The 53289-nt window shown below is 34.1% G+C and carries 40 protein-coding genes and 1 pseudogene; 2 read left to right on the top strand and 39 right to left on the bottom strand.

Annotation, left to right across the window (positions count from 1 at the left end; translation table 11 throughout):
- The 24 genes from HMPREF0381_RS15495 to HMPREF0381_RS12575 all read right to left on the bottom strand — a co-directional run.
- On the bottom strand, nucleotides 1-777 hold a 777-nt coding region (locus HMPREF0381_RS15495; protein WP_008752360.1), incomplete at its 3' end, for an RHS repeat domain-containing protein.
- Between the two features lie 102 nt (nucleotides 778-879).
- Nucleotides 880-4368, bottom strand: a complete 3489-nt coding sequence (locus tag HMPREF0381_RS12470) for a DUF6531 domain-containing protein (protein WP_242824436.1) — start codon at nucleotides 4366-4368, stop codon at nucleotides 880-882.
- 29 nt (nucleotides 4369-4397) lie between these two features.
- A complete protein-coding gene (locus HMPREF0381_RS12475) occupies nucleotides 4398-4943 on the bottom strand; it encodes a hypothetical protein (RefSeq protein WP_008752362.1) in 546 nt (181 codons plus the stop codon).
- A 4-nt stretch (nucleotides 4944-4947) separates the two neighbouring features.
- On the bottom strand, nucleotides 4948-5526 hold the full coding sequence (locus HMPREF0381_RS12480; RefSeq protein ID WP_008752363.1) for a hypothetical protein: 579 nt from the start codon (nucleotides 5524-5526) through the stop codon (nucleotides 4948-4950).
- On the bottom strand, nucleotides 5527-7632 hold the full coding sequence (locus HMPREF0381_RS12485; RefSeq protein ID WP_008752364.1) for a leucine-rich repeat domain-containing protein: 2106 nt from the start codon (nucleotides 7630-7632) through the stop codon (nucleotides 5527-5529).
- A 31-nt stretch (nucleotides 7633-7663) separates the two neighbouring features.
- Nucleotides 7664-8122: a hypothetical protein gene (locus HMPREF0381_RS15500; RefSeq protein WP_008752365.1), complete on the bottom strand. Its 459-nt coding sequence runs from the start codon at nucleotides 8120-8122 to the stop codon at nucleotides 7664-7666.
- A gap of 68 nt (nucleotides 8123-8190) precedes the next feature.
- Nucleotides 8191-9126 (bottom strand): DUF4280 domain-containing protein, encoded by a 936-nt coding sequence (locus tag HMPREF0381_RS15505; protein WP_008752366.1) that lies wholly within the window; start codon nucleotides 9124-9126, stop codon nucleotides 8191-8193.
- 47 nt (nucleotides 9127-9173) lie between these two features.
- Nucleotides 9174-10415 carry a hypothetical protein gene (locus tag HMPREF0381_RS12495; protein ID WP_040461889.1) on the bottom strand — a complete coding sequence of 414 codons (1242 nt, stop codon included), beginning with the start codon at nucleotides 10413-10415 and terminating at the stop codon, nucleotides 9174-9176.
- Nucleotides 10416-10452: 37 nt separating this feature from the next.
- Complete coding sequence (locus HMPREF0381_RS12500) at nucleotides 10453-11805, bottom strand: phage baseplate assembly protein V (RefSeq protein ID WP_008752368.1); 1353 nt, start codon at nucleotides 11803-11805, stop codon at nucleotides 10453-10455.
- A complete protein-coding gene (locus HMPREF0381_RS12505; RefSeq protein WP_008752369.1) occupies nucleotides 11802-12278 on the bottom strand; it encodes a hypothetical protein in 477 nt (158 codons plus the stop codon). The genes HMPREF0381_RS12500 and HMPREF0381_RS12505 overlap by 4 nt, the downstream gene beginning before the upstream one ends.
- Nucleotides 12279-12323: 45 nt before the next feature.
- Nucleotides 12324-13289, bottom strand: a complete 966-nt coding sequence (locus tag HMPREF0381_RS12510) for an FHA domain-containing protein (protein WP_008752370.1) — start codon at nucleotides 13287-13289, stop codon at nucleotides 12324-12326.
- A gap of 45 nt (nucleotides 13290-13334) precedes the next feature.
- Nucleotides 13335-14111 carry a hypothetical protein gene (locus HMPREF0381_RS12515; protein WP_008752371.1) on the bottom strand — a complete coding sequence of 259 codons (777 nt, stop codon included), beginning with the start codon at nucleotides 14109-14111 and terminating at the stop codon, nucleotides 13335-13337.
- Between the two features lie 12 nt (nucleotides 14112-14123).
- A complete protein-coding gene (locus tag HMPREF0381_RS12520; protein ID WP_008752372.1) occupies nucleotides 14124-16718 on the bottom strand; it encodes an acetate and sugar kinases/Hsc70/actin family protein in 2595 nt (864 codons plus the stop codon).
- A 27-nt stretch (nucleotides 16719-16745) separates the two neighbouring features.
- On the bottom strand, nucleotides 16746-17438 hold the full coding sequence (locus HMPREF0381_RS12525) for a hypothetical protein (RefSeq protein ID WP_008752373.1): 693 nt from the start codon (nucleotides 17436-17438) through the stop codon (nucleotides 16746-16748).
- A gap of 52 nt (nucleotides 17439-17490) precedes the next feature.
- The gene (locus HMPREF0381_RS12530; protein WP_008752374.1) at nucleotides 17491-18966 is read right to left on the bottom strand and encodes a leucine-rich repeat domain-containing protein; all 1476 of its coding nucleotides are present in this window, start codon (nucleotides 18964-18966) and stop codon (nucleotides 17491-17493) included.
- Nucleotides 18967-19079: 113 nt separating this feature from the next.
- A complete protein-coding gene (locus tag HMPREF0381_RS14350) occupies nucleotides 19080-20588 on the bottom strand; it encodes a PAAR-like protein (RefSeq protein ID WP_169311802.1) in 1509 nt (502 codons plus the stop codon).
- A 27-nt stretch (nucleotides 20589-20615) separates the two neighbouring features.
- A complete protein-coding gene (locus tag HMPREF0381_RS12540) occupies nucleotides 20616-21905 on the bottom strand; it encodes a hypothetical protein (protein ID WP_008752376.1) in 1290 nt (429 codons plus the stop codon).
- Nucleotides 21906-21971: 66 nt separating this feature from the next.
- Nucleotides 21972-23822, bottom strand: a complete 1851-nt coding sequence (locus HMPREF0381_RS12545) for a PP2C family protein-serine/threonine phosphatase (protein WP_008752377.1) — start codon at nucleotides 23820-23822, stop codon at nucleotides 21972-21974.
- 14 nt (nucleotides 23823-23836) lie between these two features.
- Nucleotides 23837-24661, bottom strand: a complete 825-nt coding sequence (locus HMPREF0381_RS12550) for a PP2C family protein-serine/threonine phosphatase (protein ID WP_008752378.1) — start codon at nucleotides 24659-24661, stop codon at nucleotides 23837-23839.
- 61 nt (nucleotides 24662-24722) lie between these two features.
- Nucleotides 24723-25214, bottom strand: a complete 492-nt coding sequence (locus HMPREF0381_RS12555; protein WP_008752379.1) for an FHA domain-containing protein — start codon at nucleotides 25212-25214, stop codon at nucleotides 24723-24725.
- Nucleotides 25215-25219: 5 nt separating this feature from the next.
- A complete protein-coding gene (locus HMPREF0381_RS12560; protein WP_008752380.1) occupies nucleotides 25220-25747 on the bottom strand; it encodes an FHA domain-containing protein in 528 nt (175 codons plus the stop codon).
- 118 nt (nucleotides 25748-25865) lie between these two features.
- Nucleotides 25866-26294 (bottom strand): hypothetical protein, encoded by a 429-nt coding sequence (locus tag HMPREF0381_RS12565; RefSeq protein ID WP_008752381.1) that lies wholly within the window; start codon nucleotides 26292-26294, stop codon nucleotides 25866-25868.
- A 19-nt stretch (nucleotides 26295-26313) separates the two neighbouring features.
- Complete coding sequence (locus HMPREF0381_RS12570) at nucleotides 26314-26739, bottom strand: hypothetical protein (protein ID WP_008752382.1); 426 nt, start codon at nucleotides 26737-26739, stop codon at nucleotides 26314-26316.
- A gap of 123 nt (nucleotides 26740-26862) precedes the next feature.
- Nucleotides 26863-29037 carry a hypothetical protein gene (locus HMPREF0381_RS12575; protein ID WP_008752383.1) on the bottom strand — a complete coding sequence of 725 codons (2175 nt, stop codon included), beginning with the start codon at nucleotides 29035-29037 and terminating at the stop codon, nucleotides 26863-26865.
- Between the two features lie 839 nt (nucleotides 29038-29876).
- Here HMPREF0381_RS12575 and HMPREF0381_RS12580 point away from each other — a divergent pair.
- On the top strand, nucleotides 29877-30245 hold the full coding sequence (locus HMPREF0381_RS12580) for a plasmid mobilization protein (RefSeq protein ID WP_008752384.1): 369 nt from the start codon (nucleotides 29877-29879) through the stop codon (nucleotides 30243-30245).
- The gene (locus HMPREF0381_RS12585) at nucleotides 30245-31615 is read left to right on the top strand and encodes a relaxase/mobilization nuclease domain-containing protein (protein WP_008752385.1); all 1371 of its coding nucleotides are present in this window, start codon (nucleotides 30245-30247) and stop codon (nucleotides 31613-31615) included. The genes HMPREF0381_RS12580 and HMPREF0381_RS12585 overlap by 1 nt, the downstream gene beginning before the upstream one ends.
- Nucleotides 31616-31751: 136 nt before the next feature.
- On the opposite strand, the gene HMPREF0381_RS12590 is transcribed toward HMPREF0381_RS12585, so the two are convergent.
- From HMPREF0381_RS12590 to HMPREF0381_RS12655, 15 genes and pseudogenes are all read right to left on the bottom strand, one after another.
- Nucleotides 31752-32225 carry a hypothetical protein gene (locus tag HMPREF0381_RS12590; RefSeq protein ID WP_008752386.1) on the bottom strand — a complete coding sequence of 158 codons (474 nt, stop codon included), beginning with the start codon at nucleotides 32223-32225 and terminating at the stop codon, nucleotides 31752-31754.
- Nucleotides 32226-32372: 147 nt separating this feature from the next.
- Nucleotides 32373-33344, bottom strand: coding sequence for a single-stranded DNA-binding protein (locus HMPREF0381_RS12595; protein WP_040461456.1), 972 nt, complete (start codon nucleotides 33342-33344; stop codon nucleotides 32373-32375).
- Nucleotides 33345-33457: 113 nt separating this feature from the next.
- Nucleotides 33458-35908: a helicase-related protein gene (locus HMPREF0381_RS12600; protein WP_242824452.1), complete on the bottom strand. Its 2451-nt coding sequence runs from the start codon at nucleotides 35906-35908 to the stop codon at nucleotides 33458-33460.
- Nucleotides 35909-36136: 228 nt separating this feature from the next.
- On the bottom strand, nucleotides 36137-38014 hold the full coding sequence (locus HMPREF0381_RS12605; protein ID WP_008752389.1) for a reverse transcriptase domain-containing protein: 1878 nt from the start codon (nucleotides 38012-38014) through the stop codon (nucleotides 36137-36139).
- 706 nt (nucleotides 38015-38720) lie between these two features.
- Entirely contained in the window at nucleotides 38721-43598 is a 4878-nt protein-coding gene (locus tag HMPREF0381_RS16005) for a DEAD/DEAH box helicase family protein (RefSeq protein WP_408610955.1), read from the bottom strand.
- A 338-nt stretch (nucleotides 43599-43936) separates the two neighbouring features.
- Nucleotides 43937-44395 carry a TnpV protein gene (locus tag HMPREF0381_RS16010; RefSeq protein ID WP_408610956.1) on the bottom strand — a complete coding sequence of 153 codons (459 nt, stop codon included), beginning with the start codon at nucleotides 44393-44395 and terminating at the stop codon, nucleotides 43937-43939.
- A 949-nt stretch (nucleotides 44396-45344) separates the two neighbouring features.
- A pseudogene (locus HMPREF0381_RS16015) lies at nucleotides 45345-46250 on the bottom strand (hypothetical protein); the annotation flags it as partial.
- Nucleotides 46250-47053: a hypothetical protein gene (locus tag HMPREF0381_RS12620; RefSeq protein WP_008752392.1), complete on the bottom strand. Its 804-nt coding sequence runs from the start codon at nucleotides 47051-47053 to the stop codon at nucleotides 46250-46252. The pseudogene HMPREF0381_RS16015 and the gene HMPREF0381_RS12620, both read right to left, overlap by 1 nt.
- Nucleotides 47054-47099: 46 nt before the next feature.
- Nucleotides 47100-47651: a hypothetical protein gene (locus tag HMPREF0381_RS12625; protein WP_008752393.1), complete on the bottom strand. Its 552-nt coding sequence runs from the start codon at nucleotides 47649-47651 to the stop codon at nucleotides 47100-47102.
- Nucleotides 47652-47654: 3 nt separating this feature from the next.
- Nucleotides 47655-49376 (bottom strand): DNA topoisomerase 3, encoded by a 1722-nt coding sequence (locus tag HMPREF0381_RS12630; protein ID WP_008752394.1) that lies wholly within the window; start codon nucleotides 49374-49376, stop codon nucleotides 47655-47657.
- A gap of 127 nt (nucleotides 49377-49503) precedes the next feature.
- Nucleotides 49504-50994, bottom strand: a complete 1491-nt coding sequence (locus HMPREF0381_RS12635; RefSeq protein ID WP_008752395.1) for an ATP-dependent nuclease — start codon at nucleotides 50992-50994, stop codon at nucleotides 49504-49506.
- Nucleotides 50995-51139: 145 nt separating this feature from the next.
- Nucleotides 51140-52003: a VirB6/TrbL-like conjugal transfer protein, CD1112 family gene (locus HMPREF0381_RS12640; RefSeq protein ID WP_008752396.1), complete on the bottom strand. Its 864-nt coding sequence runs from the start codon at nucleotides 52001-52003 to the stop codon at nucleotides 51140-51142.
- 1 nt (nucleotide 52004) lies between these two features.
- Complete coding sequence (locus HMPREF0381_RS12645; protein WP_005541812.1) at nucleotides 52005-52220, bottom strand: Maff2 family mobile element protein; 216 nt, start codon at nucleotides 52218-52220, stop codon at nucleotides 52005-52007.
- A complete protein-coding gene (locus HMPREF0381_RS12650; protein ID WP_008752397.1) occupies nucleotides 52220-52552 on the bottom strand; it encodes a single-stranded DNA-binding protein in 333 nt (110 codons plus the stop codon). The genes HMPREF0381_RS12645 and HMPREF0381_RS12650 overlap by 1 nt, the downstream gene beginning before the upstream one ends.
- 355 nt (nucleotides 52553-52907) lie before the next feature.
- A partial coding sequence (locus HMPREF0381_RS12655; protein ID WP_154647131.1) for a TraM recognition domain-containing protein occupies nucleotides 52908-53289 on the bottom strand: 382 nt, incomplete at its 5' end.

Genomic DNA, 53289 nt, shown 5'->3' on the forward strand with positions numbered 1-53289 from the left:
GGTATTAGCTACATTATCATATCTATAGCCTGTATATCCGAACGGCTGCACCTGTTCCTGTGTACCGTAAGTATCATTTCCAAACTCATCATAACCGTATACCGTTTGGTTTTCGCTCTCCTGCTCAAAAAGACGAATAGGACTTCCAAGTTCATCACTTAGATATGTATAGACTTTTTCCTCTTCCTCCATGAATACAGTATTAAAGTCCCATGCATAGCTTTGTACATGCTCCTTGTCTTTTCCTCTTTCTATCATATTTCTTTGCAGCATGTTGTTATAAGGTTTTGTCCTGTCAAGTACATACCTTTCCTCGTATACCGGCTTACTTTCCGCTAGCTTAAGTTCAACGATACTTTTAAGTCCGGTTTCTCCAAAACCTTTACACTCACTACCGTATTCTCTAAAGCCTACTCTGTTTCCCATTCCGTCATAATCGTAGCTTCTTGCATTTCCTAAATTAGAGTAACTTAAACTAAGCCTACCTGATGCACCGTACTCATAGGCTTTTATTCTCTTTCCTCTGCTCATTACCCCTATAAGGTTTCCTCTTTTATCATACTCATAGGTTTTATTTTCATATAATCCGCTTGTCTTTACCAGTCTGTCCAGGGCATCATAAGTATAGGCTACCTCCATGCCGTCTTTTTTCATCTTGCTTCTGTTTCCGAAAGCATCATAAGCATACCTGCAAACTTCCTTTTCTCCTCTTTTTACGGCTATGAGGCGGTTTAGGCTGTCATACTCATAGTTAAAGACTGATGAATCTTCCCACAACTTATGTATGATTTTTTCTTTGTTCTTATCTTCCTTTATTCCCTTAGAGTTTACATCCCTTTTTCTTACTGTCTTTGTTTTATTTCCGAGTAAATCATATCCTTAAAGGTATTCTTCAAGTTTTTTGCTTCCTTTCATATGACAAAGCCTGCTTAAAAGCCCTCTTTCATCATACTCATAAAGACTGCCTATCTCATCAGGCATATCCTTTCTTATAAGTCTTCCTTCTTTGTCGTATGAATACCTTATCTCTTTATCTCCTGATATAAGACTTACAAGTCTTAGGTTTTCATCATAACCGTAATCAACACTTTTTCCGTCGGGATATACGGTTCTTAACCTTTCTCCTTCCTTTCCATACTCATATCTTACTTCTTTACCGTCATAATCAATTACCTTTGTTGTCCTTCCAAGCTTGTCATTTTCTATCCTTATAACTCCAAGTGCATCCTTCACATAACTTAATTTTCCTAAGCTGTCATACTCATACTCCGCTTTATATCCGTCTCCGTAAAGAATGCTTTTTATATCTCCCGCCTTGGTGTATGAATACCTTGTTTCATATCCGTCCCTGTCTTTTTTAAGTATTACTCTTCCTAAAAGATCGTATGAAAAGTACTCCTCTTCTCCAAAGGCATTTATAATACATTCAACATCTCCCATCAGGTTTCTTTTATATCTTGTTATCCTTGATACATTGGTGTCTTTAAGGCTTGCGGATATTTCCTTACCGTATATTTCTTTTATTTTTGTTCCTTCTTTTAATGAATGTTTTCTTTCTTCATCTTCAATACATGAAAGTAATTCCCTGCTTTCTTCATGCCTGTATACCGTAGAAAGCCTCCCTGCCTTATCATATCCGTACTCGGTTCTGTTTCCCATGGAATCCAAGACGGAGATTAGTTTCCCTCCCTGAGAGTATACATAACTTGTGCTGTTTCCTAATGCATCGGTTTCCTTTATTATGTTTCCCATGGCATCGTATTCAAAGCTTTGTTCCTGTAAAAAGCTGTTTTTTACTTTGGTAATACGGTTTAGTCTGTCATAGCTAAAAAGGATGTAATCGCCCTTTTCATTTTCTCTTTTTATAAGGTTGCCGACTTTATCATAGCTAAATACCTCATATCTTTTATCCGGGTATATTTTTTTATGTAAAAGTCCGCCTTTTTGGTATATGTAAACGGTTTCTTTTTCTCCGGTCTTTATCTTTGACACTTTTCCAAGTTCATTATATTCATACTTTCTCGTATTCCTTAGCATATCGGTTTCAAGCACTACTCTTCCTAGAATATCATAATCATAAGTATATGTACCGATATCATTGCTTATTTTTAAGCTTCTTTTACCGTACTCATACTCCGTTGCCGCTCCCGACTTATCCTTGTAAGACAACAGTCTGTTTCTTTCATCATAGGAATACTCTTCGCTATCCCCTAAAGGATCGATAACCGATATAAGATTTCCGTTTGCATCATAACGGTATTCATACTCTCCCTTGTTTTGTAAAATCTTTTTCTCTACCAGATTTGCGGCATTATAAACATACCTTACCTCTCCCCCGTCCGGTCGGATTTCTTTTGTAAGGTTTTGGCAAAGGTCATACTCCAGTATGAAGTTTTCACCGTCAGGCAGGGTAAAGTCTTTTATTTTATTCATTTCGTTATAGTTAAGTTTTGTAATGCTTCCTCTAAAGTCCTCAAAAAGAGATAACTTGCCGTTTTCAGTATACTCATACCTGCAAGTGTTACCCATGGCATCCTTTACTCCTGTAAGCAGGTCCTTGTCATTATATGAAAACTCCGTTCTGTTTTTATTTCCGTCAATGCTTGCCCTTACCCTGTTTAAGGCATCATACTCGTATGTTAAAACATTTCCGTTTTCTTCTATTTTGGATATGTTTCCTCTTTCATCATAAGAAACCTTGCTTTTTGAACCGTCCGGAAGGGTTACTATAACGCTTTCTTTATTTTCCTTATCTTCTTCATATTCACCTTCCTTATACTCTATGCTTGTAATCTCTTCTAAAGCGTTCTTTCTTTCAACAAGTCTTCCCTTATCGTCATAAGAGTATCTTTCAATCTCTTCTTTATTTTTATAATAAATGCTTAGATTTCCGTTTTCATCATACTCAAAGCCTTCTACCTCTCCGCCAGGGTATATGCAGCTTTTTAAGTTTCCTTTTTTATCATACTCATATACCGTGGTGTTTCCCCTTTTATCCGTATATGATGTTAAAAGGTTTCTTTCGTCATAGGTAAAGCTTTCGCTCTCTCCCGCATACTCGCTTTCAATGTTTCTGAAGTTTTCGTCATGTATGTGTACCTCTACATTTTCATTCTGGTTTGTTACAAAGGTTTTACTTTCTTCGCTGTCATACTCATATCTTATTATTCCTCCGTCGGCAAATCTTTGTATTCTCACCCTGTCAGCTCCATCATACATGTTTTCAAGTACATACACTCCCCTAGGATTTTTTATTTTTACCAAAAGTTCTTTGTCATAAAAATAATCATACATTCTTTGTCCGTTGGAATATACTCTTGTAAGCTGAGTGCTTTCATATCTGTACTCAATCTTTCTTCCGCTATGGTCTTTTACTTCTCTTAGTTTACCCTGTTCATCATATGAAAAGGTAAGGCTGTTTCCTGCTTTATCGGACACGCTTAAAAGTCTTCCCTCGGTATCATAGGAAAGTAATACTTTAACCCCGTCTTTTCTTTCCATAGAGAGAAGTCTTCCTTCTTTATTAAAAGTGTATAAAAGTCCTGTTTCGCTTTTATACTTAAACCCGTCCTTTGTTTTTTTAAGGCGGTTAAAATCATCAAAAACGGAAACTATGTTTTCTTCATCATCTAAAAGGTAGGCTTCATCCTGCCCGTCTGCAAGGTGTAGTATATATCCGTTTTTTTCCCTTTCTACGGATATTTCATAGCTGTGTCTCCAACCTTTTCCAAACACTCCTACTTTTTCTTCTTTACTGTTATAAAACCTTGTAAAGCTTAAAGGTATCTTTGAGAGTATCTTAAGATCTTCTTTTGAATAGATAAAGTTTCCGGTATTTGCATTTACCGGATCTCCCGTCATGGCACATAATGCACCCCTTGCACCCTTTAAAAAATCTTCCATACTGTTGTTTTTCATAAGATCTTTTAAAAGTTCATTCCATGAGGCAAAGGCCGGACCGTTTTTTTCAAGCATCTTTGAAATGATTTTATAGATTTCTTCCTTTAGCTGTACATCACTAAGTTCTAAAGCTGCCGGCACTGCATTATTTCTTACACGATTTAACGCACCTGTATAAACCGCACTGTAACTTCCATCCTGATTTTTGATTATCTTTACTCCTGCACAGGCTGCCAAACTTCCCATAAGTTTTAACATAAGCTTGTCTTTCTCACTTGGCACTCCTGCCATGACAGGCATTGCACCAAGCATCATTGGAAGCAGTCTTTCAAAGTCCTTTGACATATCCTTATAAGGCTCTTTTAATTCTTCATATGTCCTTGATTTTTTCCCCTTAAGCAATACTTTATCGGCTGATATATTTACATCACTTTTTAACTTTATGGAACTTCCCTTTACTCTCTTCATTAGACACTCCTTCCTTTTTAATGTCTTATTCACTTTGTGTTTAAATTTACCTGTTTTAATTCTCCCATATACTCGCCAATAAGAATTATTGACTCTTTAGGTATATCTTCAAAAACATCAATATCAAACGCCCTTTCCAAGGCTTTTTTCCAAAGAATTGAAATGATATCTTCATATCCCTTTAAAACAAACCTTATCCCTTCTTCTATCTCCGGCTCACTTAATATAAGTCTTCCGATACCCTCCATCATTTCTTCACGAATTTTACAGGAATCTTTTTTCATAAAATCCGGAATCCAATACCTGATACCTAAAGGTTTATCTATATACAAGCCCTCATCTGAGGCATATAACATACATTTATAGCTTTTTGTATAAAGACTCGTATTAAGAAAAAATAATATAAGATACTTAAGCTTATATATCCGCTTTTCCTCTATCACATTTGACAGTATGTTTTTTATTTCTTCATATAAATCCTGTATATTATAATCTTTATACTCCCGAATTTTTTCGCCGATCCATCTGTATCTGAAACTTTTAAAATATTCCTTTTTTTGCTTTTCCCTATTCATTTGTCTACTTTCTTACCGGTATTATATTTTGAAGTATGTCATTCACAGCTTTTTTCCATGTCCATGATAATGGCTCCCTACAATTAAACATAACCTGTACTGTTTCTCTACCTATCTTACCCAGACCCGTTTTATGATATATTCTCTCATCTATTCCGGGTATAATAAAATCAAAGCAATACATTTTTACACAGCCTTCTTTCTCCAATTCATCATATGTTAAAAACTTTATCCCATTATGTGCTTTTGAAAGAAGACTTTTAAAATCAGTTACCAAAGTTTTTACTTCCGTATCTTCACTGACTTTAAGAAGGCTAATGCTTAGATTTACATCTCCGGCAAGATTTGTTTTTATTACCTCGGGTCTAAAATTAGTAGGATATTTTATTTCACTTATCTCCTTTGGCAAATCTATAAAAGATTCCGGAATATATATACTTAACAACTTATCAAAGTACTGTTTTTTGCTAAAAGTTTCAAATCTGCCTTCTATATAGTATCCCGTATCCAAAGACATAGCTTCAGCTTCAGAGTTCCTTACTTTTAGAGGGATGATTTGCTTATCATAATAATTTTCTGCCATTTAATCTATATATCTCACTTTCTCATTGCTGATATACCAAAATTTATCTGCAACTTCCTTCGTCATAACAACTTCCTTTAATCTGTCACAGCCTACAAAGGACATTTCTCCTATTTCCTTTACGCTTTCAGGGATATAAATGTATTCTAATTTGTCGCAAAATTGAAATTCATAATCTCCTACAGATATCAAATTTTGAGGTAATTCAACCCTTCTTAAATTCTTACAAAACGCAAAAGCGAAATCTCCAATGTATTTTAACTCTTTAGGAAAAATCACTTTTTCAAAAGCAACCTCGGAAAAAACAGAATCAGCTATACTAACAGTACCTTCCTTTATAATAATCTCTTTTTTTCCTTTATCCACAAAACCTACAATATGATTTTGTACATATTTACAGCCATATTGATCTTCTTCAATCTCTTTATAATATTTTGTGCCATAAAACGAACTCCCTATATACTCAGGATTATCTTCAAATTTTACAGCTTCTAAGTTTGTGCAATGCCCGAAAGCCCCCGATTCTATTCGTTTAACATACTTGGGAATTATTATTTTTTTTAGAGAACTGCAGCCTCCAAATGTGTTTTCTCCAATGTATTCCAACTCCTTTGGCAACTCTATTTCAGATAAATTTTCACAGTCCTCAAATGTACTCTCATATATTTCTCTGACCGAATCCGGAATTAAAATTCCCTTCAAGCTTTTGCACTTATAAAATGCCGATTTCCCTATCCAATTCACATTTACAGGTATGTCTATATTTTCAAGATTAGTGCAATTATAAAAAGTATAACCTTCTATACGCTTTATAGTATTTGGTAAAATAATATTTTTTAATTTTTCAGAATCCCTAAATGCACTTCCGACTATAAAGTGTATATCTGAGCTAATGACAATAGTTTCCTTTATATCTGTTGACTTTAATAAAATATCTCTATAAATTTTTAAACCATCTTCATTTGCAGGTATATTTTCAAGCCATTTGGTTCCTGTAAAACAATTGGAACCGAACTTTTCTACACTATTCGGTACGATTATATTTTCCAAATTTACACAATCATAAAAAGCAAGAGTCCCTATCTCTTTAATTCCTTCCGGTATCTCTATTTCTTTTAATGAGGAACAATTATATAAGATTTCTTCTTCTATAGTTTTAAGGCTATCAGGTAGCTTTATTTCTCCCAACTCTACGCACTCTCTAAAGGCAGCAGTTCTGATTTCTATCACCGAATCGGGTATAATTATATTCTTTAGTTTTGTATTTGAAAAACTAAAGACACCTATACTTTTAAGTAAATCAGGAAATACTATACCTTCTAAACTTTTACAATTATAAAATGCATAATCTCCCACCTGCTCCAATAAATCCGGCAACTTTACAAACTTTAATTTATCACAATTTGAAAAGGTTTTATTTTCTATTATCTTCATTTCTGACGGCAAGTTGATACTCTCTAAACTTGTGCACTCGTAAAATGCACTTTCTTTTATCATTTCTACAGATGAAGGTATATTTACTTCTTTTAATTTAGTATTTGAAAAGCTAAACTTTCCTATCCTTTTAAGTGAAGGCGAAAATTTTATATTTTCTAAACTTGTGCATTCATAAAATGCTTTATCTCCTATTTGTTCCAATGTATCAGGTAACTCTACAATCTGTAATCTATCACACCCCGAAAATGTTTCATTTTCTATTGATTTTATTGATGAGGATAAGTTGATATTCTCTAAGTTTGTACACTTATAAAATGTACCTTCTTTCACATATTCTACCGAACGTGGAATATTAATTTCTTTTAAGTTACTACAATTCATAAATGAAAACTTGCCGATTTCTTCCACTCCATATGGTATCACTATTGTATTAATAATTTTATTATTTGCAAAAGCATAGTCACCAATAGCTGTTACGCCTTCAGGTATTGTTATGTCAATCTCCCCTTTTATTCTGTCCATAATCCCAACTCTATAATTAACTACAACACCTTCTTTTATTACAAAGTATCCTTTTAAATCTACTACTATAGACAGTATAATAGAGAATATTATAAATATTATAAATATTATAAAAGCACTTTTATCCTTTAGATTTTTTGTCAACATTAAATCCCCCACAAAATCATTTTTTAGATTATTAATTTGTTTTCTCTATAATTTTATTCTTTATAAATTCTTCAGTTAGCTCTAATTCGACTTTATTACTATCACCCTGATCATAGTATATACCTATAAACTTCCCCCAATGATATTTCTCGCCTTCTACTCTATCAATCATATTATATTCAGAAACTTCAGTGCTAACTTCTGCATCCATATCGTATTCCTTAACCAGTCCTTCCTTATTTCCGTACATTACAATTTTTACCATATTCACGTCTTTTTTATCATCAGTATCACTATCAGTCTTAAAATAAGGTCTAAGTTGAGCAGCTAATTCTTCTATCTCTGATATACCTACCAACCCAACTAATGTATCAACTGCAGTAGCAAAAACACCGGTAGCTGTATCCACTATTCCTATTATTACCTCAACAACAGTCTTTCCTGTTGATGTAGCTGTGTCTCTACCTTTATTTTTTGTTGCATGATCCAAATAAACCCCTGCAAGATAATCAAAAAAAAGCTTTATATATGGTTTGTGTAAGTAAACAATAGACTCTTTTAGTGTAACTCCTCCAATATTTTTTTATACCAATCAGTACATGTGTCGCTTTCCTTCCATACAACCATCATTATATCTTTGTCAGTAACAATCTCCTGATTCCCAATTAACTTACATGCAAATCCATCCCTTCCGGGGCAATCCACTTCAAAATAATAATCTTTACCTCCATAAAGAATTATATCTATCCAATAGAACCAATAATGTAAACCGGATACATATCCATAACTATTTTCATTGATTTTAAGTACATCATCAGGAAATTTCATTTCTTTATTTCCTGCATGACTTTTTATCTCATATGCACCTATATACTTGGTCTTTCCCCAACTTTTTTCATAAACAAATATACTTCCGGGGCTATTACCACTCTTAATATCATAAAATTCTATACCGAAGTTATATAAACCTGAATTCTTAACCTTTACATGACCTATAAAGTCTTTTCTGTCACTTTTGCGACTCCAATTTTTCTTTTCATCTTCAACTATTTCTACAGCATCTTTTATTTTTACATTATCGTAGCTTGGTGAAGTTTGCCCTGATGTCTTAAATGAAACTATACCACCCTTGTTACATGCAGCTATAGAGTCCTCCGTAACCGCATCACTTTTATCATTAATTGCAGTATCAAATATTTTCATGTTTGAATTGTCAGTAACCCACCACTTTCCAAGTTTAGGGTCACATTTACAAGGTTTACTCCTGTTTTTATTGCACATTCCAAAGCCTTTTATATTATCAGTAGTACTGTCATTTTCTGTAATTAAAGGCCTTCCATCTGAAGTGTGCACTCCATGATCATCTTTCAAGTTTAATACACATGTTTTGCTTCCATAGCTACAGGAAACCTCTGCGCCTACTACCACATATTCATATCCTCCATATCCCTTCATTTCCTGATGCTCATACATTTTCTGTATACCGTCCGCCACTTTGCACCTCTTTCTTCGGATTTGTACTCCATTACTGCTACAAAATTTTACTCGCTTATATACACTATCTCTTCTTTACTGCTTAGTCTTATATTTCTTGCCTTTATAGTAAATTTATCAGCTGCACTTATGCTCAAATCTCCACTGCCTGTAAGCTTGAATCTTCTATCATTTAATGTCAGTATATCATCTGCAATGAAGCTTATTCCCTCCTTTGAGAAATTAAGACTTTTCTTTCCCACTTCCAATTGCTTTTTATTTTCATCGCTACCCTTACTGCCGAAGGTTCGTACTACATACATATCTCCTGTATCCATACCTGATATATAAAGTTGTGCTTTTTCTCCTACATCAGGTACCGCATATAATACATTTCCGGTCTCAGGATACCAATCAAATCCATAATCCGGCTCTTTTTTGTCTATATCAAGTCTTAAGTATACTTTTCCATCCTTATATTTCTTAATTTCCCCCATAAGGCTCAAACCTATTATATTTTCATTTTCAAGCGGATATATCATATCTTCTATATATGATCTTTCAACTCCTTGAAAATTAAATATCAGCTCACCCTTTGTAAACTCCACCTCTTTTTTATATAAAGTTAAAATCTTATTATCTAACGCTATGTTATCACCTATATCGTAAGAGTTATATGTCCTTAGCCTATACTCTATCCGACTTTTATTCTCATTTTTCTTGATCAGATCTCTGCTCTCACTTATAATACCTCCGGGCTCAACCATATTCCCTGTATGTATGCCCATATGAATATATGGCCTATCATATTCCATACCCGGATACAGAAATGTTTTTATGCAGGATGCCATCCTAACTGCAAAAGCCCAGGCACTCTCCTTATAGCAAAGCACAGGTCCTTTAATTTCTTTATCATTTATATTGTAGTTGCTGATATCCCCTGAGTATTTTCTAACTACTTCACAGGCAATGTCACTATAAGTTTTTTCTATATTTTGAAATAATTCTGTATGCTCTTTATCGTCTAATTTTTTACTGTATGAATATGCTTTAAGTTCAAAATAATGTACATCGGCGGATGAATGAATGCTTATCTCTTCCACAAATCCTCTAAATACAGTGTTTCCTTTGTATTTTATATGTATATCCATATCCTTTTTGTCTGTAAGAATTGTTTCTCCTGGCTTTTTCTCCAACACCCCTTTAATATTACAGACGGTATGCATGTTTGGAACAGTATTTATAACAAAATTTTCAACCAAATAAATAGGTAATGCTATTTCTATTTCTAAATTTTCTATAATCAGCATAAAAAATCCCTTTCCGCTCACACCAAAAACACATTTTTCAACTTATATGAATACCTTCACCACTCACAGTTATTCCGTCTTTTAATATTATTTGTGTATCATCTTGTAAAAGCATAATCCTTTTACCTGCCACCATGGATATATTTGAATCCTCACTGCTTATCTCAACAGTGTCCTTTGCTTTTATCAAAATACTTCCTGTACTTACTATCTTGACTCCTGTACTGTCATTTAGTTCAATATAATCTCCCGTATCGCTTTTTATGGTTATACCTTCCGGTGTCAGTCTTATTTCTTTTCCGTATTTATTTCTCCAAATTTTATTTTCAGGATCGGTTCTTATTCCATCTCCCTCATTTTCATGTACTGCACTGCAAACATAGGCATTTTCTTCATTTTCTGTAGGAAAATACAGTCTTACGCTGTCTCCTACTTCCGGCATACAATACCACCCTGCTCCGTCACTTGAAGAATATACAGTGGAAAAATCAAACCATCTTTCTATTTCTTCATCCTTATTTTCTATATCCTCTATTGCTATCTTAACCTTTTCTTTTTCTACATTTGTAACTTTAGCGTAAAGTGATGCTCCTATTACTTTCAAATCATACTTGCTTTCTTTTTTTACTATATAATCTATATCCTGTGTTAAATAATATGTATGGTAAAGTTCACTTCCCTCTGTTTTAGATACAATTTTTATTATACGGTAGTCTCTTCTGTTAAAGCTTACTCTGTCTCCTAAACTATGGATTTCCCTTGATTTGACTTCATAAACTGTATACTCTTTATTTACAACAATACGCACATCCTGTGAAGTTAAAACTCCGGTATCTCTTTTTGGCATACCGAAAAAATACTTCACCCCTTCACTCTGATAATCCGGCATTACCACTGTCTGCTTTAAAGCTGCAATCCTTTTTATAAAGTTCCAGTCATTTTCTTCATACTGTACCAAAAATCCGGGCAATACCCCCTTTCCGTCTTCTCCTGTTATATAGTATGACTCTTCATATCCTTCTTTTAATGCATTAAGTATATCAGCATATTCTCCGGCACATTTAGAAAATCCTCTTGTATGTACTTTTTCTTCCATTAAAGAACTTCCTGTGATTAATTCCAATTCAACAAGGAAACTTCCGCTTTCCTTAAAGAAACATATTCTTTCTAATAATCCATAAAATATCGTACTCTCTTTATCTGTTTCATCAAGGGCATTAACCCTTACCCATCTTGTATTTTGGGCAGTATTAATATACTCTTCTTCTCTTTTTTCTTCTATTATGGCTCTTATTATTGCCCTACCATGCTTGCCCACCTCATGTTTTGCTTCATAACTTGTTACCGCAAGTACATCAAAAATATCAAGTTTTATAAGGTTTTCTCTCATACGCTCTCCTCCACTTCCACAAACTCTATTCCCTTAACATCTCTTCTTATTAAACTTTCTGCAAAATCAAGATTTACAATAAAACTTATCTTTTCATTCTCTTCCCTGACTGCTTTAAAGAAATTATTGAAATCAGTGTTTAGCAAATTTTTTGTATAAAGCAAATAATAGCTTTGCATCTCTCTACTCTCTTTATCTATCAGCACAACTCTTTTTACAAAGATTTCTATATCAAAAAGAAGCAATACCTCTCTAAATCTTTCTGAAATAAGAGGATATACATTCATCATCAAATCAGGAAATATAAACTCCTTTGTTTTTTCTATTTCAAGAACAAACTCTCTTGGCATTTCATAAAATCTTTCATTAAGAGTATCTATATTCCTTGGAATATTCTCTAAAGTATATATTCGTATCCCCCTTGTATTTTCAAAATTTTCTTTTATATAAAAATATGGCAAGTTTCCTTTCATAGTTTCTCCATAATTATTCTCTTTATATTTATTGTTTCATGTTTTCTACCACTGATGGTATTCTTTTGCAAAGTCAAAGTAGAAAAACTTACTCTTGCCAACCTCCAAGATGTCTCCTTCTTTTAAATCTTTCGATGTATATGTTGCCGATTCATTTAGCCTTACAAATCCCATTGACTCTTCTCCAAGGAGTGTTCCTTGTAAATTTCTTGTATCATAGGCTATAACAGCATGATTCTTATCTCTTATATCTTCATCTCCTATAATCTGTATGCTCATAATATCATGACTTCCTATATAGTTTTTTCCTTCCGTTACATTGTAAGACTTTCCTTGACGCTTTCCTTCTATACATACAAGCCATGCATAAATCGGCTTTTCTTCTTCAAAAGAAAGATTTTTACCTACCCTTTTATCTCTATATTTTTCTTCCTCCGTTGGTTTTTCTCTTTTAAGCTTCCTATACTTTCTCTCTTTTTTTATCAGTTTTTCTTTATCCTCATTATCTATCTCTTCATATTCAAATCCCGGAAAATATTTGATGATTGCGGATAAAAGCTCCACATACATGAACTTACTCTCACCTATTTCCAAGATATCTTTATTTTTAAGAACATACTTGTTATAAACAGGTTTATTATCCATATATACAATACCGTCCGCTCTTGCAGGAATCAGATTAGCTTCCTTGGTTTCTTTGTCAAAAAATATTAAGGTAAACTTACCAAGCATCTTCTCATCCCCTAAAACCTGTATCTCATTATCCCTGTCAGTACCTATAAAGTTTTCTCCGAAGCTTATCACATAACTTTTCCCCTTTCTTGCTCCCTCTATACATACAAGCCATGCACATACAGGTCTTTCTTCTCTTAAAGAAAGTCCACATTCTTTCCTTAAATTTACATATACCTTTTCCGGGGTATCCAGATCAAAGCCGCAGTGTGGGCATATTGTTCCATACCTCGTTTTTGAAAACCTGTGTCCGTAAGGGCAGTCCATTATGTTTGACATCTTCTTCTCCTTGTTACTTGCAACTTTACCTTATCCTGATTATCACTAATCTACCAAAATCTTCTTTGGGCTAAACCCTGTAGTCCTAGACCAATCCGTATTCTTTGCAACTGCCAATATATCAAAAAGCCCTGTATAAATTTCTTTATTGCTTAGGTGACTTACCTTTAGCTTTCCTTCTTTAAATGCTATATAGTTTTCTATAATACTTCTATCTATTCCCTCAATACTGTTTATAACCATATAGCAAAAGATTCTGTCAGTTTCTTCACATTTTTTTGTACTCAGATATTCTTTGGCATATGCTTTTAATACTTCTATATTAAATGACTTCTCACCATATCCTGCATAATCTGTATTTATCAGATGTATGGTATCATACTCAGACCTCATATCGGCAAAGTTAAGGTAGGTATCTCTTAATACAAATCCTGATTTTAATAAAAAGTCGCAAAGCAGGATTTCTCCGTCTTTATTTTCTTTCTCATCGGAAAGGAAAGCTTCTATTTCATTTACTGTGAAGTCTTTATCTTTCTTTTCATTACACTTTAATCTAAGATATCTCCTTTGTTCTGTATGGGTGTATACCACTTTTATCTCTTTATTTACCTGATATACCTCTCCTTTCAGTTTTATTAGTCCCTTTCCTATGATGAGATTTCTGTTTTCATGGTCTGAACTTAATCTTAATCCTCTTATGACTCCGTCTGTATATCCCTCATAAAGGATATCAAGCAAATCTCTGGGATAGTCTCTTATTACTTCAAGTGCTTCTTTTTTTAAGATTCTTCCTGTCTCAAACAAAGGGTATCTGTTTTCCATAAACTTCTCCTTCTAGTGTTCTCCATCAAAGAAATCACAAATCCATTCATCGGTTTCAAACTTATACTCTTTTCCTTCTCCCGCATATAAGGTATCCTTAAGTCTGTATACAGGTACGATCTGAAATCCCCATTTTTTATAGTCTACAAAGGCAAATATCTTCAGTTCTCCGTTTTGTATATCATCAGTATCTTCCTGCTTTATATATCCGCTATATCTTCCTGCAAGTTCCATTCTGTCCGTTTCTCTTGCCTCATCTTTTTTAAAGTGAAACAGATATTCAAATCGTACACTTTCCGAAGCGTCATACAGATACATTCTAAGTAAGATATCTTCAAGACTTCTAAGCAGGCTTCCTGTCATCTTGTTGCTTTCAAATCCGTCTATAAGTACCTCTTGTCTTCCTGAGTATGACAGGGCTTTTATTTTATAAGGAATAAGGGCCTCTTCTTCTCTTATATCAAATCCTGCATATCCGGTTCTTTTATCATATAGATACCTCATCAGTCCGTCCACACAGGCAAGTTTTAACTCTTCCTTTTTAACACTTCCTCCGCTTTGCATCATGTTTCCGGGTACAAATTCTTTTAAGGCATCTCTAAATAACCCTATCTTACAGGATTGCCCTGTAAGCCTTATCATGTCAAAGTTATAAAGTTCTCCGTTTTTATAAAGTCTTTCCATAAAAACTTTCATAACCGCATAGATTTCTCCTGCAATCAGCTTTTCAACTTCATAACGGTTAAAGCTTATCTTAGGCATCCCCTCTAAAACTTCAAGTTTTTCTCCCTTAAAGACTGAGAGTTTATATCTGTCCGCCTCAAGTCTTAAAAGCCCCGATTCTCCCTTTTTTTCTTCAGGTACTTCTATAACGATATCATTTCCTGAAAAAAGTTCCTGTTTAATCTCATCCGCCAATGTGAATAAAAAAAAGTAATTATTCCTTACTCTGTAATACCCTTCTTTTCCATAAGTTTCAAATCGCTTAAAAGCTGTGGGTAAAATATTTTCAGCCTTTTCATAAGCTTCCTGTAATCCCTTATAAAAACTTTCAACACCTTCTTCATCTATATACCTATACGGGTCTGTAGGCAACCCATCAATTATTTCGTTTCCAAGATCCCTGTCTAAGCCTGACAACCTGGATATAAGTTTAAGCTTTAAAAGTTGCATGATTCTGTAGGTAATATTGTTTCCTCCAAAGTCCGTATTTCCGTTTTTATAGCTGTTTTCCATCGTATAGGTCTGTATATCACCCTTTGCATGTACCTTAAACTTACATGCACTTAGATCCGTCGTTCCTCCTCCACAGTCCATTATCAGTGCCTTATAGCTTTCTCCGTCTTTCAAGCGATTTTTCTCTCTCATTTTACTGATAAAGCTGTAAAGTACTGCCGTACTTTCATCCAAGGTAACCTTCAGACTTATAGAAAGCATTTTTGACAAAAGCCCCAACATCTGCTCATATACATGCTTTTGCTTAACCGGTACTGTGATATATACTTCCTTTATCCGACATTTAAAGTTATCTCTTGTGATATCAAGTACATACTTTAGATACTTGGCTATAATCTCTATCCTTTGTACATATCTGTATCTTCCCTTGGCATCCGTAAGTTCTTCTTTTCTTTCAAAATCTCCCGCCCATCTTTTAATATCATAAAATACGGAAAACCCTTTATCCGTATAGCTTAGGTTTGCAAACCACAAAGCCCTTCTTCCAAAAACATAATCTATACTGTCTTCATTTACATCAGTTACCGCTACAACTGTAGGTATCATCTTTTCAATAAAGTTTTCTCCTCCCACCGACTCCAAAAACAGTGTATGACAAATGGTATTTTCCTTAATTCCTCTTTGCTTTGCATGTATCTTTCTGTAATAGCTGCTGTCCGCATACATAGCTACTGTGGTGTTGGTGGAGCCAAGATCAAGTGCTATCGGCATATGAAGTTCAATCAGGGGAAGAATCTCAAAATCCATAATAGGAATCTTATAAACCCTGTACTTTGTAAGGTCTTTTCTCTCTTCTCCCATATATATACGGTATATAAACTTTGATGATTCTCTTTCCATAAGATAAAGGCTGTAATCTTTTATATCTGTAACGATACCTGAAAGAGATGCATCTTTTACAAGGTATAAAGAGTCTTTTTTATCTCCCATTGCAACTACATTGAATATGGCACATACCTTTTTATCACCACTTACAATCAAAGCATTGGTGTTTAAAAACTTTTCTTTATATTCTATTTTATAATCGTCAAGGAAGTTAAGTGCCGCTCCTTCATAAATACTGATTTTGCCTGATATCCTAAGTTCATCATTCTCAGGCTCTTTTATACTTAGTTTATCAAAGCACTCTTCAACCCTCTCTCTCCCGCCTTCCTTTTCTTCTTTGATAAGTTCATCTTCAAATGTTTGACAGTAGGAAAGTATAGCCTCTATAAGCTCTTTACTTGTCATATCCTTATCAAATCCCTTTACGATATGTTCTCTCAGGCAAATCTCTCTAAGTCGATATTCACTCATCAGCTCAAGTTCTTTTCTTGTATATGCCGCAGCCTGCTCTTCTTTAGTTATGTTCCTGTTAAGCTTATAGCTCATCTTATTTTCCTTCCAATCCGGTTCTTTTTAGTATATTGCCGTTTTTCCGATTTTCATACTTTCATCAACTCCCATAATACCGAAGTGGTATTTCCAAAAAACATCCGTTTCATAAGATATCGGCAAAAAGAGTTTCTCAAGCATTTCCATTCTCTCCACTTCTTCTTTTGTCTTATCCACCCCTGTAAATATGGTAAATTTCCTTAAATTCTCAGAGTGGATGTAAAGGTTTGCCTTCGGATAAAGCTCTCTAAGTGCCTTTCTAAAAACTGTTATATAATCTTTACATTTACATAAATCAAGCAGGCAAAAAATAATTCTTTTAGATTTTTCAAAGTCAAGGGAAAGCAAGGTTTTTCTTATACTTTTTAGAAACCTCCCCTCTTCTATCTCTTTTAAGATATACATTGCCCTTAACTCTTTTTTATCTCCCCCGCTTCTAAGATCCCATACCGCTATGTAATGAAATATTATATCTAAAAATATTTTTCTTACACTCTCAAAACCCTCTACATCCGGCAGAAAAATCTCCCCCAGTTCATTTGCAAAACGATACAAAGGGTTTACTTCAATTTCATTTTCCTCAATGGTATCTGAATTCAGAAAATCAAATGAGCTTTCAGTATAAGGACTTGGACTCTCACTGTTTCTAAATCTAAGATCTTCTAAGTTATATCCGCTTTTTTGTGCTTTTAATGCTATCTCCCATATGCAGTTCATACTTTGCTCCTTTTCATGATTGTAGTTTAGGCAATAGCTTGTACATAGTTTTCTAGTAAAATACCAATTTAGGTGTCTTGATTCCATCGGTCTCAATCCAGTGATATTCTCCCCTCAATCTCTCAGGTAATTCAATCTCCTTTAATGAATAGCATTCTCTGATAGCGTATGAATCCAGATATTCTACATTTCTTGGTATTTTTATTTTAGTGAAAGAACAATCTCCAAACGAGTATGCATATATTGCTTTTAAACTGTCAGGTAAATCAATATTTTCTATCTTTGAACACCCGACAAATGTAAAATAGTTAATTTCCTTTAATTTAATACCATCTTCGAAATCCACTTTTCTTAATTTTGAACATTGAAAAAATGCCTTGAAGTCGATCATTTCTACACTTTTAGGAATATAGATCTCTTCAATATCTTTTCTATTTTCAAATGCCTGTGCGGCAATTAATCTGGTTCCTGCTTTAATATGGATTATTGAACTTCCATTATTTTCAGAAGCTAAAAGTATATTATCTACATACTTACATCCATATTCATCCGGTTTTATATTATTTAAATACTTCGTATTTTCAAAACTATACCCGGCAATGCTTTCTATACCTGTGGGCAAATTAATACCTGATAAGTCCTCACAATTATTAAATGCTCCATATCCAATTTCAGTTATACTTTCAGGCAATTTAACTTCTGCTATACCTGATTGAGAAAAGGCATTTGCTCCTATTTTTTTCAGTCCTTCTTTAATATCTATCTTTTTTAATGCCTTACAATTCTCAAAGCAACTGTCTCCAATTTCAACTATTCCTTCAGGCAGTTCAATCTCTCTTAGCCCGGAATTATTTATAAATACAGCATTTGCAATTACCTTTGTAGAATCTTTAACTCTGACAGTATCATTTAAGCCTTTGTTATATAAAAGTACTTTCCCAAAATATATAGAGCCATATTCGTCAGCTATACTGTTTTTAAAGGCTTTTGTACCTCCAAATACATTTTCTCCTACACTTTCAATTCCTTCTGACATTCTCACTGTAGATAAACTGCTGCAATTATAAAAAGCGGAACTTCCAATTGCCTTTATACTGTCCGGCAAATATACACTTTTAAGACTTATGCAATTATTAAATGCTATCTCTTCTATTTCAGTTGTATTATTTGATAATTGTAAGTTCTTTAAAGAAGTACATTCTGCAAATGTACCTTTCTCTATTATTTTGACTCCACTTGGAAGTTTTACATCAGTTAATGCTTTGCAATTTAAAAATGCATCATTTCTTATTATTTCCAACTTTTCAGGTAATTTAATATCTTTTAAATTTTGGCAATCATAAAAAGCTCCCATTTCAATTTCTTTAATGTCATCGGATAATGTAACTCTCTCTAAACTCACACAGTCTGCAAAAGCAAAAACTCCAATTTCATTTACACCATCCGGTACTTCCACCACTTTCAAATCTTCTTTTTTTTCTATAATCCCACTTTTTATACCTATAAAAACATTGTTTTTAATTATCACCCTACATTTCAAATTAATTAATATAATATATGTAATACCAAATATTAAAAAAATAATAATATGACTAATATATCTTTTTAATTTTCTTCATTTCGCACAGCTCCTACAATACATTACTCTAAAGTATTATCTATGTTATTAAAAATTTCTTCTATACTATTGTGAATAGCCTTAATTTTTTCGATATCCATCTTTTGAGTTGGAAGCATATGAAAGTTTCCTGCTAAATATTTTTCGCCAAATACATTCATATTTACATTACTACGATAGCTTTGCCATACTTCAACTTTAAAATCCTTTATATTGTATCCCCTTGATTCTATATCATCTTTGTTTCGAACATCATATAGTGTGATTATCAAGCTTTCTTCAGAATTTTTATACATCTCATCTCTAATTTTTTCCAATATTGATTTTGGCAAAAGGGCAATTATTAAAGCAACTGAAGAAAGGGCTAAACTTGCATTTCCCAAAAATTCACTTACATTGCTTGGTAATGCCTTAATGTATGTTCCTCCTGTAAAGGCTAATGACACCATGCTAAGAAAATTAGACATGTCACCTTTTATATCTTTTCGTTTTGCAATTCTAACTCCAATAAAATCTCTAATTAACATGTTGTATACTGGTGATAAATACATAATAGTAATAATATTTCCCTTATGATTTTTTAAATAATTTGACATTTTAATAGATTCATATTCATATGGATGCATCTTTTTAAGTTCATCATTTAAAACCCAAACTCCAGAAACATTAATACTATCTATCTTTCCTTGATCTTGATTCCCAATCATCTTATATTCTATTGTATTTACAACAGGACAATCCATCTCTAAATAATATTCTTGATCATTTAAAAGTACTATATCCGCCCAAAATTTCCAGTAACGTGTATTCCATTTGTTTTTCCCTCCGGTATCATTGATTATAATTTCATCTTCTCTGAACTTATTTTGCTCAATTCCTATATGATTTTTTATATTATATGTACCTACAAGCTTAAGTTTTCCCCAATTCTTTTCATAAACATATATTCTTCCTGACCCGTTATTTGAACCATTATCATAAAAACTGACTCCAAAATTATATACCCCACAATTTTTTACCTTCACATACCCTAAAAAATCATCCTTATCCTCGGATCTTGTCCAACTGCCTTGTACATTTTCAACTATCTTCACAGCATCTTTTACCTTTGCATTGTCATAGCTTGGTGTGGCTTGCCCTGACGTTTTGAATGAAACTATTCCGCCTTTTTCACATACTGTTATGGAATCCACTGTAATTGCTCTACTACCTTTAGCCGTGTTTGGATCTATTATGCATAAATTACTCTTCTCATCAACAGACCATTCATTTAATTTCGGCTCACATTTGCAAGGCTTATTTCTATTTTTATTACATACACCAAATCCACTTATATTTTTAGATGTACAATCACTTTTTATTATTAACGGTCTCCCATCTAAGGTATCAGCTCCATGACTTCTTGTTAAATTTAATACACAGGTCTTACTTCCATATTTACATGATACTTCAGCTCCCCCCACCACATATTCACTGCTAATACAACCGTCCATCTCTTGACGTTTATGCATTTTTTTCATATTGTCTGACATAGGCATTACCCCTCTTATCTGTCACCATTATAGACTATAACTGTTTTCCAAAACTCCTATACAGATATATTCATCAAAGCTTATCTGTAACTGTGATATGGCATATCTTACCATTGCTTCACAAAGGTTGCTGTCACTGTTTCTTAAAAACCTTAAAATAAGTTTAGGGCTTTCATCTGTTAGTTGGAAATTCTCATTTGTAAAGTTATTCATATCCGGCAGGATTTTCATTTCTTCTAAAAATGCTTTGTTTGTTGCCAATCTTTCACAGGATTTAAGCGATACATACTCTCCAATATCAAGCTCTTCAATAATCCTTTCTATTTCCGCTTCGGTATGGATTTTTTCTTTGGCTTTATTTAGAAGGCGACCAATCATTCCTTCTTTTCTTTTATTGCTTATTAAGCCGATTGGCAATTCTTCTTTTGTATATCTTATATCAAAGATATTATACCCTTCCAAATCGGAATAACTTTCTTCATATGACTTTACTATAATCTTTTCTTCTTCCTGTCTTATTCCTACCATACCTCCAGTTTTTTGTATCAGTCGTAAGATAATCTCCTTATCTTTTTGCCTAATCATTTCACGTTCATAGTATAATCCGTCTTTACTTGGACTTAAAAATGTACTGCTCTTAAATACATTTTTTTCTATGTTCCATACAGGATAAAGTTCTTCTTCTATCATATCGGCATATTTTCCATAGTCCACTTCAACATCTCTTGCATTTTGGGGAAGTCCTGACAGGTCTATATCAAAAAAGCGGTCAAGGTATGCGGTATTTACCGTATTCCATCTAAGCCCGTTATAAGAAAAGGTTTCATAAAGTTTCCCCACTTCTTTCCTGTATCGAAGAGCCTTTTTAGGTTGTACCAAAAGTGTGTGTTTTTCTTTGTTATTTGTAAAACTTACTCTTATATTTTCTTGTAAAAAAGCCTTGCATGCACTGTCGGCTGCATTAAGATAAACGGTTTTTATAGAATTTTTGCCTTCCATGCAACCTTCTTTAATATCGGCTTCCTTATCCTCTATTACATCCAAATCTGATATCGGAAAAAACATCCTTAAAAATGTATTCTCATTTTTTGGAAGTAAAAGTATCGCAATCTCATAGCTCTCCTCTTTGCTCTCAAGCTCATCATATACCTTTTTATACAGTGATTTATATCTTTCTTCAAAAACCTCACTCATCCTGTAAAGACCGTCATATAAAACACTTTTTGCAAGGACATACTCATCTTCTTCTTTTATTTCTGAAAGTCTGTCCTTTACATATTTCTTTATGTCAAACTCATCCAAGCATACCTTATCCATCTGAAAGCACCTCTTTTAATAGAAAAATACTAATTAACAATACATAAGCTTTAAATAAATACCGAATTACTCAGCACTTAAACTTGAAGAGGATTCCGTTTCACTTGTTTTTGGCTGTGTGGTTTGTGCTTCTGATTGTGCCGCCTTTGATTCTTCTTTTTCTTTTTCATCAATTCTTTTTTGCACATCACTAAGCTTTTTGTCCATTTCTATGGTATTTATCTCATCCTTTAATTTTACATATAATCTTCTGGCATACTCATAATTCTCTCTTGCACTTTCAAAGTCTCCTCTTAAGAATGCCTCATCTGCTGTAACTGCATATCCTCCGGCTTTATTTTTCTCTTCATCTCCTTCGCTTATTTTCTTGTCCGCTGTGGATATCTTTTGCTCAAGTTCCGACAGTCCTGCACTCTCACCCGATTTTTCCAAAATATCCTTTGCAGTATTATAATTAGCCCTTGCTGACAAAAAATCTCCTTTACTTAAAGCCTCATCTCCTGCACTTAACATATCATTTGCAGATTTTAGATTTTGTGACTGTTTGTCAGCTTCCGCCTGCTTTCCTTCATCTTTCTTCGCAATGGCTTGATCCACTGCTAAAAGTTTTGCTTCAGCCTTTAACTTGCCTTCTTCATATCCTATATCTCTTGCTTCAGTCTTTGCATCCACATACCTTTCTCTTGCTTTATCATATATTTCTGAATCAAAAAGTATATCTCCGTTATCAAGACTTAAATTTACACTTTCATATCCTGAAATAAAGTCAAGTCTCTTTCTTACATATGAAAGTCCGGCATTGTCAGCGTATGGAATTTCACTAAGTATAAGCTCATACAACGGTTTAGCTTCTTTATAGCTTTTGGCATCATACTTTTCGTCCGCTTCAATTATACCCTCTATAACCTGCTCATAATGATATAAAAGATCTTTCATTTCCTTGTTTCTAAGACTTTCAGCCTTTTTTATGGACTCTTCACACTCGGTATCCGCCTTTGTATAGTTTTCCATTTCTATAAATTTAAGCATCTTTTCATAGTGTGTATTCATGTCTTCTTTAAGTTCTTTTGTGTATTTTTTATAAAAGTAAAGAGCAATAATCGCTCCAAGTATTACAACTACAGATGCAATCGATACTATCAAAATAAGTTTCCTTCTCTTTTTCTTTTTTGTATCCGATTCAATAAATACCTTGTCAATATAAATACCTGCAATCGTATAGTTATCAATATATCCTAAATTTTTATCAAGAAGTACGGCTTCAACCTTTAAAAGAGCATCTTTCGGATCCTTTCCGCTTTCAGCAAAGATGTTGTCAATCTCTCCTTCTGATACGTTTTCCCAAACCCCTTTGGTATAAAGAATTAAAATATCTGTATCAACAAGTTTTATCTTTCCTGATATCACCGGTGAAAATCCTTTTTGCCCTAAAAAGGTATATAGATTGCTTCTTTGCTCATGTCTTGACAAGGCATCTTCACTAATCATCTCCTTTGATACCATTTCACTACTTAGTGACGTATCTATAGTCTTATAAAACATCTTATTGTTTCTATAAAGCTTTGCTCTTACATTCCCGGCATAACCAAATCGTACATTCTCATAGTCAGTTACTGCAACCACAATTGATGCTTTAAGCTTCATATATTTTTCAGCTTTTAAAAGAACTTCATTGGCATGTTTTAAATATCCATGTATCTTCCCCTTAGATATAGATGGCTTCTCCTGAAATTTTGCAATGATACTTTCCACTGCTTCCTTTGCAGACTCACTATCCGCCACATCTTCAATACCGTCTGCAAGCACATAGCATGCAAAATTGTCAAGTTCAGCATAAGCAAAAAAATCACTGTTTTTTAATGAACTGCCTTCTTCTGAAATAAAGTTTGTGTTAAATTTGCTGTTTTGCTTACGCATTTTCTCCTAGCCTCCTAAATCCTTATAAGTATCAGTCCAAGATTGTCCAAATCTTTTGTATCTTTCTTTTTTATGGTTTCAATAATCTCTTTTGCCGTTTTCTTACACCCATGTTTCTTTGAAAGGATAATTTCAAGTTCTCTAATGGAAATATTTTTCTCTACCCCGGCATTTATTATAACAACCATATCTTTTCTTTTCAGTTTTATTTCTTCCCTGCTTATAAGAGGCTTCATATAGTCATCTCTTCCTATATAGTTATATGCCTTATTTTTATCAGAAATTCTAATGGCTGCCTCCTTACTTAAAAGTCCCTTATTTACCTTTTCTTTTATAAGTTCTTCCATTATCTGTCCTCTACTAAGAAGTATAAGCTCTTTTTTACGAAAAATATAAATATTTATATGTCCCATAATGGCATAACTTAAAAGATTTCCTCTAAGCATTAGACATACTGCATATGCCCTTCCGTTTTCCCCTCTAAGTGCATTTAATACATTCATATTAGCGGTCTCATATGCTCTTTCAAAGAAATACCTGCTACTTTGGTTATTATCATAGCGATTATAAAGTTTTGTAAAGGTTCTTACTGTAGTCAGTGCTGCAACTTTTCCTGCATACTCTTTTCCCTCCCCCGCACTAAGTATCGCCATAAGTCTGTCTTTTTCCGGTTTAAATCCGTATGCATTTGCTTGAACCTGTTTTTTCCCGATATCAAGCAAAGCCCCTATGTCATATATCCTGATTTTTTCTTCTTTAATCCATATAAAAAATCTACATATCAAAATGCCAAAAGCGATTAAAATAAAGACTAAAGCTATCCAAAAAGCAGTTCCCATATCTGTTTTCCCCTTAATATTTTTATAGGAATTACTGACTTAATCAGTACTTTATTAATTTTTACCATGAAAACTGCTTTCCACATAAAGCAATATATAAAAACTCACTCTCACCCATGGTAATTACATCATAGGTTTCAAGTATCTGCGGAGTATAAACGGCTTTGCCATTTAAGTAAGTAATGCCTCCACCTTCTGTACAGATAAGTGTCGCTTCAAGATCTTTTTCATCAAAAGATAAAATAGCATGATTTTCCTGCTTTATGGCATTATCTCCAATAATTTGGATATCCATGGCATCCGTTCTCCCGATATAGTTTTTTCCAAATACTATACGATAGTCTTTTCCGTATCTTGGTCCCTTAATACAAACAAGCCATGCACATACCGGTTTAGTTTTTATCCTTATTAAGCTTTCTTCAAGCTCATTATCATCAAACGATTCTTCAAGTTCTTTTCTTTCAGTCATGTCCATATTGCAGTACGGACAAATATTTCCGTATCTTCTTTTTGAAAACATATGTCCGTTTTTACATCGTATTAAATTCCCCATTTTTCTTACCTTATCTGTAGTTTATTAAGTCCTATAAAAATATAGTCTTTTTTTGTCAGTTTACTCTGTCCGTCTTTAATATTATAAAGCTTATTCTCTAAACAACCCTTAATCTGTGTTCCGTTCTTACTTTGCATATCTTCTATATACCAAAATCCGTCCACATAGTTAAGTATCGCATGAATATCACTTACGGTTCCTGAAAAATAAGTATCTGATAAATCTATATCTATATCCTCTTCTTTATTCTTCTTTCCTATTACCAAAGAGTTCTTTCCCAAAATATTCCATGTTTTTACAACAGTATCCTCTTCGCTTAAAAGAACAAGCTCCGACAAAAATTTATCTTGTATCTTTTCTTTTCTAAAAGAAAAATCCTTTAAAGAAAAACAGATTAAAGAACCTGAAATTAAAAAAGAAAACATATAAAATATATATTCGCCCTTTGATCCTCTTCCAAAAAATATAGTGATTATAACACACAAAACCGCTGCAAATATTCCTGAAATATCAAGAAAAAATCTTTTATTCATATATTCCCGTTCCTGCTACTTTTAATCAATTTTAGATGGTCTTATCCTCTATACGATAAAAATGGGCTGCATGACAATAAATGTCTTGCAGCCCAAACTTTTAACGACTGATTCTTTGTTATTCGGCTGCGTACCCACCTTCAACTATCAGACCTGCCATCTTATCTTTTTTCTGTTTTATTACAAGAGTAAAGTTTCCTACTCCCTCTTCATCTCCATGCCTTTCTTTATAATTTACTACAAAAGCATTCGGAAATACATATTTTCTTTTTGTAATACCTGCTACAATCTGTTCTACCGTAACCTTTCTATAGCAGTCTTTATTCTGTGCCGGAACCATAGACCAAAGTGCCATATTTCTTGTAGAATCAAAAGGATCACCGTCTACTGCCGTTAAAATCTTGCCGGTAATTTCCATTGTCGCACCGGCATCATTGGTACGTGCATTTGAATCAATAGGAATGTCTGTAGATAAAAATACGCTGTTTACACATTCTTTTGCAAGTTCAAAACTTTCATTACCTTCTATTTTCACTTTGTATGCCATGTTCAATCCCTCCTACTCATTATTCTCCGGCGTATCCGCCTTCTACTGCTACCTTTGCATTATTATCCTTCTTTTGACGTATATGGATATAAAACTCTCCGGTACCGGTCACATCATCCGCCTTTTCAGAATACTCAACCACGAATGCATTTGGAATTACATACTTTCTTACAACAGATCCGGCAGATACTACTGTTACCTCCGCAACTCTGTAACAATCTGCATTCTCAGACGGAATCTGAGACCACTTCGCAAGTTTTAATACATCATCACTGTCCGCTCCGACATTGTATAAAACTCTACCCCACACTTTTACGCCCAACCCGAAGTCTGTTGCTTTAGCGTTGGAATCCTTTGGAGACTCGGACAAAAACTCTGCATTTACTATACTTCTTTCATCAAAGTCCGCCACTTCTGAACCTGTTACCCTGAATCTAATTCCCATCTTGCTACCTCCTATGAAAATATATTTATTTTTATAAAACTACTCCAAATATTTAAAATATTTTTGTACTTACATAAAACAAAGTTTTCATTTTATATCAACACTTTTTATAAATATACACCCTTATTCTCCTGCAACACGATTTAGAGGCACTTCTATTCTCTTTATAGCATTTCCGAAACTTATCTCTATAGCACATACGCCTGCTGTATCATCAACTTCATAAGTAATATCGTCATTGCTTCCAAGTATACCGTTAATATTTGTTTTTTTGGAAAGCCATATACTTTTCTGACTTGACGGATTATTTGAGAAGAACTTAGCTATATTCTCCGCCTTAAAATCTCCTGTAGCATGCCTTAAAATTCTTTCAATATAGTTTGCTGTCTGAGTTTTATAAATAGGCTCATAACTTCCACCTGAAAGTTTTAAGTTTCTTGCTTTGTACACCATTATATGACTGATATTTTCTCCGTCTAAAACCGCATTTTCCGAAGAAAATACAAATCCAAACCCTCTTTTATTGATATCGTCTTTTACACTGTTCGTAAACCCGGTAATCTCTTTTGACATAGTGGTATGTATTTTAAGAGAATTATTCTTTGCCTCAATATCAAATCTTACACCCGGTAAATCAGTATCAACATCCTTCTTAAAATACTCTTTAAGATACTCCGGAGACTGGTAACTTGCCACAAATCCGGCTGCCACATATGCCGCACCTATATAAACTCCGTCTATCCAAAGCTTCATAATATCTTCTTTTGCCTTAGAAAGTTCGGCAGCTTCATTTTCATTAACAATCATCCTGCTTTCAAGCTTTACTCCTGACTTATCTTTCGGAATAATTGTAAAATTAGGTACACAAGAAATCAGATATTCTGAATAAGGCTTACCGCTAAGACTTGCACATCTGTCATCAAAAAATCCTACTCCGGTCATTGCCATGCTGTTGAAAGTTGTCTTATCTCCCGTCTCATAGGAATAAAAGCACTGTACACCATAATCCTTCATGGCATCTGCAACTCTTGCCAAAGATTCTACGCTTACATTTTCAGTCTTTACACTGTCTTTGTTTCCCTTGAATCTTTCCCTTGTAACATTCATCTTTGATTTTTCATCCAAAGACACTCCTGCAACAATTGCATACCAAACAGTATTACCATAGTCATTTTTTTCATTTACAGTATTCAGATATGCACAAAGCTTAGGCACATTCAAACTGTTTGCCATAACTTCATTCTTCACATTGGCTATAAGAAGGCTTGGTCTCATACCTTTTACCTGTTTTGGATACTGTTCAAAAAAGGCCCATACACCTAATATTTTTTCAACCAAAGGTTTTACAACTTTTATAAAATCATCCTTTGCGTTTTTGTAAAATTCAAGATATGTATTGTAATTGTCCACTTCCTTTTTTACATCAATCTGACTTTGCATTGATGAATTTAGCGGACAAAAAGTTCTTACCACCAACTGTTTTACATAACTGTTTCCTTCAGAATTCAGAGCATCATAATCGTCTTCAAGAGCTTCAATAAGTCCTGCATTTGAATTGTCATCTGTAAGCACTAAAGTGCTTTCTTCCACCTTCGGAGCCTCTATTACTGTAAGTTCTCCCTCAGAAGACATGGTTAGAAGTCCCAGAGTCAGAGCATCATTGCTTTCAGACTCTTTTGATTCTCCAAGTAAAAGTCTTGTCTTTATATCTGAGATTGCAAGCGGAATCATCGCCATAAGATTTTGATAATTGGAACTGGCTTCTTCAAACATGGAATTAAGCTTATCACCAAGATCAAGCTTATGAGGATCTCCGTCTTCAAGTTTTGCGTACTCTGCATAAGTATACTGAAGTTCCTTCCTTACCTGCTTAATGTCATCCATAACCTTTGAAGGAGAAATCATTTCTGTAAGTTTTTCAAATTTAAAATCTGCATTGATAATTCCCTGACTTCTTTTTGTTTCAACCAAGGTCATAAGCATTTTCAAAAAATCATTATGTGCATTAAGATGAACTATACTTAACATATTTTCAGGAACACCTGCCGGTTTTTCCTTAGAATACACAATCTTTCCTGTTGTAGCATTAAAAAAAGAATATACTGTCGGATCAAATTTTTCTAAAAACTCTTCAAAGTTTCTAACAAGGAGTGCTTCATTGATTTCCTTTACCTTATCATCACTTAAGCTGTCAAGTCCTCTTACATCACCAACTAAGGTAAGTAAGTTAAGCTTCTCCGGATTAATCTCCTCAATCAACAAAGTACGGTTTGTTTGCTTTATAATACTTTCTGCCATCCTGCATCTCCTTAAATCTATATTTTTCTCAAATAAAATACAAACTCTAAGACTTTATTACGTAACATGTCGGGTAAAAGGAATATAAACAGTAGTAAATCCCACAGGATACAATAATTAATTTTATTGTTAGCACAGGAGATAGACTAATATAGAAAAATAACAACGGATAAATATGTTGTTTATCTCTATCGGAGCTAATTCAACTACAGACAGTATCTATATTTACTAAGAAACACCCCTTAGTCATGATAAAACAACAAATATACTTATCTTATTTACAAATTTTTATATCCCTTATCTGACTATGATAGTACCACATATACAGAATATTTTCAAGTTTTTTTAATATAATTTACATCTATATTACAATACATAAAATGGCATTAAAGCTATGGTTAGTTGTACTGATTTTCAGCCATAAACTCTACTGAAATAACAATTATGTTCATAAAGTAAGTATACTAAAAAATCAATATAACTCATTTTTAGCAAGCACAGTAAGTGCATATGCACTTACGAAAAATTGACTTAATCCTCGCTTTCGCATCGAGCTCTTTCAGTCAATTTTTGCTTGTTGGGGAATATCCCCAAACCCCTGCATAAGTAACTTCTTTGATTTCATCACCTAAGTATTTTTTGAAAAAGTTTTCACTTCTTTCATTGAAGCTTACTTTCAAAAATGTTATAATCTTCTTGTAACTTATATAACTATTTTATCTCTTTACAGGAGATTTCTGATTTAGAAATATACTATAAAGCAAAACCTGTAAGTCAAGTTTAGCACTTGATTTTACAGGTTTTTTCTTTTGATATTTTTAGGATTTGGAGGTTTTGACATGACAAATAGAGTAAGAACTCATGGCATTTATTTAATGCTTTCAGATGATGAACTAAAGGTTTTGGAGAAAAAATATAGGCTCTCCGGTTGTAAAACTTTGCGTCAGTTTATTATGAAATGCATCTTAGGCAAGGATATTTTTGTACTGGATATGACAGTTTTTAGGGAACTTTCCGCAAGTATCGGTAGAATAACCGGTAGTATCAATCAGATTGCAAAGCGGGTAAATTCCACCGCAGTGATTTATAAAGATGACATCCTTGATATACAGGAGCTACTAAAAAAGCAGGGAAAAGATATTTACTCTCTGCGAAAAAAACTATATGACCTTGGAAATTTAGAAACCATAAATACGGAGGAAGTCTGATGGCTGTTACAAAGATTCATCCCATAAAAAAAACTTTGCACTTAGCCCTAAACTACATCATGAATGCTGATAAAACTGATGAAAAAATCCTTATTTCCTCTTTTAACTGCAATCCTAAGCTGGCTCATCTTGAGTTTGAGCAGACAAAAAGAGAATGTAACTCCAAGGCAAAAATATTGGCAAGGCATTTAATTCAATCTTTCGCTCCTGGAGAAACCACACCAGAGCAGGCACACAAAATAGGACTGGAACTATGCGAAAAAGTCTTTCAAGGAAAGTATGAGTATGTACTCACTACCCATATAGATAAGGGGTATCTTCATAATCATGTTATATTTAATAATGTAAGTTTTGTAACTGGTAAGGCGTATCAAAGCAACAAAAGAAGTTATCATCAAATCAGAACTGTCAGTGATGAGATTTGTAAAGAAAACGGTTTATCTGTCATTGATGAAAACTATAAAAAATTCAAGAACAGATATTCCACAAACGGTAAAAGCTATATTGAATATATGGAATTTAAGAAAGGCGGTTCTTGGAAAAACAGGCTTCACCTTGCCATTGATAAAGCAATTCTAAAGTCCGGTACTTACGAAGAGTTTTTAAAAGCAATGGAAGATTTAGGATATGAAATTAAGATTGGAAAGTATCTTTCATTCCGCCATAAAGACAAAAAATATACCGGCAGATTTACAAGAGCAAAGGCAAATGTACTTGGTGAAAATTATACCAAAGAGCGAATTAAAGAAAGAATTGAAGATCCGACTAAACAGCAGATTTATAATAAAGAACAGCTTTATGACAAACTCTCTTATAAAAAGCCTGATACTATTGTAAATGTAAAGAACAATGAAAAGGTAAAATCCTCAAAAGGTTATGAAGTGTGGGCAGGTAAACATAACATGAAAACAATGGCTTCATCTTTAAACGAAATAAGAAGATATGGCATAAACACCTATGAAGAACTGGAATTAAAATTAAAGAAGGCAGCCTCAGACAGGCAACAATTATTAGATCGGATAAAGCAAGCTGAAAAGGAAATGAAATCCATATATTCTGTAGTAGAAAATAAAAACACCCTTTCTAAAAATCAATTGATCTATGACATGTATATTGAAGATAAAGAAAATATCTCCTTTTATGAAGAATACAAGCCACAGATTATTGCCTATGAAATCGCCTTAAAAGAACTTGAAAAATCAGGATACCGTACATTAAGTATTCCGGAACTGTCAGATAAATACGCTGTTTTGGAACAGAAAAAACTTAGCCTTATGGAAAAATATGCATATCAAAACTTCATGCTCCATGATCTTCAACAGGCAAAGAAAAATACGGATATATACCTTAACAACCATCTGGAAAAATAAAAAGAAGGAGGTCGCTCCTACTGATTTGTCGGTAGGAAGCAGCCTCCTTCTTTATAAATAACAGATTAGATAGACACAAGGGCAGACTTTTCTTAGGCAAGCCTAAATATCCAAGGAAAAACGGCATGCTTCTTTATCACTTGTCCATTTCTATAAGATAATCTTCTCTTCTTTTCCATACAACTAAAGATATTATGCCTATTATGATATAGTTGACCACCTGATTGGCTAAATCATTATTTAAAAGGGGTAGGAAATAAGATTTTTCATTTGTAATAAATCCATGTACTAAAATACAATATACCGTCATTGAGCTGAAAAACGATATAGTTAAATTAAGAATCTTTCCAATCAATACAAATTTATCATGAATTAGCTTAAATAAGACAGAATATAGCACTACAGCCACTATTGCCGCTAATATATTCCAAAAATATACTGCATATCCGGATGAAAACTTGATGGAAAAATAATGGTGAATATAGTACCAAGTTGCTATAAATACCGCAAGCTTATCCATTGCAAATAAGCTTATTTTTACAAATGTTGTTCCTACAAACAGGATAACTCCCAAATATAGTATAATTAAGGCTATAAAAATAACAATCATATCATTTCATCCTTTCTACTAAATAATCCTATTTTTCTTATACTATAACGCCCCTCTCCTTTTTTAGCAAACCCTTATTTTAAGTTTAAAAGAGAATCAAAAAAAGACAGGGGAAAGCAGCTTATCAGGCTACTAATCCCCACACTTTTATCGTTCCACCCCTTTTTCACTTTTCATATTCCCTTGTTCTTTTGATCTGCCATCCGTTTTTTCTTTATAATCATTCAGTTTTTTGAGTGTTGAAGGCTTCTCTTTTGTATCTTGAGATTGTCCTCTGGCTTTTAACAGCTTGGCAGAATATACCTTAAAGTTTGTATATTGCTTTCCATTTTTTCCGATACTAAGCTTTTCTTTTCCTGAAAGTGAAACAAAATCCCCTTTTTTAAAGTCCTTTACTGCTTGAACCTGCTCATTATAGGCAAAACAATTCATAAACTTTACATTCCCCATTCCGTCATTTTGAGCAATAGAAAAACTTGCCACTCTAAAATCCTGTCCATCATTTGACCTTAGATCCTTTATTTCAACATCGACGGTAAGATTACCTTTGACATATTGCTTTTCTTGATCATTATTATCTTTCAGACTTGTATTTTCTTTTACTGTGTTTTCCTGTGTTTGGTATTGCTCGTTTTCACTTATTTCTTCTTTGCTTTTTTCCTGAATGTCTGCATCTTTTTCTATCTCTTCCTGCTTTATATCTTTCGCTGTTTTTAGGTCTTCATCAATAAAGTCAATAAATCTTTCATCAATTAACCCCATATAAGAGTCATTCATATAATTGTCATAGGCATTATCCAGTATGTCTTCATTATTTATATCTGTTTCCAGTGATATTATTCCCTTAATAAAATCACTATGATTGTATTCCGCCAAGAATGATAAAGTTTCTTTCATACTTTCAAGGCTGTTATTTTGCATATTTGAAATACTTTTTAAATCATTTGCATATCTTCCGTTTACCCACTCAAACTTGCCGTTTTCTTTATTTTCTTTAATTCCTGATGCTATGACAAATTGTTCACCTGTAAATAATACCGCCTGATTTTTCTTTACATCAAGCACCGTTGTATGTTCTCCCAGTGCTGTTTTAATAATATCTCCTTTTTTTAAGTTCATAAATTCCTCCATTTCTGTCTTTATACTTTATTTTTCTATTAACGATTGAGAAAAGAGTACCTATAAAAGATACTCTCTTCCCATATTTATATATGATATCTTTTATCCGGATCCTACCTTGCGTCCTCAAAGTATTCTAATTGATTTTCCTTTGCACCTGTTTGACTGATTTGTTCCTTATATCCGTTTAATTTATCTACTACAGAGTTTCTATCTTTTTTATTAAGATCTCCGATACTTTGTACCTTGCTGTCTCTAAAGTCTGCATCATACCTGTCCGCTACACCGTCCAAGTCCGTATCTTTTTCTAACGGATCATAAAAATTCCCATCATCATCGATTTCAAGCCCCATCACCTCTTTTAACTTTTCTTCATCCACATAGATAAGCTCATTAAAATCCCAAAAACCTATGTTTGCCTTTATCTGCACAAGCTCTCTTCTATCGCTTGCATCAAGAGGATCATAGGTGTACTGAAAGCTGTTAACTAAATTATTATCAACATAAGTGTTTAATTTATAATTGATTAAATCAAGGCTTGTCTGTATTTCATGCTTTTCATCCGGCGTAGTCGTATAAGCAAGCCCTATATCGCTTAAATCAGGAAACAAAGTATCAAAATCCTCTATACTATGATTTTCCTCATACTCTTTATTTAAAAAGTGAATTAATTCTTCTTTTACTTCTTCAAGTAATGGATTTTTTTCCTCTGTTACTGCTTCTTTTTGCCCCATGTCAAGTAGATTATTTACCTCTGCAAGTCTTAGTGTCTTTTCTTTTAGAAGCTCATCCTGAGGAAATTTCTTCCCGATTTCAAGTTTTGCGGTTTCCAGTTGACTTTCGGTATCACTAAGCTTACCTAAAGTTTGCTCCAGTCTCTCAGGCATTTTATCAAGGACATTATCCATTCTTGTTATATTTCCGATACCGTCCGTTCCAAATTCACCATAATGATTCTCTTCGCCTTTTAGATTAAATTTATACTGATTGGAAAAGCTGTCATAGGATACAAATAAATCAAAGTTTCTGTACTCTCCGATTTTTACTTCTTCCGATTTAAAATCATCCGTCTTTTTTATGCTTTTTATCTTGCTTATCAAAAATTCTCCGGCTTGTCTTTTATCCGTATATTTTTTGCCGTCAAGAATAAGAGAGGTGAATTTTGATACTGTTTCTTTATCCGACTTTTTCTCTATCTCCATTGAATTTTCTCCTACATTCTCCAAACTTGACTGAATATATACTGCCTTATCTGTATTTTCTTCTCTATATGGCTCTACTGCTTTTATATCTTTTTTCAGGTTTTCTATTTTATTTTTTAAATTTTCTATTTCTTTAGGGTAAACCTTTACCACCTTATCCTCAAGTTTATACAGGTTTGATTTAAAGTTGGACTCAAGCATTTTTAGCTTGGATACCTCCACATCAAGATCCATCTTCTCACGAATTAAAGGATTACCTGTCGCAAGTGCCTTTATTTCAGCATAGTTTAATGTAGCCTCATCCACATCTTCTGCAACTCTTACCGGTGTTTTACTTGTCATTATCTGAGATATATACTTTTGTTTGTTCTCAAGTGTTTGGAAAAGATAAGCATCAAAGGTATTTTCAGTTACATATCTGAAGATATAAACATCTTCATTTTCATTTCCCTGTCTTACGATTCTTCCGGCTCTTTGAGAAAGATCCGCAGGTCTCCATGGGACATCAAGATCATGAATGGCAATGAGTTTATCTTGTGCATTGGTTCCCGCTCCCATTTTCTGTGTAGAGCCTAAAAGCACACGAATTTCTCCTTTCCTTACCTTATCAAAGATAGCATCCTTTTCCCTGTTGTTGTTTGCATTATGGATAAATTCAATTTCTTCTTTTGGAATTCCCATCGTAATGAGTTTGTTCCTAATATCATCATAAATATTAAACTCGCTTGAGGGTGTAGACATATCACAAAATACAAGCTGTGCCGACTTTTTATCTGCATATTTATCCCATATATTGAAGATATTTTTTACACAAGTATTTACCTTACTGTTCTCATCATCAGGAAGCAGGGTGTTTATAAGCCTCTGATCAAGTGCCATCTTCTTTCCGTCATTTGTAATAAGCAGCATATTATCGACAGAGGAATCCACCTGTTTTGCTCGAACCTTATCCGCCCTTTCTGAAAAAGTTTCAAGTATTTGCTTTTGCTCCTCGCTAGGCTTTGTCTTTATGGTTTCAAAATGTGCATTTGGAACAGGAAGATTTAATACATCCGCTGTTTTTATATCCATAAACTGCTTAACCATGTTCATCAGTTCCGGGAGATTATAAAACTTTGAAAATCTTGTCTTACTTCTATATCCGTTTCCTTCCGGATTAAGTTCTATTGCCGTAACTGTTTCTCCAAAGGTAGATGCCCAAGAGTCAAAGTGCTGAAGGTGCATTTTTTTAAGTTCGTCATACTGAAGATACCTTTGCATGGTGTAAAGTTCAGCCATACTGTTGCTAACCGGAGTTCCTGTTGCAAAAACAACTCCCTTACCGCCTGTTATCTCGTCCATATATCTGCATTTCATAAGCATATCGGACGACTTTTGTGAATCCGTTGCACTGATTCCTGAAACATTTCTCATTTTTGAAAACAGGTACAATAGCGATAGGTAAGGTTTTGAAGTTATCTCCACCTTTTCCCCCGCTCACCGCTGGGCATGCGACTTTCATCGCACCCAGCGCGCCATCAAACTAACTTACTACCCTTCATCGGGGTTCAGCACGTCATGCCCTCACGGTACATGTTGTGCTTACAAATTTCACTTTTGTCTGTACTTTAATACCTTTTTAACAACTTTATCGTCTGTATTTAGCGGTATTGGGCCATTGTTGACCATTCGATAACAGTCATTGCATAGCCATATAAGATTTTGCACTTTATTTACTTTATCAGGCGGTAGCCCCTTGTTTATGTGATAACAAAACTTCTTGTTGTCTAAAAATAGCGGTTTCTTACAACACTTACACTTCCCTATATCCCTGTTGTATGCATACTCTCGATTCATAAAGTACTCAAAATTAAATATTGTTTTAGCATAAACCGATAGTTGAATATCCCTTGCAGTATTTACAGATGGCCTGTCACATGGAAGCGATTTACTTTTGCTTCGATAATAACTGTAAATCCGTCTTCCTTCTTCTGTGTATGGCGTCATACGCTGGTCAAATGGTTTACTTTCGTATTTACTATGCGTTATAAAAGCCATAGTAATTCCAAACCATTCCCCTTCTATTGGGACAGCAAATGTCTTGCTTTTATATCCCTCATGCCTGTGTGGTAGATTGCAAAGGTTTTCCAACGGAATCTGATACTTGTTGTAGTGCTTGGGGAATCTTCTTTTCCATACCGCCAATGCTGTATTATTCGTTCTTCTGTCAATGGCATGGAATACATGGGAACAAATAGAAGGTTGCAAGTATTGTGCAACTCCAACAATCATTGAATTCACACGTTGTATTTGTGTCGCTTGCAGATTTCTTTCCGTTACTTCTCCTATCTTTCGTACTTCATCAGCAATCGTCTGTATTTTGGATTTTAACCTTTCCATATCTGGAAACGATTTACCTACCAGATTATCTGACCATGTCCTCGGATTGGGAGTTTTACGTTTTCTCTCTGCTTTGACCACAAAACCCAAGAAATGTATTCCTTCGGTTCTAAGGTCTGTTACAAAGGTCTTTTCCTGTGATAATTCCAACTTCATTTTGTTCCAAAAGTATTTTGCTAATAGCTTTTTCAATCTGTAGGCTTCCCGTTCTGTTGATGTGAGCGTTACCCAATCATCAGCAAATCTGAAATTATACTTTGGTGTTACGCCCGACCACTTTAATCTACGTGTATCATTGCATTTATGCTTACACTGTCTATGTGGCTCCATATACATCCTACCTACAAACCAATCAAAATCATTCAGATATACATTTGACAATAAAGGGGAAAGAATCCCACCTTGCATTGTTTCTACATCCGAATCGTGAATTAAGCCACTTTCAATATACCCAGCCTTTAGCATTTCCTGTATTAGTTTGAGTACCCTTTTATCATGGATTCCAATTCGCCATATTTTCTTTAACATTATTCTGTGGTCGATATTATCAAAACAGCCCTTTATATCTCCCTCAACTGCCCATACAGGCTGGTCTTTAGAAAAAGTAGAAGCATTTATCACATTAATAATGTCACGTATGGCATGTTTCTGTACCCGATATGGGCGAAAGCCATAACTATGCGGATAAAATCGTGCTTCACAAATAGGCTCTATAATAATCCTCACACATTCCTGTATAATTCTATCCAAAACTGTTGGAATACCCAGTGGGCGCTGTTTTCCATTCTTCTTAGGGATGTATACTCTTCTTGCCGGCTTTGGCTTATAATCTTTGAAATTATCTCTTATCAGTGCAACGAGTTCTTCTTTTGGCATTTGCAGATATTTGTCCATCTTCACCTGGTCAACTCCAGCCGTTTTACTACCTTTGTTTGACTTTATGTTGTGAATAGCAGTAACAATAGTTACTTCATGAACCATTGCTTCTATAAGACCTGTAAATGTGATTCCCTCTTTTGATTTATCATAGAGAAAATCCAAAGTCTGTTTCATTTCTGTTTCTGTTGAAAATCTGACGTTCAAATGCACAAGGCTATCACCTCGCAGTTCATCACCCTTATTTCAGGGAGTTTAAATTCTCTTTCTTTGTGAAATTTGTAAATTAGTCTGACTAGTCCCCTTCGCCTTAGGTATTTCAGCCCTTGTAATTGGCTCTCCCAATCTCTGACTACTATGGGACTGCTGACTTCCTGTGCCTTCATCGCTTTGTACAGCTCCAGCACAGGCTCTCAAACGTTCCTAAATCTCTATCCTTTTGTGAATTTAACCACTTGAAGACTTTAGGCTGCTACCTTACACCGTAGGAACAAATACACTTTGAATCACAGTTACCGTGTATTCCATAGAACATTTCATTTCTATGGGAATAGCATGAAAAACCAGCATACTATTCTTTCCTAATATTTCGCCCTTTCGGACGCCGTCAACTCTTACGATGCTGCATAGCTTTCCCTTCGTATAGCCATAGTCTTCGGAAGACCGCACTATTTATTCCATATCCATAAGGACTTAGGACATCAAGTTACGACTTCTTCACGCTTTATACATGGGTGGGTACAACCACCTCGCATAGTGAAGTATTATCTCGCACACCGCCTACGGTTTTGATATACCATCGTCAGCGTTGATTCTGTGTGGCAAGGGTAATTCTCCCTTGATTTTGAGATTTAAGTTCTGACAGTTCATTCTTATTAATAAGTGATTTCTGTCGGTCGTTTTCGGTAGATTTATCAGTCTACCTTGTGCGACAACGTTTCGCACGATTTTTATATGAATGAGCTTCATCCACAAAAAGCTTATCAATTCCCAGTTCCTCGAAAGTTACCACATCATCTTTTTTATAATCATCATTAAGTTTCTTTAACTTTGCCTCCAGACTTTTCTTTGTCTTTTCAAGCTGTTTTACACTAAATCTTTGATCCCTGTCTCTTTTATATTCTCCGATAAATTCCACAATCTCATCAATCTGACTTTTAAGTTCATACTCCTGTCTTTCCTTTGAAATCGGGATTTTCTCAAATTGACTATGACCTATAATAACCGCATCATAGTCTCCTGTTGCAATCCTACTGCAAAACCTTTTCCTTTTATCCGGTGTAAAGTCCTTTTCCGTAGCACAAAGTATATTGGCTGCCGGATAAAGCTCGTTAAATTCACGCCCGAACTGTTCTACTATATGATTTGGAACTACAAACATGGCTTTAGAACTCATCCCAAGCCTTTTAGACTCCATCGCAATTCCTATCATCTCAAAGGTCTTGCCCGCTCCTACTTCATGTGCAAGCAGTGTATTTCCTCCAAAAAGCCCCCTTGCTATTGCATCTTTTTGATGAGGTCTAAGCTTAATTTCAGGGTTTATCCCATCAAAGGGCAAATGACTTCCGTCATACTCCCTTAATCGAATGGAATTAAATCTTTCATTATATTTTTTCACCAGCCTGTTTCTTCTGTCCACATCCTCAAAGATCCAATTTTTAAATTCTTCTTTGATAATTTCCTGCTTACTTCTTGCAAGCATGGTTTCTTTTTGATTTAGAACTGATGTTTTTCTTCCGTCCGAATCAATTATCTGGTCATATACTTTAGTATCTCTAAGATTTAGACTATCCTCTATAAGCTTATATGCACTCACTCTGCTTGTTCCATAGGTAAAATTAGCCAGGTCGTTATTTTTATCTGTGCTTTTTCCCTCTACCCTATACTCCCCTGTAAAATCCGTATATTTAATATCTATATTCCATCTGTTTGATGCGGAGGTCTTTAACAGATTAAACATAAAGCTCTTATAGTCTTTTTCAGGTATCCATGTAGAACCCATCTTGACAGTTATATCACTTGCTTCAAGAGTTTTCGGCATTACTTCTTCCAGTCTTTTTTTCTGATAATTAAGATCGGATAATTCCTGTTTTAATACTGAAATTTTCTCTGTTATTTCCGATTTATGTGATAATTCTTCCTGATTGGATCTTCCTGCTTCAAATCCCGATTGTAATTCATGAGGCTTATCTAACTCTTCCTCATTCCTTTTAATTTCATAATCTATATTTTTTATATATGCGTCTACTACTTCTATTTTCTCTCTGATATTACCTGATAAATATTCATCTGCACTGACATAATTTCTTGAAAAATCTCCCAAATCTAAAGCTGATGAAAAAGGAGTAATATCACTTGGCTCAAAACTGTCAAGATTTAGGAATATCTCTCCTTTTAGTCCTTCTATCAGCTCTTTTCTTATATTTCCTGTAAGTTCCTCCATATACTCAAGGTTGACATTTCCCTTTTGAGATATGGAAAGGATCAGTGCTTCGGTTAAGTTATCCGTATGTTCTATTAATTCCGCTTTTTTAATGGTTCTTTTTGTAAAAATATCAGACTTGCCGATAAAGTTACCCTCTTTATTAAGGTTTTCCAAGGTGGACACTAAAGAGTAGTTGGCATCCTCTTGCAATAATCTTTTATTTGCTCTTGAATTAATTAGTCCATACTTACCTGAAAAATCATCATAAAGCTTATTTAATCTGCTTTGTAATGCTTTAATTTCTCCTTCCGGATAATCTTGCCTTTGATAGGTAATTACTCCTCTTAATACTTTTTCTATTTCAAGATATGCCCCTATCTTCTCTTCATCAGCCTTATTTAGAAGTACCCTTTGCATAATTGAGTTTTCTCTAAAGTACACCTTATCTTCAATCACTACATAGGAATAATTTTTAACATTGTCATCAGCCGGAAGTGTTTCCGTTTCAAGTTCTTCGTTTAACTTCGCCTTTTCATAAGTAACTTTTATATTTTTAATTGCATCCTCAAGCTGTTCTTTTATCGGTTTACTTTCATCTGCAATGCAAGAAAGAGTAGTGCCGAACCTCCCCGGTACTTCCTGCATATTTCCAAGTACCATATGTGGATTATCTACAAAGTATTTGTTATAGCTTAGTCCCTTCCTGTCCTTATCAAGCTTAACCCAGTCCTCATCTATCTTTAACAGCCTGTCCCTTTTCTTTAAGAAAATAATATCACTTGTTACCTCTGTACCGGCTTCATCTTTAAATATATTATTCGGCAGTCTTATTGCTCCCAGAAACTCTGCACGCTCACTGATATATCTTCTTATATCCTCATTTCTTTTATCCATTGTACCTGATGAAGTTATAAAAGCAATTATTCCTCCGTTACGCACCTTATCCAGTGTTTTGGCAAAAAAATAATCGTGAATAAGAAAGTTGTTTTTTTCATACTCACGATCGGATACCCTATACTCTCCAAAGGGTACATTTCCTACAGCTATGTCAAAAAGATTATTTGAAAAAGCAGTCTTTTCAAAGCCTTTTACCTGAATGTTTGAATTGGGATAAAGCTTTTTAGCAATCTGTCCGCTGATACTGTCAAGTTCTATGCCGTAAAACTTTGAGTTTTGCATTGACAAAGGCAGATTTCCTATAAATCTTCCCGTTCCCATACTTGGCTCTAAGATATTTCCACTCTCAAATCCCATATCGGATAAAGTATGATAAATAGCATCTATTACTACCTTAGGTGTATAAAAGGCGGTAAGTGTACTCTCTTTGGCAGCCTCATACTCTGAAGGTAATAGGTTTTCTTTTAAGAACATCCTTGCTTCCTGCCACTGACCACCCCGCTCTTCATCAAAGACATCTGAAAGTCCTCCCCAACCTACATACTTGCTTAAAATATCCTGCTCTTCTTTACTTGCATTTCTGTTTTCTTTACCAAGCTGTTTTAGTACCTTTATTGCTTCAATATTGTTTTTTAATCGTTCTGACGGTGGTAGGACTTCATCTTCTCTTGTTATCCTGTAATTGACGGGGGAGATATTTTTCACATATTCTCCGCTTGTATAGGTTTCTTCTTGCCTTGGTATTTCACTTAAGGCTTCTTTATTTAAGACAGGTAACTCTTCTTTATCTACACTCTCCTTTAGTGATTTTTCTGCTATAGAAAGTATCTCAAAATCAAGTTCATTTTCATTTCTGAATGCAATAATCTCACTTCCTGTAATAAATCCGGTAAGATACCCTTCATTACCATCCAATTTTATTGTCTTATAGCTTCCATAATCCCTTGTTTCCGAAATCAGGTATTCCTTTCCTTGATATCTTACCTGCATACCCTCTTTAAAAATTGGCTCATTTACATTCTCTTGTTCATTTGCCTTTTTAATCTGCCCATTTATATAACCTGTAAGGAGTATATTTCTGTGGTTATCATCAAGTAAATATGGAAGATTTTGCAGCATCTTTTTGTAACTGTCATAAGATATTGCTACATTAGTATATAATAAATATCCGTTATACCTTAAAAGCTGCTTTAATTCTCGGTTTTTCATATCTAAGACAAGTTCTGCTTCATACCCGTTTTCCCCGTCTATGCTGTTCGTTATATGCTCCGGTACTTTTAAGTTTCCTTCATCTACAGTCTTTTTAAGCAAAGTAAAGTCTTCATTTTTAGAGTTATACTGATATCCTCCGGCTTCCTTTTCCTCTTTAAAAGTCAAAGCAGATATAATCTCATTTTTAGCTCTAAGCTCTGATGCATTTTTATTTTCTTCTTCAGATAAATTAACTTGTCTTTCACTTTCTTTTTTACTATAGGCAGTATTTTGATTTAATATATTTTCTTTACTTAAACCCTTTTCTCTTTCTATTTGTAACTCATAGATCTTTTCGGCTTCTTCATAAGATACTTCCCTTTCATCCTGAATTAGAAGAATTTCTTCTTCCCTTTGTATATCCGAATTAATGTCGGTACCGGTTTCTTTATCCGTTATATCCTGTTCTTCTTCCGGATTAAAATTCTCCGACTCTATATTTTCTTCTTTTAATTTTTGCTGTTTTTGTATATTGGATGTAACATCCTTATTTTCGTATCGATCATTCTTTATTAAGTCTTTAATCCTTAATGCCACTTGACTCCAGCTAAGCATAACTTCCGGAGAGTTTCCCTTTTTAAGACCGATTCCCTTAGCATCATACCATTCACTGCTTCCCATACTTCCTGATAAAGCATGTGAGCTTCCACCAGTGCCGTACTCATTTTTTAGAAATTCCGCCTGTTCTGAAAGTGTATGATTTTCATTAAAAAAGTCGGCAATCCGTTTTTTACCTTCTGAAATACCGCTTCCCCGTCTTAAATTTTCATCTATCTCATCTTCTGTGATAAATTCTTTTATCTTCGGTAGTTCAATAAGACCTGAACCAAATTCCTTCCTTGGTATCTCCAAATCATTTAACCTTTGTAAAATCTCATCCGGCTTATGAAAATGAAATCTTAATATCCCCTTATTTTCCATATAGTCCTGTAAAAATATGCTATATTCTTCTCTAAGCTTATTTCTAAATTCATGACTTCTAAGCTTTTCTGCAAGTTCTTCGGTTTCGTCAGGAAATCCGTTTTTTTCTGTTCGGTCAAGAACCTGTAGGTAAGCTTCTTTTAAATCATCTGCAAAATCTCTTTTTAAGTACCACAATTTTTCTACAAGTTCTTTTCTTTCATAGGAAAAGGCTTCAACTACTTCTACATTGGTTGCATATTCACCGCTTTCAATAAGTTCTCCTATACGTTTCGCTACATTACTCCATGATAAAATCTGCATAGGATTTGTTTTTGATGAAATGTCATTGGATAAGTAAACTCCTTCTTTATCATACCATGCACAAACCTTATTCCCGGCTACCTCATAACCGTTTCCACCTCTAAAGTTGCTTTGAAGGAAATCAGCTAATTCTTCTATACTTTTTCCCTTGGAATACTCAGCCAAAATCTTTAATCTTAGGTCTTCTTCATTTCCTCCATAAATTAAAACCGTATCTACTTCTTTTTGCTGTAAGGGCAAGTTAAATCTCACCTGACCGCCTTCATTCCCGGCAAAAGAAAAAGAAGTCTTTTCAACTTCCCTTTCAATATTTCTGATATTTAGTTGTGAATCACTTTCTATACCCAGACTATCTGTTCCAGTACCATTCTTGTAAGTGTCATATTGAGATTTTTCTTCAGTCCCGTGTATTTCAGAAAATCCTCCGACTTCAGTTCGTTTGTCAGCCCCCAGATTTGCATCATTTTCGGCTCTTCCTTCTCCAAAAACTCCTGTGCCTGCTCCTCTATATTTAAAAGATGCTCCATCAGTGTCTCTTTGTAATACATGCTCTGATACTGATTCTCCCTGTTCTCCTTCAGGAATTTGAGCCTCTCCCTGCCAAATCTGTTCAGCCTGCTCTGATCTATTATCTTTGGCATCTTGATATTCGGTATCAAAACTTCCTCTCCATCTTCCACCTTCTCCAAACTGTATGTTCCCCCCTGTTTCTCGAACAGATTCTCTTTGACTATCGGGGTGTAGGTTTCTTCTTCCAAAAGATATTCCCTGTCCGCCAGTATTACTGTTTCTCTCATCAGCCAAGCCTCCTTTATTTTCTTCTATCTCATTATTTATTACTCCGGTATTTTCACTGCTATCATTTACATTATAATGCTCCTTGTTGGTCTTTGTCTGCTCCTTTATCTCTATTTCTTTAAGTTTTTCTCTATCACTTATTTTCTGTATTTCTCTTCCGATAGCTATAAGCATTTCTTTGGAAATTAAAGATATTTCTCCAAGAAGGCTGTCAATATCCTGTCCATGCTTAATACCTGATACTGTTTTCAGTTTGCTCTCATCAACAGGAATACCTATATCCATTCTTTGTGCCAGTGAAACCTTTATGGATTCTGCGATAAATTCAATCAGTTCTACCTTGGTATAACTCTTAAGTGTATCCTCCGTCAGCATATCAAAGATGGTATATATCCTTTTCCTAACATATAAATCTATAAGAGCGGTTATCTTTTCTTCCTGTAAAAAAAGCAGCCTGCTGTTTCTTTCTTTAAAGCTGTCAATCAGTGAATCTATCGCCAAAATATGTTTCTCAGGTTCATATTTCCACAGTTTTACTTCATTGATTTTATTTCCTATACTGACTGTTTGACTGACATCAAATACATACTTTACCTTTGGTATGCTTCTACTTAAATCAAGAATCGGTATTCCCTTTTCTCCTCTTTTTACACTTCTCCCAAGCTTTTTCCAAAAATCATACTCCGCACAGGCAGTTGCTCTCTTGTAGGTACTGTAAATACTTAACTGGTGCATGTATGAATATTTATAGTTATTTCCCATTGTCTTTAGAAAATCTTTGTAGGCACTTACATCCCTTCTGATTTCCTCTAAAGAGTGAGATAAAATATCATTGATTTTTTCAGTTGAATATCTTGGCATCTTTCCCTCCTTCTTCTTATTTTCAGTCTCTTCTTGTTTTGCATTTTTTGTAATATTATCTTTTTCTTTATTCCAATCATAAAACTTTCTTATGCCGTTCATTGCCCTGTCTGCAATATAGTGTATATAGTCCGTACTTCCTCGCCTTTTATACCACTTGTTTCTTTTAAGCCCGCTATTTTCCATAAGGCTGATTGACTTTTCCACATCTGAGGTGTAATAAAGCAACCTCCCCAGCATAAAAAAATCAGCCTCGGACCGGCTGTTAAAATAGTTTTGATAATTCCCGTTATATATCTGTCTTAGATCTTCTCCGCTATAGTTAAAGTATCTCCTATTAAAAAGTATATTTAGAATATCATCTTGCGAGAACCTGTTTTTATAAGCCAAACTGCTTGGAATTAGATTAATCCTACCCGCTTTGCCTTCTACGGAGTCTATACTTGGCATATATGTTTTATAAAGCGGCAACAGCTCCTGATTGATATTTACTATTTTACTTCTGTCTTTATCCTTTAATATATTCCCGGTTATCGTAAAAAATCTGTCCCTGTCATAAATTTCAAGGTTTTTATATCGCTTCCTTTCTCCCGGTACTTTACCCTTTCCTATAAAATGCAGTCCTGTTTTTGACGGAGAGATTTCCGCATAGGTGGAAATCCCTCTTAGAAAATCTGCTGTCATGGAAGCGGCATTTAAGTCAATACTGTATTCCATTATCTCATCACTTACCTTATCTATATCAATTCCTATATACCCGTCCCCTAAGAAAAATCCCAAGCCGGTTCCTTGATTTTTACATAAAGCATCCATGCAATCCTTGTAACTATTCCAAGTTTTTTTATCATTTGACTTGGCAGGTTTTCCGTTTAGCATAATAGGCATTTTTGTGTTTTTTCCGTCTCTTACAATGATTTTATAAAGACACCATCTTTTCTCTCGCTTTAATTCATCAGGAATATTTTTATATTTGATAAGGTCGGCTTCTTTCATTATATTTCCATTCCCTTATCCTTTTTTACTGTCTTTTCTCCTTTCCCATTTTCTTCCTGTCTAATCTTTTGTTGATTTTCTTTAAGTGTTTTTAATACGGAAGGTTTTCTTTCCATACTTTTAGGCTTTTTCTCATTGCTTTTTTGAATGTTTGCACCTTGCCTTTCACCTCCATTTCTCACAGCTGTTTTTTCACTTGACTTAATGTCTTTATTTTCATTATCCGGTTGACTAATCTCTTCCTTATTTCCCTTATTTAACTTTTCCTCATCCTTTTGTATCTCTTTAGATAAAGTATCCAGTTTTTCAAGGCAGTTATTAAGCTTTTTTTGCTGCTCTTTTATGAAACTTTGCATTGAGTTTACAAGTCCCTTTACAATTCCTATTTTCATCTCAACAAACTTTTCCTGTGCCTTCGTAAGGTTATAGGTAAGCTGATGTTTCATACTGTCATAAAGGTGCTTAATACTTCCTACCGCCTTTTCCTGAAGATTAATAAGAGATTTCCCTACTGCCCTAATATCCTTGGCAATAAGTGAGCTAAGGCTTATATTATCCATTTCATTAAGTCTTTTGATCTCCGCCTTAAGACCTGTTATTTCATCTTTAAGTGCCTTTAACTCTTCAATATTTACATCAAAGTCATTATTTTTTAGCTCTTCTTTAAGCTCCCCGGCAATTTTAAGCTGTGTATCCGTATTATCTTCTAAAAAGTCGGCTGTTTTTGTATATTCTTTTTTGATCTCATTTATAACTTCCTTGGTCTGTTCTTCCTGTCTTTGAATGTTTTTATTATCGTTCATTTCGTCCTCCTTATAATTCTGTTCTTTATTGTTTTTATACTATTTTTTATAAGATCCATTGTAGTTGCGTAATTCCTGTATAACCTACTTCCCATATAAACCATGCAAATGCAATGGCATTGCTTTTATACTTTTCAAACTCGGCATTTTTAGCACAGTTAAGTCTTTTGGAAAATACATATACCTTTTTTATAGGATATTTTTTAAATAACTCATATCTTTTTTGTCCCTCCAAAAATGCTAAGCGAAAAAGCATTGCAATTTTTACTTTCGGGACAGATATTTCAAGGGCGTGTTTTAGAAATTTATCCGCACAAAAATAAGGCGGATTGGTTACTATGTCTAAGGTATTTTCCTTAACCGTAAAAAAATCCACCTCTCTTTTGCTTCCATATCCTCTGTAACAAATATCCTCCGCTTTTACCCTGTATCCATGCTCTTCAAGTACTTTTCCGATATGCCCCTGACCGCAGGCAGGCTCATATATTGTTTCTCTGAAATTTTCTCTTATTAAAAGCTCCTTTGTTGCTCTTTTATCTGTGGCATAAAAATCTAAGACCTCTCTGTCTTTATCAAGTTTCATCAATGTATCAAACATAGATTATCTTCCCTGATACTTGGCAACGGTTTCTTTTATCTCGGTTTCAATACACGATAAAAATGCCTCATTTGATGCTTTACCCAGTGCTATATCAGAAAGTTTAATTTCCCACTTGGCTGTTGTTTTAGCCAACTTAAAGTTATCCTCCACTATCTCTATAAGAGCTTTTCCTTTTTTGGTTGCAATAAGATTTTTCTTATCTCTTTCTATAAAATCCTTGGAAATCAGATTTTCTATAATACCTGCTCTTGTTGCCGGCGTTCCAAGTCCCCTTCGCTCAACCTCAATTCCCTTTTGCAGTGCATCATTACCTGCAATCTCCATAGCCTTAAGAAGAGTATCCTCTGTAAAATGCTTTGGTGGTGTCGTATATTTTTCTTTTATCTCTTTATCCTTGATTTTAAGTACATCTCCCACATTTAAATCCGGTAATACAACATCTTCATTTTTCTTTGAACCGTACTGTTTAAGATATTTTGTAAAACCTTCATCTGTAATAACCTTACCGTTTGCCTTAAATTCAAATACATCACCCTGACTTTCATATACAGCAACAATCTTTGTCATATTTTCAATTAGGGGATAGCCTGCACTTGCATGGAGTTTATTTAAGATAAGTTTATATATTTTTCTTTCACTTTCAGGAATTGTGGACATATCTTCCTCTAAAGAACTTACTGTAGGTATGATTGCATGGTGATCCGTTACCTTAGCTGAGTTAAAAATAACTTTAATTCTTTCTGTATCAAAGTCATTTTTGCCAAGTATGTTGTTTACCGTATTTATAATCATATCTTTCGACAGATATCGGCTGTCCGTTCTAGGATATGTAATCATTTTCTTTTCATAAAGGCTTTGTGCATAGTCAAGTGTCTGTTTTGCACTGTATCCGAAGTACTTGTTACATTCTCTTTGAAGTGTTGTTAAATCAAACGGCAAGTCAGGCTTTGTTATCTTCTCCTTTTTCTCCACATTTCTTACTATGATTTTATTTCCTACCACATTTACTAAATCTTCTACGATTTCAAGACTGTCTATTCTGTCTGTTGAAAGAGTAAAACCGGTAAAATAAAGCTCACCTATATAATATTTTTCTTTCTTAAAAACCGCTATTTCATCATCTCTTTTTACTATCATGGCAAGTGTGGGTGTTTGTACTCTTCCAACAGAATAATTTTGATTGTAAATAAGGGAATAAAGCCTGCTCATGTTCATGCCGACAAGCCAATCCGCCTTACTTCTGGCAAGAGCTGATCGGTATAGAGCTTCATACTCTTTTCCATCTTTTAACTGCTTAAAGCCTTCTTTAATTGCCACATCTTCCATTGATGAGATCCAAAGTCTTTTGATATTCTTTTTACAACCTGCCTGCTCGTACACAAGCCTGAAGATTAACTCTCCCTCACGCCCCGCATCACAGGCATTAATAACCTCTTCAACCTCTTTAGAGTTCATCAGCTTTTTAAGAGTATTAAACTGACCCCTAGTTGCCTTTACAACCTCGTACTTATACTTGCTCGGAATAATCGGTAAATCCTCCAATCTCCACTTACCGTACTTTTCATCATAAGCTGAAGGACTTGCCATCTGTATCAAATGCCCCACACACCAGCTTACAATATATCCACCTCCCTCATAGTATCCGTTCTGCCTGCCGGTTGCACCAATAACCTTGGCAATACTCATTGCAACACTCGGCTTTTCACATATCACTAAATTCATTTATAAATCCTCCTTTTTTTGCATGAAAAAAGGCAATCAGAGTTTTTCCTTCTGATTACCTTTTGGTTTTACTATTTATTTTAAAATATAGCATTCCAAAGCAGTACGATAAATTGCTTTAGTACATTTATGCTTTTACCTTATTTATTACATAATTCGATAATTCTTCGACACTTTGCTTTTCATTTTCTATTATATACTTAACAATAATTTCCACTAAATTTTCTCGATCCTTCCTCATAGATTTAACTTCATTTATTAAGACACCATACAATGATTTTCCATCGTTATCTTTAGCTTTGACCTCTTTTTGATATTGGTTCAATATATCTAACAGCGGTCTCTTTTGAAATAAATACGTATCTAGTAGAATAAATAATTTTTTATCCTTATCGCGCACTAGCTTGGAATATAAATACTTTTCTAAACTTGCTATAGGAAGAAAATCTACTTTTATACCAGAATATTGTTTATGCCTTGAAAAAAAATCTGGCACTTCATCCTTAATATCTTTATCAAGAACAACCGCTAACTTTGTTCCTTTTTGCAAAAGATTAGATGTGGTAACATCATATGCCATTGTAATTGTGTTGGTCCATCCACCTGTTGGAAGTATTTTAATGCGTATATTGTTAACTAATTGTTTCTCTAATAACAACTTTTCTATTATTAATTTTGCTAAATCATCCTCGACAAGAATTACCATATCATTCCCATATCCATCATCGCCATATAAATTACGTGTAGCGTACGCAGGATAACAGGGATTAGTAACCATGATATCATTATCCCAAAATGAAGATAAATAAAATATATTTTGAGCTTTGATTTCTCTCAATAAATCAATTGAATGTGTAGAGAAAAAAATTGATAATTCTAGTTCTTCTGCAATATGTTTCAAGAAAACAACTAAACGTCTCAATGCTGATGAATGCAAAGCCAACTCTATCTCATCTAAAAAAACAATGCAAGGATATTCATTGTTTTTTTTTCTTCTTTTGCGAACATATTCAAGGGACTGCAAAATGCTTAACAGTAGGTTCTCCCCAGTAGACATTCTAGGCTGACTAATAAATTGATTTCCTGCCTTTTTTATACAAAATGCCTCTCTTGTCAATCCTATATTTTTTGCAGAGTTTTTCTTAACCAAAAATAATTCTTTATAAAATTCTTCATCATTTTTTAGAATTTGCCCTAAATTTTTATAAACAAACTCTCGTGCAGGTTCAAGGTCATTTTTAGTCAAATTATCCAATTTGTTGATTGTAGATATATTTGTATCCTTAAATCGATTACCAAATATTATACTTCCTTCATAAAATCCGCTAATATTCATCCTATTTTTAGAAGATTGGCTTGTCCACACTTTACCATTACATTCCCAACTTCTTGTCATTTCATTTAACATAAAATTAATACTTGCATTCTCTGGTCTTCCAAAAAATTCAATCATTGGCATTTGATAAAACACGGATGATGCACATGAAATAAGAGTACTTTTCCCCGATCCATTTTCTCCAGTAATTGCATATATACCGGATCGTAATGGGAATTCAAAATCTAATAGTTTTATCCCTTTAATATTTTGTATTTTCATCTTAAGCACTTGTTCGTTCATGTGTACTCTCTCCTCATTTCTTTTATATTTTCTATTTAGATTTGAAAATAATATATGATTTATTATTATAATTCATAATCTAAAACTAAAGTTTCAACTCTTCAAATTCCTGTTTTTCTTTTATTCATCTTCTTTCCTCTCTTTCCTAATGTGCATTTAATACACTCTTTGCTAATGTTCCGCTCTTTAGCATCATGAGCCCCAATAAAACTGCATAGCAAAGAATCATCATCGTGCTTTTGTGCATATCCGTGATTTCTATTGTTTTTACCAGTACTGCGTATATTCCAAGGCAAACCATGATAAAGAGTCCTTGTAGTCCCAGGGCAAACAAGCCTTTAATGTAGTTCGTTCCAATCTGTCCCCATTCCTTATTCCCCATAGTGGCAAAGGGAATTGCCGAAACAGAAGCATAAACATAGATTTCAAACATTCTTCCGTAGACAATCACCATGACCAAAATAGAGATTGCCTGCATGGCAACTTTGATTAAGGAGATTTCAAAAAGAATCGTTATAAGCTCCCCTAAGGTTTTTCCCTTAATGGAATCCACCATAGCGATAATTTCATCTCCTGAAACAACAGCAGTTGTATTGATGACTCCTGCCGCCTTATTGACCATGTTTTGAGCCACATCAAAGACTGCCATGGAAAACTCAAAGGAATGAGACACTAACCAAACAGCAATCCACATCTTGATAATGTATTTGAAAAACTCAAAGGTATCGGTATCATGCATGGAGTTTTTTTGCATTACCACTTGAATTAATTCAATACAACAGATTGCTGTAAGGATTATTACTGCTATGGGTAAAACAACATTTTCATTGATTGATTTTATGAAGGCAAATACCTCCGAGTTCCATGAACTCGGAGTTTTGCCAACCTCTCCGGCAACTGTTCCCACTTTCTCATTAATATCTAAAAGCATTGCCGAGAGATTATCCTTAATTACATCAATCATGATATTCTTGAAAAACTCATCTATTTTTCCAAATAAATCCAACATCTTAATTAAGTACAGTGGCAAGTAGCGGAATTAGTTTCAGCCCTATTAAAACTATTCCACCCCCTGCCATAAGCTGCTTAATTCCCTGTGATTTCGCTCCGGGGTTGTCATTTCCATAACCTTCAAGCAGGTTTATGACTCCCCATGCTCCAAGTCCTGCCCCTATTGCTGTTACCAAAATCTTTAATACATCTACCGCCTGTGTAAAAAATGCCATTATTCTTCCTCCTCATTTACTGTGTTTTTTGTCTTATCTGCCTTGTTAAGATGTTTTACAATAAAGTTTCTATAACTTTTATCTTCCTTTTTAACCTCTTTAAAATAGCCGAAAACATGAATAAAATCGCCTTTTTCAAAGTCCTTTGTAAGTTCGACTTTTTCACCGTAAACATTACAATTTATATATTCCTTCTTTTTCTCTCCTACCTTTCCCATCTTTCTAAATAGGGTAAAATTAGCAGCTTTAACTTCGCCGTCCTTACCCTTAATAACTTTTATCTCTACTTCATTAATCAGATTTCCGTTGATGTTAAGCATTTCTTTTTGCATATAATTTCTCCGTTTTCTATTTGATTTAATCAAAAAAAGACCACAACTTCTTTTTAATTTGTTATAGTCTTGTCTATATTTTTTATATTTAATTTTATCGCTTTCATTCCGACTTCTGCTCATTTTGAACTGAAGTCGGAGGGCTTCTTACCATTGCTTTCACTTAACCATTTCTCCTTTTCTTTAACAAAAAAAGACTTAGATTTGATTTATCTTAATCCTTTACTTTGCCCAACCTCTTCCCTGCTTTTTTAATTCTCATTTCTATCTTTTCCCATTCATCCATTTACTAATCCTTTCAAAAATTCGGTTTGATATTAACTTCTGCTCATTTTGAACTAAAGTTATCCCGAGTTTACCTATCAACCTCCACCACCTTTACCCTCATTTCTTCTTTTAAGTTGACCTTATCTCTTCTTCTTAAATATTTTTCTATATCAAAGGCATTTTTCTTGTTGTAGTCTGAAAGCAGCTTATAATTTTTATGCTTTGTAATATCGAACTTATCTGAATAAAAAGGTCTTGCTCCTCTTATCTCCAGTATGCACTTCCCACCGTCCATCACTTTAAGTTCATCCCTGCTCATCAGTTCCTTTCCAAGCTTTTGATAGTTCAGTCCGAAAGATTTTTGATTTGACCTTGTTTCCGATGTGTTATACAGGTCTATGGTTTCTTTTCCTAAGTTCTCTGACAACTCCTTTATGGTTGTTCCTTCCTTTCCACCCAAAAATAATTCA

The organism is Lachnoanaerobaculum saburreum DSM 3986 (assembly GCF_000185385.1).
Taxonomy (GTDB): domain Bacteria; phylum Bacillota; class Clostridia; order Lachnospirales; family Lachnospiraceae; genus Lachnoanaerobaculum; species Lachnoanaerobaculum saburreum.

Excerpts from the sequence above, each read along its gene's own strand:
- HMPREF0381_RS12580 (WP_008752384.1), top strand. The coding sequence starts at position 29,877 with ATGACAAATAGAGTAAGAACTCATGGCATTTATTTAATGCTTTCAGAT.
- HMPREF0381_RS14350 (WP_169311802.1), bottom strand. The coding sequence starts at position 20,588 with ATGTCAGACAATATGAAAAAAATGCATAAACGTCAAGAGATGGACGGT.
- HMPREF0381_RS12560 (WP_008752380.1), bottom strand. The coding sequence starts at position 25,747 with ATGAATAAAAGATTTTTTCTTGATATTTCAGGAATATTTGCAGCGGTT.
- HMPREF0381_RS12585 (WP_008752385.1), top strand. The coding sequence starts at position 30,245 with ATGGCTGTTACAAAGATTCATCCCATAAAAAAAACTTTGCACTTAGCC.
- HMPREF0381_RS12505 (WP_008752369.1), bottom strand. The coding sequence starts at position 12,278 with ATGAAAGGAAACTTGCCATATTTTTATATAAAAGAAAATTTTGAAAAT.
- HMPREF0381_RS12500 (WP_008752368.1), bottom strand. The coding sequence starts at position 11,805 with ATGAGAGAAAACCTTATAAAACTTGATATTTTTGATGTACTTGCGGTA.
- HMPREF0381_RS12635 (WP_008752395.1), bottom strand. The coding sequence starts at position 50,994 with ATGAACGAACAAGTGCTTAAGATGAAAATACAAAATATTAAAGGGATA.
- HMPREF0381_RS12550 (WP_008752378.1), bottom strand. The coding sequence starts at position 24,661 with ATGGGAACTGCTTTTTGGATAGCTTTAGTCTTTATTTTAATCGCTTTT.
- HMPREF0381_RS12520 (WP_008752372.1), bottom strand. The coding sequence starts at position 16,718 with ATGAGCTATAAGCTTAACAGGAACATAACTAAAGAAGAGCAGGCTGCG.
- HMPREF0381_RS12510 (WP_008752370.1), bottom strand. The coding sequence starts at position 13,289 with ATGTCAAACATAATGGACTGCCCTTACGGACACAGGTTTTCAAAAACG.
- HMPREF0381_RS12600 (WP_242824452.1), bottom strand. The coding sequence starts at position 35,908 with ATGCTTATGAAATGCAGATATATGGACGAGATAACAGGCGGTAAGGGA.
- HMPREF0381_RS12620 (WP_008752392.1), bottom strand. The coding sequence starts at position 47,053 with ATGAACGATAATAAAAACATTCAAAGACAGGAAGAACAGACCAAGGAA.
- HMPREF0381_RS12590 (WP_008752386.1), bottom strand. The coding sequence starts at position 32,225 with ATGATTGTTATTTTTATAGCCTTAATTATACTATATTTGGGAGTTATC.
- HMPREF0381_RS12565 (WP_008752381.1), bottom strand. The coding sequence starts at position 26,294 with ATGGCATACAAAGTGAAAATAGAAGGTAATGAAAGTTTTGAACTTGCA.
- HMPREF0381_RS12540 (WP_008752376.1), bottom strand. The coding sequence starts at position 21,905 with ATGGATAAGGTATGCTTGGATGAGTTTGACATAAAGAAATATGTAAAG.
- HMPREF0381_RS12515 (WP_008752371.1), bottom strand. The coding sequence starts at position 14,111 with ATGGAAAACAGATACCCTTTGTTTGAGACAGGAAGAATCTTAAAAAAA.
- HMPREF0381_RS12575 (WP_008752383.1), bottom strand. The coding sequence starts at position 29,037 with ATGGCAGAAAGTATTATAAAGCAAACAAACCGTACTTTGTTGATTGAG.
- HMPREF0381_RS12625 (WP_008752393.1), bottom strand. The coding sequence starts at position 47,651 with ATGTTTGATACATTGATGAAACTTGATAAAGACAGAGAGGTCTTAGAT.
- HMPREF0381_RS12545 (WP_008752377.1), bottom strand. The coding sequence starts at position 23,822 with ATGCGTAAGCAAAACAGCAAATTTAACACAAACTTTATTTCAGAAGAA.
- HMPREF0381_RS16005 (WP_408610955.1), bottom strand. The coding sequence starts at position 43,598 with ATGCAGATTTTATCATGGAGTAATGTAGCGAAACGTATAGGAGAACTT.
- HMPREF0381_RS12650 (WP_008752397.1), bottom strand. The coding sequence starts at position 52,552 with ATGCAAAAAGAAATGCTTAACATCAACGGAAATCTGATTAATGAAGTA.
- HMPREF0381_RS12640 (WP_008752396.1), bottom strand. The coding sequence starts at position 52,003 with ATGTTGGATTTATTTGGAAAAATAGATGAGTTTTTCAAGAATATCATG.
- HMPREF0381_RS12645 (WP_005541812.1), bottom strand. The coding sequence starts at position 52,220 with ATGGCATTTTTTACACAGGCGGTAGATGTATTAAAGATTTTGGTAACA.
- HMPREF0381_RS12485 (WP_008752364.1), bottom strand. The coding sequence starts at position 7,632 with ATGTTGACAAAAAATCTAAAGGATAAAAGTGCTTTTATAATATTTATA.
- HMPREF0381_RS12475 (WP_008752362.1), bottom strand. The coding sequence starts at position 4,943 with ATGAATAGGGAAAAGCAAAAAAAGGAATATTTTAAAAGTTTCAGATAC.
- HMPREF0381_RS16010 (WP_408610956.1), bottom strand. The coding sequence starts at position 44,395 with ATGAGAGAAACAGTAATACTGGCGGACAGGGAATATCTTTTGGAAGAA.
- HMPREF0381_RS12525 (WP_008752373.1), bottom strand. The coding sequence starts at position 17,438 with ATGAACTGCATATGGGAGATAGCATTAAAAGCACAAAAAAGCGGATAT.
- HMPREF0381_RS12555 (WP_008752379.1), bottom strand. The coding sequence starts at position 25,214 with ATGGGGAATTTAATACGATGTAAAAACGGACATATGTTTTCAAAAAGA.
- HMPREF0381_RS12470 (WP_242824436.1), bottom strand. The coding sequence starts at position 4,368 with ATGAAGAGAGTAAAGGGAAGTTCCATAAAGTTAAAAAGTGATGTAAAT.
- HMPREF0381_RS12570 (WP_008752382.1), bottom strand. The coding sequence starts at position 26,739 with ATGGGAATTAGATTCAGGGTAACAGGTTCAGAAGTGGCGGACTTTGAT.
- HMPREF0381_RS12630 (WP_008752394.1), bottom strand. The coding sequence starts at position 49,376 with ATGAATTTAGTGATATGTGAAAAGCCGAGTGTTGCAATGAGTATTGCC.
- HMPREF0381_RS12495 (WP_040461889.1), bottom strand. The coding sequence starts at position 10,415 with ATGCTGATTATAGAAAATTTAGAAATAGAAATAGCATTACCTATTTAT.
- HMPREF0381_RS12480 (WP_008752363.1), bottom strand. The coding sequence starts at position 5,526 with ATGGCAGAAAATTATTATGATAAGCAAATCATCCCTCTAAAAGTAAGG.
- HMPREF0381_RS12595 (WP_040461456.1), bottom strand. The coding sequence starts at position 33,344 with ATGAACTTAAAAAAAGGAGATATTATTAAAACAGCACTGGGAGAACAT.